Origin of the sequence: Microcoleus sp. LAD1_D3 (assembly GCF_036702135.1) — a bacterium.
Lineage (GTDB): Bacteria > Cyanobacteriota > Cyanobacteriia > Cyanobacteriales > Microcoleaceae > Microcoleus.
In genome coordinates, this window is record NZ_JAUBSB010000012.1 from 1 (window position 1) to 57,671 (window position 57,671).

General features: G+C 46.3%; 51 protein-coding genes (1 of these 51 running past the window's edge). 29 read left to right on the forward strand and 22 right to left on the reverse strand.

Going from position 1 to position 57,671, the window contains the following annotated elements; genetic code table 11:
• Positions 1-90 precede the first annotated feature (90 nt).
• Positions 91-333, reverse strand: coding sequence for a hypothetical protein (locus QUA74_RS09315; RefSeq protein ID WP_333327256.1), 243 nt, complete (start codon positions 331-333; stop codon positions 91-93).
• Positions 334-463: 130 nt separating this feature from the next.
• Here QUA74_RS09315 and QUA74_RS09320 point away from each other — a divergent pair, with 130 nt between their 5' ends.
• The 4 genes from QUA74_RS09320 to QUA74_RS09335 all read left to right on the forward strand — a co-directional run bounded on the left by QUA74_RS09320 (position 464) and on the right by QUA74_RS09335 (position 4,046).
• Positions 464-676 (forward strand): helix-turn-helix domain-containing protein, encoded by a 213-nt coding sequence (locus QUA74_RS09320; protein ID WP_006635455.1) that lies wholly within the window; start codon positions 464-466, stop codon positions 674-676.
• A 20-nt stretch (positions 677-696) separates the two neighbouring features.
• Positions 697-909 carry a helix-turn-helix transcriptional regulator gene (locus QUA74_RS09325; protein ID WP_333327259.1) on the forward strand — a complete coding sequence of 71 codons (213 nt, stop codon included), beginning with the start codon at positions 697-699 and terminating at the stop codon, positions 907-909.
• A gap of 120 nt (positions 910-1,029) precedes the next feature.
• Positions 1,030-1,521 (forward strand): hypothetical protein, encoded by a 492-nt coding sequence (locus QUA74_RS09330; RefSeq protein ID WP_333327262.1) that lies wholly within the window; start codon positions 1,030-1,032, stop codon positions 1,519-1,521.
• Positions 1,522-1,625: 104 nt separating this feature from the next.
• Positions 1,626-4,046 carry a tetratricopeptide repeat protein gene (locus QUA74_RS09335; RefSeq protein ID WP_333327265.1) on the forward strand — a complete coding sequence of 807 codons (2,421 nt, stop codon included), beginning with the start codon at positions 1,626-1,628 and terminating at the stop codon, positions 4,044-4,046.
• Positions 4,047-4,078: 32 nt separating this feature from the next.
• On the opposite strand, the gene QUA74_RS29845 is transcribed toward QUA74_RS09335, so the two are convergent.
• The 4 genes from QUA74_RS29845 to QUA74_RS09350 all read right to left on the reverse strand — a co-directional run bounded on the left by QUA74_RS29845 (position 4,079) and on the right by QUA74_RS09350 (position 6,431).
• The gene (locus QUA74_RS29845) at positions 4,079-4,216 is read right to left on the reverse strand and encodes a DUF6888 family protein (protein WP_445302134.1); all 138 of its coding nucleotides are present in this window, start codon (positions 4,214-4,216) and stop codon (positions 4,079-4,081) included.
• Positions 4,209-4,445: a hypothetical protein gene (locus QUA74_RS09340; RefSeq protein ID WP_333327268.1), complete on the reverse strand. Its 237-nt coding sequence runs from the start codon at positions 4,443-4,445 to the stop codon at positions 4,209-4,211. Before QUA74_RS09340 ends, QUA74_RS29845 begins: the two co-directional genes overlap by 8 nt.
• Positions 4,442-4,729: a type II toxin-antitoxin system HigB family toxin gene (locus QUA74_RS09345; protein WP_333102255.1), complete on the reverse strand. Its 288-nt coding sequence runs from the start codon at positions 4,727-4,729 to the stop codon at positions 4,442-4,444. The genes QUA74_RS09340 and QUA74_RS09345 overlap by 4 nt, the downstream gene beginning before the upstream one ends.
• Before the next feature lie 193 nt (positions 4,730-4,922).
• Positions 4,923-6,431 (reverse strand): UbiD family decarboxylase, encoded by a 1,509-nt coding sequence (locus QUA74_RS09350; protein ID WP_333327271.1) that lies wholly within the window; start codon positions 6,429-6,431, stop codon positions 4,923-4,925.
• A gap of 175 nt (positions 6,432-6,606) precedes the next feature.
• Between QUA74_RS09350 and QUA74_RS09360 the strand changes: the two genes are divergently transcribed.
• The 3 genes from QUA74_RS09360 (at position 6,607) to pstB (QUA74_RS09370) (ending at position 11,456) form a co-directional block, all read left to right on the forward strand.
• Entirely contained in the window at positions 6,607-8,049 is a 1,443-nt protein-coding gene (locus tag QUA74_RS09360) for an IS1/IS1595 family N-terminal zinc-binding domain-containing protein (protein WP_445302135.1), read from the forward strand.
• 482 nt (positions 8,050-8,531) lie between these two features.
• Positions 8,532-10,457, forward strand: a complete 1,926-nt coding sequence (gene pstA, locus QUA74_RS09365; protein ID WP_333327274.1) for a phosphate ABC transporter permease PstA — start codon at positions 8,532-8,534, stop codon at positions 10,455-10,457.
• 183 nt (positions 10,458-10,640) lie between these two features.
• The gene (gene pstB, locus QUA74_RS09370; RefSeq protein ID WP_333327277.1) at positions 10,641-11,456 is read left to right on the forward strand and encodes a phosphate ABC transporter ATP-binding protein PstB; all 816 of its coding nucleotides are present in this window, start codon (positions 10,641-10,643) and stop codon (positions 11,454-11,456) included.
• 52 nt (positions 11,457-11,508) lie between these two features.
• Here the strand turns inward: pstB (QUA74_RS09370) and pstB (QUA74_RS09375) are convergent, their stop codons facing one another.
• The 4 genes from pstB (QUA74_RS09375) to QUA74_RS09390 all read right to left on the reverse strand — a co-directional run bounded on the left by pstB (QUA74_RS09375) (position 11,509) and on the right by QUA74_RS09390 (position 15,482).
• Positions 11,509-12,312 carry a phosphate ABC transporter ATP-binding protein PstB gene (gene pstB / locus QUA74_RS09375; protein WP_333327280.1) on the reverse strand — a complete coding sequence of 268 codons (804 nt, stop codon included), beginning with the start codon at positions 12,310-12,312 and terminating at the stop codon, positions 11,509-11,511.
• A complete protein-coding gene (pstA, locus tag QUA74_RS09380) occupies positions 12,306-13,229 on the reverse strand; it encodes a phosphate ABC transporter permease PstA (RefSeq protein WP_333327283.1) in 924 nt (307 codons plus the stop codon). Before pstA (QUA74_RS09380) ends, pstB (QUA74_RS09375) begins: the two co-directional genes overlap by 7 nt.
• Positions 13,230-13,352: 123 nt before the next feature.
• Positions 13,353-14,282: a phosphate ABC transporter permease subunit PstC gene (pstC, locus tag QUA74_RS09385; RefSeq protein ID WP_333327286.1), complete on the reverse strand. Its 930-nt coding sequence runs from the start codon at positions 14,280-14,282 to the stop codon at positions 13,353-13,355.
• 174 nt (positions 14,283-14,456) lie between these two features.
• The gene (locus QUA74_RS09390; RefSeq protein ID WP_333327289.1) at positions 14,457-15,482 is read right to left on the reverse strand and encodes a PstS family phosphate ABC transporter substrate-binding protein; all 1,026 of its coding nucleotides are present in this window, start codon (positions 15,480-15,482) and stop codon (positions 14,457-14,459) included.
• 261 nt (positions 15,483-15,743) lie between these two features.
• Between QUA74_RS09390 and QUA74_RS09395 the strand changes: the two genes are divergently transcribed.
• From QUA74_RS09395 to hppD, 4 genes are all read left to right on the forward strand, one after another.
• Complete coding sequence (locus QUA74_RS09395; protein WP_333327292.1) at positions 15,744-17,015, forward strand: APC family permease; 1,272 nt, start codon at positions 15,744-15,746, stop codon at positions 17,013-17,015.
• A gap of 42 nt (positions 17,016-17,057) precedes the next feature.
• Complete coding sequence (locus QUA74_RS09400; protein ID WP_333327294.1) at positions 17,058-18,467, forward strand: NYN domain-containing protein; 1,410 nt, start codon at positions 17,058-17,060, stop codon at positions 18,465-18,467.
• A 203-nt stretch (positions 18,468-18,670) separates the two neighbouring features.
• Positions 18,671-19,378 carry an SDR family oxidoreductase gene (locus tag QUA74_RS09405; RefSeq protein ID WP_333327297.1) on the forward strand — a complete coding sequence of 236 codons (708 nt, stop codon included), beginning with the start codon at positions 18,671-18,673 and terminating at the stop codon, positions 19,376-19,378.
• Positions 19,379-19,779: 401 nt separating this feature from the next.
• On the forward strand, positions 19,780-20,841 hold the full coding sequence (hppD, locus tag QUA74_RS09410) for a 4-hydroxyphenylpyruvate dioxygenase (protein WP_333327299.1): 1,062 nt from the start codon (positions 19,780-19,782) through the stop codon (positions 20,839-20,841).
• A gap of 20 nt (positions 20,842-20,861) precedes the next feature.
• Here hppD and QUA74_RS09415 read toward each other — a convergent pair whose 3' ends face one another.
• Positions 20,862-21,395, reverse strand: coding sequence for a GNAT family N-acetyltransferase (locus QUA74_RS09415; RefSeq protein WP_333327301.1), 534 nt, complete (start codon positions 21,393-21,395; stop codon positions 20,862-20,864).
• Positions 21,376-23,505: a diguanylate cyclase domain-containing protein gene (locus QUA74_RS09420; RefSeq protein WP_333327304.1), complete on the reverse strand. Its 2,130-nt coding sequence runs from the start codon at positions 23,503-23,505 to the stop codon at positions 21,376-21,378. The genes QUA74_RS09415 and QUA74_RS09420 overlap by 20 nt, the downstream gene beginning before the upstream one ends.
• A 496-nt stretch (positions 23,506-24,001) precedes the next feature.
• On the opposite strand from QUA74_RS09420, the gene QUA74_RS09425 reads away from it, so the two are divergent.
• Positions 24,002-24,700: an HAD family hydrolase gene (locus QUA74_RS09425; protein WP_333327307.1), complete on the forward strand. Its 699-nt coding sequence runs from the start codon at positions 24,002-24,004 to the stop codon at positions 24,698-24,700.
• Positions 24,701-24,898: 198 nt separating this feature from the next.
• Here the strand turns inward: QUA74_RS09425 and QUA74_RS09430 are convergent, their stop codons facing one another.
• Entirely contained in the window at positions 24,899-25,510 is a 612-nt protein-coding gene (locus tag QUA74_RS09430) for a CPP1-like family protein (protein WP_333327310.1), read from the reverse strand.
• A 244-nt stretch (positions 25,511-25,754) separates the two neighbouring features.
• Entirely contained in the window at positions 25,755-26,633 is an 879-nt protein-coding gene (gene pgeF / locus QUA74_RS09435; RefSeq protein WP_333327541.1) for a peptidoglycan editing factor PgeF, read from the reverse strand.
• Positions 26,634-27,064: 431 nt separating this feature from the next.
• Here pgeF and QUA74_RS09440 point away from each other — a divergent pair, with 431 nt between their 5' ends.
• From QUA74_RS09440 to QUA74_RS09450, 3 genes are all read left to right on the forward strand, one after another.
• A complete protein-coding gene (locus QUA74_RS09440) occupies positions 27,065-28,843 on the forward strand; it encodes a peptidoglycan DD-metalloendopeptidase family protein (protein WP_333327313.1) in 1,779 nt (592 codons plus the stop codon).
• Positions 28,844-29,010: 167 nt separating this feature from the next.
• The gene (locus QUA74_RS09445) at positions 29,011-31,278 is read left to right on the forward strand and encodes a hypothetical protein (protein WP_333327315.1); all 2,268 of its coding nucleotides are present in this window, start codon (positions 29,011-29,013) and stop codon (positions 31,276-31,278) included.
• A 15-nt stretch (positions 31,279-31,293) separates the two neighbouring features.
• A complete protein-coding gene (locus QUA74_RS09450) occupies positions 31,294-32,184 on the forward strand; it encodes a glycosyltransferase (protein WP_333327318.1) in 891 nt (296 codons plus the stop codon).
• Between the two features lie 201 nt (positions 32,185-32,385).
• Here the strand turns inward: QUA74_RS09450 and ribE are convergent, their stop codons facing one another.
• Positions 32,386-33,099, reverse strand: coding sequence for a riboflavin synthase (ribE, locus tag QUA74_RS09455; RefSeq protein WP_333327321.1), 714 nt, complete (start codon positions 33,097-33,099; stop codon positions 32,386-32,388).
• A 380-nt stretch (positions 33,100-33,479) separates the two neighbouring features.
• Between ribE and QUA74_RS09460 the strand changes: the two genes are divergently transcribed.
• The 4 genes from QUA74_RS09460 to QUA74_RS09475 all read left to right on the forward strand — a co-directional run bounded on the left by QUA74_RS09460 (position 33,480) and on the right by QUA74_RS09475 (position 36,899).
• The gene (locus QUA74_RS09460) at positions 33,480-33,986 is read left to right on the forward strand and encodes a bifunctional nuclease family protein (protein WP_006635481.1); all 507 of its coding nucleotides are present in this window, start codon (positions 33,480-33,482) and stop codon (positions 33,984-33,986) included.
• Positions 33,987-33,991: 5 nt separating this feature from the next.
• Positions 33,992-35,122 carry an aldo/keto reductase gene (locus QUA74_RS09465; RefSeq protein WP_333327324.1) on the forward strand — a complete coding sequence of 377 codons (1,131 nt, stop codon included), beginning with the start codon at positions 33,992-33,994 and terminating at the stop codon, positions 35,120-35,122.
• A 206-nt stretch (positions 35,123-35,328) separates the two neighbouring features.
• Entirely contained in the window at positions 35,329-35,856 is a 528-nt protein-coding gene (locus QUA74_RS09470) for a hypothetical protein (protein WP_333327327.1), read from the forward strand.
• A gap of 104 nt (positions 35,857-35,960) precedes the next feature.
• Positions 35,961-36,899 carry a DUF1963 domain-containing protein gene (locus QUA74_RS09475; RefSeq protein WP_333327330.1) on the forward strand — a complete coding sequence of 313 codons (939 nt, stop codon included), beginning with the start codon at positions 35,961-35,963 and terminating at the stop codon, positions 36,897-36,899.
• Positions 36,900-37,070: 171 nt separating this feature from the next.
• Here QUA74_RS09475 and QUA74_RS09480 read toward each other — a convergent pair whose 3' ends face one another.
• Positions 37,071-38,180, reverse strand: a complete 1,110-nt coding sequence (locus QUA74_RS09480) for an extracellular solute-binding protein (RefSeq protein WP_333327333.1) — start codon at positions 38,178-38,180, stop codon at positions 37,071-37,073.
• Between the two features lie 770 nt (positions 38,181-38,950).
• On the opposite strand from QUA74_RS09480, the gene QUA74_RS09485 reads away from it, so the two are divergent.
• On the forward strand, positions 38,951-39,508 hold the full coding sequence (locus QUA74_RS09485) for a hypothetical protein (protein WP_333327336.1): 558 nt from the start codon (positions 38,951-38,953) through the stop codon (positions 39,506-39,508).
• A 106-nt stretch (positions 39,509-39,614) separates the two neighbouring features.
• Here the strand turns inward: QUA74_RS09485 and QUA74_RS09490 are convergent, their stop codons facing one another.
• The 5 genes from QUA74_RS09490 to QUA74_RS09510 all read right to left on the reverse strand — a co-directional run bounded on the left by QUA74_RS09490 (position 39,615) and on the right by QUA74_RS09510 (position 43,877).
• Positions 39,615-39,767, reverse strand: a complete 153-nt coding sequence (locus QUA74_RS09490; protein WP_333327338.1) for a hypothetical protein — start codon at positions 39,765-39,767, stop codon at positions 39,615-39,617.
• Between the two features lie 455 nt (positions 39,768-40,222).
• Positions 40,223-41,353 carry a nicotinate mononucleotide-dependent phosphoribosyltransferase CobT gene (gene cobT / locus QUA74_RS09495; protein WP_333327342.1) on the reverse strand — a complete coding sequence of 377 codons (1,131 nt, stop codon included), beginning with the start codon at positions 41,351-41,353 and terminating at the stop codon, positions 40,223-40,225.
• A 215-nt stretch (positions 41,354-41,568) separates the two neighbouring features.
• Positions 41,569-42,324 (reverse strand): DUF2232 domain-containing protein, encoded by a 756-nt coding sequence (locus QUA74_RS09500; protein ID WP_333327345.1) that lies wholly within the window; start codon positions 42,322-42,324, stop codon positions 41,569-41,571.
• Positions 42,325-42,579: 255 nt separating this feature from the next.
• A complete protein-coding gene (locus QUA74_RS09505; RefSeq protein WP_333327348.1) occupies positions 42,580-43,077 on the reverse strand; it encodes a universal stress protein in 498 nt (165 codons plus the stop codon).
• 89 nt (positions 43,078-43,166) lie between these two features.
• Positions 43,167-43,877, reverse strand: a complete 711-nt coding sequence (locus QUA74_RS09510) for a Crp/Fnr family transcriptional regulator (RefSeq protein ID WP_333327351.1) — start codon at positions 43,875-43,877, stop codon at positions 43,167-43,169.
• A 681-nt stretch (positions 43,878-44,558) separates the two neighbouring features.
• Here QUA74_RS09510 and QUA74_RS09515 point away from each other — a divergent pair.
• The 9 genes from QUA74_RS09515 to pgsA all read left to right on the forward strand — a co-directional run bounded on the left by QUA74_RS09515 (position 44,559) and on the right by pgsA (position 56,830).
• Positions 44,559-44,771, forward strand: coding sequence for a hypothetical protein (locus QUA74_RS09515; protein ID WP_333327353.1), 213 nt, complete (start codon positions 44,559-44,561; stop codon positions 44,769-44,771).
• Between the two features lie 181 nt (positions 44,772-44,952).
• Complete coding sequence (locus QUA74_RS09520) at positions 44,953-47,265, forward strand: hypothetical protein (RefSeq protein ID WP_333327356.1); 2,313 nt, start codon at positions 44,953-44,955, stop codon at positions 47,263-47,265.
• 143 nt (positions 47,266-47,408) lie between these two features.
• Positions 47,409-49,316 carry a hypothetical protein gene (locus QUA74_RS09525; protein ID WP_333327359.1) on the forward strand — a complete coding sequence of 636 codons (1,908 nt, stop codon included), beginning with the start codon at positions 47,409-47,411 and terminating at the stop codon, positions 49,314-49,316.
• A 274-nt stretch (positions 49,317-49,590) separates the two neighbouring features.
• A complete protein-coding gene (locus tag QUA74_RS09530) occupies positions 49,591-50,301 on the forward strand; it encodes a sugar transferase (protein WP_333327362.1) in 711 nt (236 codons plus the stop codon).
• Between the two features lie 82 nt (positions 50,302-50,383).
• A complete protein-coding gene (locus tag QUA74_RS09535; RefSeq protein ID WP_333327365.1) occupies positions 50,384-51,229 on the forward strand; it encodes an ADP-ribosylglycohydrolase family protein in 846 nt (281 codons plus the stop codon).
• Positions 51,230-51,518: 289 nt separating this feature from the next.
• Positions 51,519-51,656 (forward strand): hypothetical protein, encoded by a 138-nt coding sequence (locus QUA74_RS09540; protein ID WP_333327368.1) that lies wholly within the window; start codon positions 51,519-51,521, stop codon positions 51,654-51,656.
• 702 nt (positions 51,657-52,358) lie between these two features.
• Positions 52,359-54,071, forward strand: a complete 1,713-nt coding sequence (locus QUA74_RS09545) for a pentapeptide repeat-containing protein (protein WP_333327371.1) — start codon at positions 52,359-52,361, stop codon at positions 54,069-54,071.
• A 454-nt stretch (positions 54,072-54,525) separates the two neighbouring features.
• Complete coding sequence (locus QUA74_RS09550) at positions 54,526-55,827, forward strand: calcium-binding protein (protein ID WP_333327544.1); 1,302 nt, start codon at positions 54,526-54,528, stop codon at positions 55,825-55,827.
• A gap of 484 nt (positions 55,828-56,311) precedes the next feature.
• Complete coding sequence (gene pgsA / locus QUA74_RS09555) at positions 56,312-56,830, forward strand: CDP-diacylglycerol--glycerol-3-phosphate 3-phosphatidyltransferase (RefSeq protein ID WP_333327374.1); 519 nt, start codon at positions 56,312-56,314, stop codon at positions 56,828-56,830.
• Between the two features lie 110 nt (positions 56,831-56,940).
• Here pgsA and QUA74_RS09560 read toward each other — a convergent pair whose 3' ends face one another.
• Positions 56,941-57,150 carry a type II toxin-antitoxin system HicB family antitoxin gene (locus QUA74_RS09560; RefSeq protein WP_333327377.1) on the reverse strand — a complete coding sequence of 70 codons (210 nt, stop codon included), beginning with the start codon at positions 57,148-57,150 and terminating at the stop codon, positions 56,941-56,943.
• Between the two features lie 352 nt (positions 57,151-57,502).
• On the reverse strand, positions 57,503-57,671 hold the end of the coding sequence (locus tag QUA74_RS09565) for a diflavin flavoprotein (protein WP_333327379.1). Its footprint extends 1,577 nt past the window's final position; the window shows 169 of its 1,746 coding nt (coding positions 1,578-1,746); its start codon lies off the right edge, out of view; it ends in the stop codon at positions 57,503-57,505.

Consider the following 57,671-nt stretch of genomic DNA (forward strand, 5'->3'; position numbering starts at 1 on the left):
ATAAGTGTAACTCGGTTCGCTTGGGAGCACAAAATCCTGATTCATCTAAATATTTTAAGTCGATTTCTCCCGCAGCACACTTTTTAACGCTTAAACTTTGAGCGGCAATTGTGTTTGAATTGGAACGCTGTTTTCATCCAATACAGACACCGCATTTACGAACACAATTGTATGCGGGACTGCCGGCATTAAGCGGCGCAGCGCGTTCAAGTAAGATTCGGCATCGGGGCGGCGGGCGAAACGGGCGACTGTTAACCGCTGACAGTTGGGGAGGTGGCGAATTAGATGCCAAGGTTGAAGTCGATCGCGATATGTCGATTGTTTTGGTATCATAGGAAAATCCTTCCCACTTTTGTGGGTGGTGAATGAAAGGCGATCGCTCTAGATTTCTCAGGTCAGGGGGCGATCGCTAATTTGATAATATTAATCTTATGATACGTTCGTATCGACTGTCAAGTGCAAGATGGGTCTAATTCGGTTGCGGGTTCGAGAACTAGCTGAAGAGAAGGGTTGGACGTTGAAAGAAGTTTCTGAGCGATCGGGCATTCCTTACAGTACGGTTAGAAGCTATGCCCATTCTCCCAAGCTGGCAACGGTAGATTACACAGCTTTAAACAAAATGGCTCGCGTGTTTGATATTGCGATCGAAGATTTAGTTGAGATTTTGGAAGAGTAGGCTGATTTTTTGCTGGGAATATGGGACGAATTAGGCTGCGAGTTCGAGAATTTGCTCAAGAGAAGGGTTGGAATCTGACAGAAGTCTCCAACAGAACAGGTATTCCATATACCACGATCATTACCTATGCCAATTCTCCAGGCATGGCTACCGTTGACTACACAGCTTTGGACAAGATGGCCAGTGCGTTCGATATTGCGATCGAAGATTTAGTCGAGATTTTGGAACAGTAAACTGATTGTGCGTAAACGACGGCTCTTGCGTTAGCACTTTTTACACGATACTTGCGTATATTGGAATTTTCCGGCTGTAGACTAGAGTCAGGAGTTGTTCAGTCTGCCGGAGTTATATCAATGCCAATTAATCGTCTGTCTGACATAGAAGAAAACTTGGAATTGCTGCAAGAGCAATTAGTGGGCAAGCAGAAGGCTCTAAATTTAGCACCGCAAGAAGACAAGATCCGAATTAAACTGCAAATTCGAGAGCTACGCAAGGATATTCGGGAGCAGGAAGAGGATTATTGGCAGGTTTTCGCTCGGCAAACGAAAACAGAAGAAATTCCCGAACATGAGGCTGAGGTTATTGTTGCCGAGATTGTCGAAGAAGTTGGACAAATTGAAGTGCGGCGACAGTATCCCGATGAGGTAGTTCAGATTTTGCAGGAAATTCGGGACAAGCTAAACCAACCGGGACCGACAGCGGCCGCGAAACTTAAAGGCGTAATCTCAAGCATTCCGCCGTTTGTAGGAATTTCCTACGAGGCAGAATTGGATACAGAGAATGTTTTACAGCAGCATTTCCCAACGTTTCGGAAATGGGCTAAGGTATTTGCAAAAAAGTCTTAGACCTGGAGCCCAAAACACCTAATCCAGGTTTCACAAGTTTTTACCAACTATACGATATTCCCTCTGAACTCGGTTCAAAAAACTTTGTCGGACGGGATGAGGAAATGCAGCAGTTGCACGGATTGTTGCAGGATGGGAGCCGCGTTGCCATTGCCGCTGCGTCGGGAATGGGCGGCATCGGCAAGACAGAATTGGCATGGCAGTATGCAAACTTTCACCGCGAACACAACACCTATCCAGCGGGGATTTGGTGGCTGTTTGTCCGGGACAACGATTTAGCGCCGCAGGTGTTGCAGAAAGCGCTGCGAATGGGAATTCAGCCGCCGGATACTCTCGACAATCTGGAGGAACGGTTGCAGTTTTGCTACGAAGAGTGGGCAAAACAAACCTCTGGCAATGCTCTGCTGGTATTGGATGATGTCAACGATTACCGCGCGGTGCAGCGGTTGCTGCCTAGAAATCCCCGCTTTAAGGTGTTGCTGACAGCGCGACAATTTGTGCCGTCGCCTGTGGGGTGTTTGCCGTTAAAAGTTTTGAAACCAGAGGCGGCGCTAAACTTGCTGCGGCTGACGGCTGGGGATTTGCCGGGAAACGGGCTGGGACGGATTGATGCCCAGCTTGAAGATGCTCAAGCGCTTTGTCAGTGGTTGGATTATTTGCCTTTGGGCATTGAACTGGTGGGGCGCTATCTGCGGCGCAAGCGGGCGCTGTCCTTGGCAGAAATGCTGCAACGGTTGCAGAGTCAGCGATTGGAGGCACGGGCATTGCGGGAGGCGGAAGCTGGGATGACGGCTAGGCGCGGAGTGGCGGCAGCTTTTGAGTTGAGTTGGGCGGAGTTGAAATCTCCGGCGCGGACGCTGGGGTGTCTGCTGAGCGTGTTTGCTCTGGCTCCGATTCCTTGGGAGTTGGTAGCTGAGTGTTTGCCGGATTGGGATGAGGAGGAGTTGGAGGATTGTCGGGATTACGAACTGCTGGAACAAAGTTTGCTGTCCCTGGTGGAGGATGAAACCTCAGATTCGGGTCAATCTGGGCTGGTGCAGCCACGCTATCAACTTCATGGTTTGATTCGGGAGTTTTTTGCGGCAAAATTGCAGGGGCGCGCCGATACTGAGATTTTGCGGAGCAACTTTGCAGTGGTGCTGACAGCGGTGGCGAAGACGATTCCGCAGACTGTGACGCTGGAGGTGCAGGAACGGGTGAAGGAGGCGCTGCCCCATTTGGAGGTGGTGGCGGAGCAATGGTCGCATTTGCTGGAAGATAAGGATGCTGTGTGGTCTTTTACGAGCTTAGGGTGGGTTGCTCAGGGACAGAGTTCTTGGGTAGAGGCGGAGAAGTGGTTCAAAGCTTGTCTCCAGATGACACAGCAACGCTGCGGAGCCGACCATCCCGGTACGGCAACCAGTTTGAACAATCTGGCAGACCTATACCGTGCAATGGAACGCTACCCGGAGGCGGAACCGTTATTAGTGCGATCACTCGCCATCATAGAGCAACAGCTCGGAGCTGACCATCCCCAGACGGCTATGAGTTTGAACAATCTGGCAGCCCTGTACTATGCAATGGGTCGCTACGCGGAGGCGGAACCGTTATTAGTGCGATCGCTCTCTATTTACCAGCAGCAGCTAGGAGCCGACCATCTCAATACCGCTCCGACTTTGAACAATCTGGCAGAGCTATACTGTGCAATGAGACGCTACTCGGAGGCGGAACCCTTCTTCGTGCGATCGCTCGCCATCATAGAGCAGCAGCTCGGAGCCGAGCATCCCCACACGGCTATGAGTTTGAATAATCTGGCAACTCTGTACTATGCAACGGGACGGTACGCGGAGGCGGAACCGTTATTAGTGCGATCGCTCGCCATCATAGAGCAGCAGCTAGGAACCGAGCATCCCCATACTGCTCAGAGTTTGAACAATCTGGCAGAGCTATACCGTGCAATGAGACGCTACTCGGAGGCGGAACCCTTGTTAGTGCGATCGCTCTCTATCCATGAGCAGCAGCTCGGAGCCGACCATCCCACTACGGCAAAGAGTTTGAACAATCTGGCAGGGCTATACGAGTCAATGGGACGCTACCCGGAAGCAGAACCCTTGTTAGTGCGATCGCTCTCTATCAACAAACTGCTGTTCGGAGCCGACCATCCTCATACGGCAACGAGTTTGAACAATCTGGCACATCTGTACCATGCAATGGGACGCTACCCCGAGGCGGAATTCTTGTATCTGCGATCGCTCACGATTAACGAGCAGCAGTTCGGAGCCGACCATCCTCATACGGCAGCTAGTTTGAACAATCTGGCATGGCTCTACTATGCAATGGGTCGCTACCCGGAGGCAGAACCGTTTTTTCTGGGAGCATTAGAAATCTTGTTTAACCAATTGGGGAAGAATCATCCCGACACCCAAAGAGTTTGTAGGAATTTCATTAATTTTCTCCAGCAGGCCACATCAACTGGTCAAGACTCGCAACTTTCCCAGCATCCAACAACGCAAGCAATGGTTAAGCGAGTTCGGGAGACGGAGTAGCTGTTACTGCTAGAACGATTGTTGCCAATTTCTCACTCAAATTTTTGGCGCATCGCTTCATCTACAAAACTCCAGTTTCCAGACAGGAAGACAATGATTTGCAATTCGTCGCCTGCGAAAATGTAAACTTCATCGCTTTGTGGATCACAGCGGAATAGTGAGTTACACAACCTCTTCTAATTCAGGAATATGTTCAGCTTCATAGTTTTCGATTAAAACACCAATAACGTCCATCATCGAAGCCAGGGGATGACTTTCATCCTCGCCCACTCGCTCGATAAGGCTATCTAGTAGTTCGACTAAACGCTCGTATTCCTGTTCGGTGTGAGGGACAAAAACCATTTTAGCAATGGATGACCAAGCACCAATTGTTTGATCGAGATTAAGACTTTGCATCATTCTTTCCACCTTTCTTCATCGTATTCTGAGTGAGTTAATACAGCTCGAATGTAGACTTTGTGCCGATTGTAATGAATAGCAGCAATGAGTCTAACTTTATTCCCTCCAATGTTGAAAACAGTCAATTTCCCGACTCGATCCGCCGATGGAAATATTTCGCGGAGTTCAACGAATGTCGCAAATTCATTTTGTTTGACGAGTTTGTACCACTGAACCAAGGCATTTGTTGTATCTGGATGAAGTTTAGCAAACTCATTCAGCCGTTTGCGGGTGATCACGTGCATATTAATTTACTCATGCCTCCTCCTCTTTAATTTTTGGCGTTAGTCCTGTCAACGAAGCATCGAGCCAGATTCTTCGCTTCGCTCAAAATGACAGAATTACCTTAAAATGCGTAAATCCAGTTTATCAAACTCCCGAAAAAAAAGGGAGAAATTCTCTCTCCCCTTCTCCTCTACGCCTTTACGATTCCTTCCCCTACTTCATCTCATATCCAAACAAATTCGGATCGACTTCTCCCAAATTCAAATCTGCCAAACCATACTCAGCCCAACGCCGATCGACCATCGCGGCCACATCCGGATCGGACTCCAAAACTTCCCCCCATTCGTGATCGGTTTCCGGCGGCATCTTCGTAGTAGCATCAATCCCCATTCTGCCTCCCAAACCAATCTTTTCACTGGCAAAATCTAACGTATCAAAAGGCGTATTCGGCAGAATAAATACATCCCGAACCGGGTCAACTTTAGAACTAATTGCCCAAACTACTTGACGCGGGTCGCGAATGTTGATACTTTTATCCACAACAATCACAAACTTAGTGTAAGTAAACTGCGGTAATGCACTCCAAAATGCTAAAGCAGCCCGGCGCGCTTGACCGGGATATGCTTTATCAATCGAGATAATTGCCGCTTTATAACTCAGGGCTTCCATCGGTAAGAAGAAATCGACAATTTCCGATACTTGCTGCCGCAAAATAGGGGTATAAATACGGTTAAGCGCGATCGCCATCATTGCTTCTTCTTTCGGCGGCCGCCCGCTAAATGTGGTCAGATAAATCGGGTCTTTGCGGTGCGTCATGCAGTGGAACCGCACCAAGGGCGAATCTTCCACGCCGCCGTAATAACCCATGTGATCCCCGAAGGGCCCGTCGGGCAGAACTTCCCCTGGCGTAATCGTTCCTTCTAACACAATTTCCGAGTCCGCCGGTACTTCCAAATCTACGGTTTTGCACTTCGCCAATTGCACGCCGGAACCGCCGTAAAGTCCGGCAAATAACCATTCCGATAAATCTACAGGAATTGGGGTTGCTGCGGCGAGAATAATCAGGGGATCGACTCCAAGGGCGATCGCAACTTCCAACTTTTTACCAGCCTGCGCCGCTTTCCGCAAGTGTCGCGCCCCGCCCCGCACCGATAACCAGTGTACAGTCATCGTGTTTTTTGACTGCAACTGCAACCGATAAACCCCCACATTCGGAGTGCCCGTTTCGCAATCTTTGGTAATTACCAAACCCAGGGTGATAATTTTGCCCGCATCTCCCGAATAAGGGCGAATCATCGGGATTTTGTTCAAATCCACCCCTTCTCCCTCAAATACCACTTGCTGACAAGCTGGGAAAAAGTCGCGGCCCGGTTTGGCTTTCACTACGTCGAACAACACTTTGCCGAATTCTATCGCTTGGGAAATCTTTTTCGGCGGTTTCGGCTGTTGCAGCATTCCCAGTTTTTTGCCGAGCTCTTCTAGTTCGATCGGCTTTTCCATGTTCATCGCCCAGCAAACGCGCTCTTCCGTACCCAAGAGGTTGATTGCGACGGGGAATTCGGCCCCTTTGACGTTTTCAAACAGCAGTCCAGGGCCACCTTTTTGCAGCATTTGGTTGGAAATTTCGGCAATTTCGAGGTCGGAATCGACTAAGGCGCTAATCCGGCGCAGTTGTCCCCGTTCTTCGAGTAGTTTTAGGAATCCCCGTAAGTCTCTAGCCATTTTTTTTAAGAATTGTTAACGTTCTTTTGTTATTATGAGCCGATCGACTGCCACAATTTACTCTTGAACCCCTCAAAGAATATCTATTTAACGAGCCGCGAAGACGCGAAGGGCGCCAAGAAAGAGAAAGAAGAAGATAGGTAATGCCTTGTTCGGTTCAGGAGTAGGCTGCATAATGGGTTACATGAAATGTCCAAGATGCGAATCAGACGAAGTTCGTAAAAACGGCCGTCCCAACGGGCACCAGCGGTATCTTTGCAAAGCTTGCCGCAAACATTTTTTTGAGCGGTTGAGTCCGCAGTCTTTCAGTCGCCAATGCACCGAAACAGAGTTAAGCGAAGCTATCCCGCAAGGAATCGAGTCTGCAACAACCACAGAGTCCGGCGGGATTTCGATTTTGCTGTTAGATGCCGAAAATCTGAAACTTAAGGTTAATACAGAACAATTCTTAGCGGGTTTGTGCGACTATCCCCTGCAAGTTAAAATTGCTTTTGCTAACTGGAAAAACCCAAGTATCGGCAAGTTGGATGCTGAACTTTATGATCGCGGTTACGAACTGATTCACGTTCCGGGCGGTGCTAATAGTGCGGATGGTAAAATGATTGCTTTTGGCGCTGCTATTTTATATCGATATCGGGATGTAAAACAAGTTTTTGTCTGTTCTTCGGATGGTTTGTTAAATCATCTTTGCAATCAGTTGCAAAATCAGGGATTGACTGTCTTTCGGGTGCGTCGGCAAAATTCTGTTTTGTCTGTAGAAAACTGTCAGAATGGTGAGAGCAAGCACTATTCTTGCGAAAGAGAAGAGGAAATCCCTAGTTTTGAAGAATTGGCTAATCAAGTTACAGAGTTGTTGAAGGCTGAACACAAATCTATTGATGAGCGAATCGCTCGTTTTTCTACTGTGGCTGAGCTTTTTCAAGAGCGCCACACTATTGTTTTCCCTTCTACAACTTCCCCTGCTGCACTGTCGGATTCAGCAGAAGACAAAATTTCTTCTGGGACTAAAGAGTGTGTAACTCCTCTTGTCGTGGATCTAGATATTGAATCCCAAAAAGTTCCCGAAACCAAGTCAGTCAATTCAATTGGGATTAATTCGCTGGATGATTTAGAAAAGATACTTGTAGCAATGATTGCGAAAGCGATAGTTGAGTTAAAACAAAATGCTATTTTCGTCACAAGAATCAAGAAACAATTTTATACGAAATATCAGTGTCATGCCGATTTACTTGTGAAAAAGTTTTTGCCTGATTCTAGTCTAATTAATTATTTTAAATCGCGTCCGTCTGTTTTCAAAATGGAATTGCTCGGTAACGAACATCAAGTGGCGATCGCTCCCAAAGCAGCAGCAGCTTCAAAAACAGATCCCTCAGCCGCCCTGGAAGCATCTATAGAAAATATTGTACTGGCATTAACTGCTAAATCTCCAGGCAATTACATTGGCATTAACCAGGTAGCCACCGAATTTCACAAGCAATACGGTCAACCGATTACTAAAAAGCTGCAATCGCTGCATTTGGGTAGCAATTTTTACGATTTTTTGCAGTCATGCCAAAAATTTAAAGTTCAGAAAAAGGGTAAGGAGCATCAAGTGGCGATCGCCAAAGTTACGGATTAAATATATGACTCCAAAGTCATATATTGTGAGGGTAAGGTGCGCTTGGACGTACCTTACAAGCTATAGCAGTCGCCAAGGTGCTTAGGCCACACTCGCCCTTCGACTACGCTCATGTACTCCCTGGCGATCGTATTCAAGATTGAGGTCAAACAGACAACTTTTCGCCTGTCAGGTTTTAATGGGGCGGCCCACTTTTCTTTCAACCAGTCCGAGGTTTTAACCCTCTGTTATCGAATTGCTTACCTATTTTTAACCATTTTTGATTAGCTATTGTGATAAATTATCAGAGGACATCAGTTGTTTTAAATAACCATCTACTAGCAATCATTAGTTATTAGTTTTTAAAGCTGAATTTTTGAGTCAGTTTGCAGCGACTCAATTACTGAATAATAATTAATCCCTCACTAACTAGCACGAAAAATTAATTATTTTTAAACTATCAATACACTCTCGATCGCCAACAATCAAAAGCCCAGGTTTAAATGAAAACTGCCCCTTCGCATCTGCCACCCCCTGAGTCTAAGCTTTGGCAGCGCAATTTAACCTCAGCTATGTGGGAAGAGTATGCTTTACACGTTCTATTGGCGATACTTGGGTGTATTCCCGCATTGATCACCCTAGGAATTATTACAGTCCTGATTTATGAAACAGCAATTTTCTTCCAAGAAGTACCTTTGTGGAGATTTTTGACAGATACGCAGTGGACGCCACTGTTTCCCAATAAAACCTTTGGCATTATGGTACTTGCCAGCGGCACATTGTTGACAACGGCGATCGCCATGACTGTTGCCGTGCCTATTGGCTTGCTCACCGCCATCTACCTCAGCGAATATGCTCCCCATACAGTGCGTTATCTGCTCAAACCATTTATAGAAACTCTATCGGGAATCCCCACTGTAGTCTATGGCTATTTTGCTCTGTTATTTGTCACCCCGCTGCTGCAAAAAATTATCCCCACTCTAGCCGGGTTTAGTCCTTTAAGTGCAGGTTTAGTCACTGGCATAATGATTGCACCTATCGTATCTTCAATGAGTGAAGACGCCATTCACAATGTACCTCATAAATTACGCGAAGCCGCTTATGCTTTAGGTTTTACTCAACCTGAAATTATCACTAAAATAATTTTACCCGTCGCATTTCCCGGCATCGTCGCCTCTTTTACATTAGCAGCTTCTCGCTGTTTGGGAGAAACCCTAATCGCCTCCATTGCAGCCGGACAAAATCCCCATTTGGCTCTAAATCCGCTAGAACCAGTATCGACCATGACTGCTTTTATCATTCAAGTAAGTTTGGGCGATGTACCTATAAATTCGCTAGAATTTCACACTATTTTCACAGTAGGAACTGTCATATTTTTGATGACATCGCTCCTTAACACACTGAGTCACTTGCTTGTCCGGCGCCACCGCGTTCTAATGTTAGAACTCCCACTCTCCAGCCCGGAGGGCAATCAAGAAATTTTAGCGATTAATTCCCGGTCAGATATCGATCAATACTCCCCTCAAAAAACACCAAATTCTCCTCACATTTTTCAGTCTAATTTCGCCAAACGTCACTTCGTCGATCGAATATTCATAATTCTCACAGCTATTCCACCTTTAGTTCTAATAACCGTTATCGGGCTTTTATTATTTGATGTTTCTCAAGATGGTCTCTCGCGTCTTAACTGGCAATTTATCACGTCATTTGCTTCCAGAAATCCCGAAGAAGGAGGAATTTACGTAGCCTTAGCAGGAACTTTTTGCTTGCTGGGATTAACTGCCATTTTCGCTACCCCCATTGGAGTAGGAGCAGCAATTTATCTCGAAGAATACGTCCCCAATAATCTATTTAGCGAATTCCTCGAAATTAACATTGCAAATTTAGCAGCAATGCCCTCTATTATTTATGGCTTGCTAGGGCTGGGAGTATTTGTTCACGGATTAGGATTCTTGACTGGCAAGTACAGTTTACTTTCTGCGTCCCTCACTCTATCAGTAATCGCTTTACCCACAATAATTATAGCTACTCGTTCAGCGCTGCGCGCCGTTTCCTATAGCTTGCGCGAAGGAGGCACCGCTACAGGAATGACTCGGTGGCAGGTTTTGTGGCATCTAGTCCTGCCATCTGCAATGCCCGGTATTTTAACGGGAATTTCTTTATCCCTTTCCCGCGCAATTGGCGAAACAGCCCCGCTAATTGCGGTAGGTGCATCGGCTTTTATTACCTTTACGCCTGCTTTATCTCTGGAGGGGTTGCACAGTCCTTTTACCGCTCTACCCGTTCAAATATTTAACTGGGTTTCTCGAAGTCAAGCCGATTTCCAACAAAATGCAGCAGCAGCAATTATCTTGCTAATTGGCATTCTATTTGTGATGAACATTTCAGCTATAATATTGCGAGATTGCTATAGCAAAAAACAAGCATAAAGTATCAAAAAGCAATTAGCAACCCGTAATTGCGAAGTAAAATCTCACCCCAGTAGAAATAAATTTTCGCACCCTGTAAACCGAAAAATCAAGGATTAGGAGTGTAACGGATAAATTATTGGTTTTTTCTTGCACTCCCCTATCCGCAATTCCCAATCCCCAGTCGCCAGTTTCTTTGTACCTATGCAAACAGATTTTGAATTGCCAACCCCCCTAGAAGCTATTTTGCGCGTCCAGCAACTATCCGTATCCTACAATAACACTTTAGCCATACAAGGAATCAATATGGAAATTTACAAAAATCAAGTTACAGGATTTATCGGCCCTTCTAGCTGCGGAAAAACTACTCTGCTGCGCTGTTTTAATCGTATCAACGACTTAGTTAAAGGCGCCCAAGTAACTGGAAAAATTACTTTTGACGATCGAGACATCACAGAGTTCAATCTCATAGAGATTCGCCGCCGCATCGGTATGGTATTTCAAAAACCCAATCCATTCCCCAAATCTATTTACGAGAACATCGCTTTGGGACTTCGCGTCAACGGCTATCGGGGAAATATTGACGAGCTTGTCGAAGATTCTCTCCGTCAAGCAGCGCTGTGGGATGAAGTAAAAGACCGGCTTAATAAAAATGCTATGACTTTATCAGGGGGCCAGCAGCAGCGACTTTGCATTGCTAGAGCCTTAGCACTGCAACCAGAGGTGATTTTGATGGATGAACCTTGTTCAGCGCTCGATCCAATTTCAACTTTACGCATAGAAGAATTGATTAACCGACTTAAAAAGCATTACACAATTGTTATAGTCACGCACAATTTACAGCAGGCTTCAAGAGTTGCTGATCTTGTTGCCTTTTTCAATATCAAGATTCAAGAAGGAAGGCGAGTGGGCGAACTTGTAGAGTATGCTTCAGCTCCTTCTCTATTTCTCAGTCCTCAACATAAAACGACTTGTGATTATGTGGGTACTTACAGCCGCATAGATAGTGTAATTAATTAAAAAATTAAGGTGCGTTACAAGTAGATATAACGCACCTTAATTCAGTCATTGATTATCCAAATCGACCTTCTACATATTCTTGCGTTTGCTGCTTGGCAGGATTGTTAAAAATAGTCTTAGTTTGATTAAACTCCACCATTTCGCCTAAATACATGAAAGCCGTATAGTCAGAAACCCGTGCGGCTTGCTGCATATTGTGAGTGACAATTAAAATTGTCACTTGTTCTTTCAACTCGGCAATTAAAGCTTCGATGCTGGAAGTTGCGATCGGGTCGAGCGCAGAAGTTGGTTCATCAAATAAAATTATTTCCGGTTCGGTTGCGAGAGCTCTCGCAATGCACAACCGCTGCTGTTGACCTCCCGAAAGATTAAACGCCAAATCATTTAATCTGTCTTTTACTTCATTCCACAAAGCTGCGCCCTGCAGAGCTTTTTCGACTTTTTCATCCATGACGCTGCGCTTCGTTTGACCTCGCACCCGCAACCCGTAGACTACATTTTCATAGATTGACTTGGGAAAAGGATTTGGCTTTTGAAACACCATGCTGATCCGCATCCGAACTTCGATGGGATCTACCTTACGGCTGAGGATATTAATCTCATCGGAGTCCAGCAAGATTTCCCCTTCGTAGCGATTGCCGGGATAGAGGTCGTGCATCCGATTGAAACACCGCAGCAGCGTAGTTTTGCCGCAGCCAGACGGGCCAATCAGCGCGGTCACTTTTTTATCATCCACAACTAGGTTGATGTTTTTCAGTGCCTGAGTTGAACCGTAGAAAAAATTCAGATTTCTGACCTCAGCTTTTGCCTTAACGGCAGTTGAAGACGAAGAGTTGGTTGTGATTTTTTTTACCATTTGATGTTTTTGCGGAAAATATAGCGGAGATAAATTGCCAAGCCATTCATTGCCAAGGTCATCGCCAGTATTATGAGGCCTGCTGCGGCGGCGTTGTTTTGAAATTCCGGTTGCGGGCGCGATACCCAGTTGAACATTTGCATGGGCATGACTGTGAAGGGTGACATCAGCCATTTAAAGGAAACATAAGGAAATTCGGCTTGCAGGGGAGAGTCTGGCAAAAAGGCAATAAAGGTGAGGGCTCCAATTGTAATCAGAGGTGCTGTTTCTCCGATCGCCCTTGACAACCCCACAATTACTCCTGTCATAATACTGCCAGCGGAGTATGGCAAAACGTGATCCGAAATCGTTTGCCACTTGGTAGCGCCTGTGGCGTAGGAAGCTTCCCTGATCTCATTAGGAATAGCCCGAAGTGCCTCGCGAGTAGTAACAATTACTACTGGTAAAATCAGCAGTGCTAAAGTCAAACCAGCGGTGAGAATACTCTGACCCAAGTTTAATTGATATACAAAGAAACCTAAAGCTAAAAGTCCATAAACAATTGAAGGAACGCCTGCTAAATTAGTGACATTAATTTCGATAAAATCAGCAACCCAATTTTTCCTGGCGTACTCTTCCAAGTAAATACCCGACGCAATACCCAAGGGAACTGCGGCTAAAGCGGTTACTAACATTACTAAAGTCGAGCCTACCCAACCAGACAGTACGCCTGCATTTTCCGCGCGACGGGAGGGGAAGGATGTCAAGAATTGCCAGGAAAGACGCGGTAGACCGTCGATCGCCAAATCAATGATTAATGCTAACAGGACAACCACGCCTAATAGCATAAACAATAAGCCTATCGCAGCGAAAATGCTGTCCCAGAGCTTAGCTTTTGCAATTATTTTTCTGATTTCCTGTATATTTTTTACTGCCATATTTTGGTAGTTAGTAATTGGCAATTGATTATTGGTAATTAGTGAGTAGTTTTGACTTTTCAATTGTGAATTATCAACTCTTTAACTCAAAAGTCAAAACTTGCTTTTTACCCTTCCCTAGTATTAGTAAATTTCTCTGTAACGCTTGCTCAGAAAATGCCCAATTATGTTAAATACCAAAGTCATCAACACTAGGGTCAACCCGGCCACAAAAATTGTTTGATACTCTATGCTGGCGTGCGGCAAATCGCCGAGACTCACTTGCACGATATAAGAAGCAATTGTAGCACCGGGTTCCATTGGATTCCAGGTGTAATTTGGCTGCAAACCAGAGGCGATCGCGGGGACCATTGTAAGGCCCACAGCACGAGAAATTGCCAAAATGTAAGAAGCAGAAATTCCTGAAAGTGCAGCGGGAAAAACTACCGACGTTGCTGTCTGAAATCGTGTTGCTCCCATTGCATAAGCGCCTTCTTTGAGATATACTGGCACTGATCGCATTGCATCTTCGCCGATCGAACTAATGAAGGGTACAATCATAATCCCCACCACCAATCCAGCGCTCAACATATTGAAGCCCGGTAAACCTGGCAGCACTTTCTGCAATAGCGGGGTTACAAATAAGAAGGCAAAGTAACCGTAGATTACTGTGGGAACTCCCGCCAGCAATTCCAACGCTGGCTTCATCACCTCTCGCACCCGACTGTCAGCAAATTCGCTCAGGTAAATCGCAATGATTGTACCCATAGGAATTGCCACCATCATTGCAACTCCCGCAATTACCAAAGTACCCGAAACTAGGGGCAAAATCCCGTAGCGAGGCTCGGAAAACAGCGGTGTCCATTCTGTACTCGTGAGAAATTCCACCAAAGAAACTTTTTGGAAGAAACCCAAGGACTCCGAAACTAGGATGTAAAGAATAGCGAAAGTAGTTAGTACCGATGAAAAGGCTGCAAGGAACAGCAAGAAGGCGATCGCGCCTTCGCGTAAATCCCTCACTACCTTTGGGGAAAACGCGGCTTGTTTGGATAATTTCACTGATTTTTGAGCCATTAGTTATCAACAATTAGTCATTGGTTATTAGTTATCAGTCATCAGTCATTAGTCGTGACTCTCCGATTTGCACCCCGAAATATAGATATAATTTTTGTAAGTAAATACAGCGCCACGATCTGGATTTACTCCCGTAACTAATGACTGCTGACTAAATAAATACCGACAAACTTGCTATCTGGCTTCGCGCTTCAACATTTCCTCAATCGTCAAACCTACAGCTTCTTCGCCACCGAAAATAGTGCCTACACGACGCTTTGTAAAATGACTCATAGCAGTTGTATAAGCCTGGGGAGGTAGAGCTACGTACTTGACCTCGCTCGCTAGTTTAGCACCGTTTTTGATATAGTATTCGACAAACTGCTTCACTTCCGGCTTATCTGCTGACTTGGCATTAACGTAGATGAACAGAGGACGCGATAGCGGTTGATAACTGCCATTTTGCACTGTCTGCGTAGAAGGCAATACTGCACCTTTGCCACCATTAATTCCCACTGCTTTGAGCTTGCCCTTATTTGCTTCGTAATAAGCGTAGCCGAAGTAGCCTATGGCATTTTTGTCGCGAGAAACACCGTTGACTAACACATTGTCGTCTTCGCTGGCCGTGTAGTCGCCCCGGCTAGATTTAGATTTGCCGACGATCGCTTCAGTAAAATAGTCAAAGGTTCCAGAAGCAGTACCCGCACCAAACAGCTTCAGAGGTGCGTTGGGAAATCCCGCCCGGATTTGGTTCCAATTATTGATTTTGCCCTGAGCTCCGGGTTCCCACATTTTCTTGAGTTCGGCAACTGTCAAGTTTTGCGCCCAGGTATTTTGGGGGTGAACCACGACAGTCAAAGCATCATAAGCAACGGGTAGTTCTATATATTTAATCCCAGCTTGAGCGCAAGCCTGCATCTCCGCTTTCAAAATCGGTCGGGAACCGTTGGAAATGTCAGTTTCGCCGCGGCAGAATTTTTTGAAGCCGCCACCCGTACCGGAGACGCCCACGGTAACTTGTATGCCTTTGTTGGTTTTTTGGAACTCTTCAGCGACTGCTTCGGTAATCGGGTAGACGGTGCTGGAACCGTCGATTTTAATTGTTCTTTGTCCTTGAGCCTGAATCGCTGGGACTGACATACCGATCGCCGCAGCTACAAATGCCGATGCACCCGCTATTGTCAAGCCGTTAAGCTTAAATTTCATCAAATTGAGCGCCATATAATTTGATCCTGTGCGTTAAGTATGATGAGCAGCGAATCCTATAGGAGGATAACAGTCGATCTTTAAATTTTGAATTAATTTAGATTATGAACAGTTTAAATTTTTCCCACTAACTGAGATAATGGACTGTTGAACAAAGCTTTTGATGACTATAAAATTGATCGGGAAAAAGCTTAAACTAGAAACGGCAGCGACAATAGTCTTTTTAAATGTGCGATTTGCGATCGTCTTGAAAACTTTGTAAGGTTTTTTGCAAAAATGTCTTCACCACTGCTGAAGCGAGAGTTGGGTGTTTTCGGCGCAACTCTCATGGGCCTGGGCTCAATCCTCGGTACCGGAGTATTTGTGAGTATCGGCATTGCTGCGGAAATTGCTGGGCCGGGAGTGATTTGGGCTGTAGGTATTGCGGCTTTAGTGGCTGTTTGCAATGGCCTCAACAGTGCTCAATTAGCAGCAAATCATCCTGTTAGCGGCGGTACTTATGAATATGGCTACAAATATCTCAATCCTTGGCTCGGTTTCACTGCCGGCTGGATGTTTTTGTTGGCGAAAACGGCTTCTGCGGCTACTGCTGCTTTAGGTTTTGCAGGGTATTTTTTAAATGCAGTTGGTGTAACCGATCGCACTTACGTAATCCTAACAGCTTTATTCGCCCTCGCCACCCTCACTCTGGTTGTCTTAACGGGAATTAGGCGATCGAATATTGCGAATACTGCCATAGTCTCAGTTACACTTCTATCCTTAGCAGTGTTTGTTGCTGTCGGTTTGCCAGAGGTAAGGTGGGAAATGCCCGCCCTACAGAATGATAGCTCGATCGGCTCCATCTTCCAGGCCACCGCCCTGATGTTTGTCGCTTATAGCGGTTACGCCCGCATCACCACCATGAGCGAGGAAGTGCGGGAACCGAGGGAAACCATTCCCAAAGCCATAATTTTCACTTTGGTGCTGACAATGCTGCTTTACGTGGGGGTAGCAGTAGTTGTCGCGGGTGCGGGGGGAGCCGATAAATTGTCTTTACAAATAGGCGGTACGACTGCACCTTTGGAAGTCATCGCCCGCAGTTTCCCAATTCCAGGAGTTTCTCAACTGCTAGCCGTCGGTGCAATTACCGCTATGTTGGGAGTCTTGCTGAACTTAATTTTAGGGCTGTCGCGCATCTGGCTGGCGATGGGGCGGCGCTTGGATATGCCGAGAGTCTTGGCGCGGCTGAATCCTTCGGGGACAACTCCCTACGTGGCTGTGGTGGTTGTGGAAGTTACGATCGCACTTTTAATCCTCGTCGGCGATGTCAAAACCACTTGGTCATTTAGCGCTTTTAGCGTTTTGATTTACTACGCTATCACCAACCTCGCCGCGCTGCAACTTTCCCCCGCCGAAAGGCTTTATCCGCAGTGGTTGGCTTGGGTGGGTTTGGGGAATTGTCTGTTTCTGGCTTTCTGGGTGGAGAGGCAAATTTGGCTGACAGGATTGGCATTAATTGCCGCCGGTTTAATTTGGCGGGCGATCGTCCGACTCCCGGCGAGAAACTAGAAGTGTGATAAATTGAAACAGCATCCCGCATTGTAGAGGGTCATGCCCGATCGAACTCCCGAGCTTGCGACTCAAGAATCTCCCGCATTCAGCGCCATCAGTCGCTATATCGCTCAAACACTAATTACCATTCAGGAAAAGCATCCCGAATGGATAGCTGAAAAATACAGGAACACCCCCTGGGCAAAACCTGATTTTCAGTCAGTTTTGATTGGAAAATTGACAAAAAGTTTCACAGTAGCCAGCGATACAGATTCCCTGCTGCTGACTGCGAAAAAATACCTACAAATTCTGCTGGTTCCAGAATTCGTTAATTCTCCTCAATTCAGCAAATTATGTGCCAAAATTCAGCAGCTAGCCCAATCTGAAACAGCACCCGCTAAATCACAAAACTCAGTTTCCTCAAAACCTCCCACTCCCACCACCAATCAAACAAATTCGCTTCCTCTGGGCATTGCTATCTTGCTGCTAGATGTCGAAAACTTGCAACTCACCATCGAAACCGAAAAATTCCTAGAGGGAATTTGCCACTATCCCATCCAAATCAAAGTTGCCTTTGCCAATTGGCGCAGCATGGGCAAGAAAGATGCCGAATTTCACCAGCGCGGCTATCAACTGATTCACGTCCCCCCCGGCAAAGACAGCGCCGACTTAAAAATGGCTACAGTCGGCGCATCGATTTTCGTACATTATCCCACAGCGAAAGAGATTTTTGTCTGTTCGTCCGATCGCGCCCTCACTCACCTCAGCAATACACTGCAAGCCCACGGATTAACCGTATTTCAAGTCCGCAAACAAATAGATAAAATTATAGTTTTAAACAGCAAAACCGGACAAGTGGAAACCCATTCCCTGGTAACTATACCGGAAATTACACCCCTAGAACAATTAGTTATTCAGCTAAAGGAATTAATCAAAAAAGAACAAAAACGCACATCAGCTCAGTGGATAAAACTTTCTACTGTTTCAGCTTTATTTAAGGAGAATCATGGTTTAGTCCTCAATCAAGTTGTTGCCCATCATTTGCTCGGCACTAAAACCAGGGATATCTTTCTCAAATATCCCACGGATTTTGTCCTCCACAAACCATCAGAAACTTCTCAAACTTATGTTACTCTTTTTGAAGTGAGATTGTCGCCCCCACCGCCAATACTGAGCCAAGAGACTCTGAATAACCACCAGGCAGCACCTGCAAGTTTGACAGATATTAATTCTTTGGAAGACTTGGAAAGAGCTCTTGTCAAAATAGTTGGTGACTTAACCGGCAACTCTCCTGACAATTCTGTATTTCTTTCCAATGTAGGCAGCGAATTTCACAGACAATACGGCAAACAAATTACCCAAATAATTAAAGATTTTAATCTCGGTAGGAAATTTACTAAATTTTTGCAATCCTGCGCTTCTCTCCAGCTAAAAAAAGCCGACAAAGGCTGGCAAGTTTCCCTCAATTAATTAAAAATTAGGCGTTGCTTAATCAGGGTATGAAAAAAATAACTTTAAAATCCAAAAGCTTTGTGGATACTGGTTTTTATGACGGGCATATTTAACGTTTCATACCGTAAATCAGCAACGCCAAAAATTAAAATATATAAGCATCCCCATTACTAGCAACTTGAGTTATCATACAATCGGGACGTAAAGATATGTAAAGGGATATGCAGGACAAAGTTGTAGTTGTGGTGGGTGCGACTGGCGGCATCGGTTCAGCGGTGGCCCGCCAACTCGCCGATGCGGGTGCGAAGCTAGTGCTCGTAGCCAGAGACAGCAGCAAGTTAGACGCTTTAGCTAGCGAACTTTCGGCAACAGAGGTACTGTGCGTGCCCACAGATATCACCGATTTGCAGCAAGTCGAGACGCTGATGCAGACAACTGTGGAACATTTCGGACAAATTGATGCTCTCGTAAACGCCGCTGGTGCCGGAATTCTCAAGCAGTGGAACAAGTTAGAACCGACGGATTTAGACGCCATGCTTGACTTGAACTTGAAAGGCAGTTTTTACACGTCTCAAGCAGCGGCGAATGTGATGAAAGAGCGCAAATCCGGCCACATTTGCAATGTCATCGGGATTTTGGGCAAGCATTCGATGGCGATGGGAACCGCTTATTGCGCTTCAAAGTTTGGGGTAGTTGGTTTCAGCAAGTGCATGGCAGATGAACTGCGACGCTACGGCATTAAGTTTACACTATTCTATTTTGGCGGGGTGGATTCTCCGTTTTGGGATAATGTGAGTTTGAAGGTAGACAGGTCAAAAATGCTGAGTACCGAAACTGCTGCAAATGCGATTATGTTTGCTCTTTCGGCTCACCCGCAAGCTGTGCCGATGGAGATTAATATTCAGCCGGAAAGTCATTTGTTCTTTTAGCTATTGAGGAGTGATTTGAAGGCAGAAGGCAGCGGAAGCTGCAGGCAAGAAAAATTATGAGATTTTTAGGTTTGAGAACTTGTACAGCACTTAATTATGTAGGGTGTACGGGCTCGCGCACCTTACCCATATAAGTAGCACGTCAAACCATTTTTTGGCCTTAGTCCTATTGGCGAAAGCTTAGCGGTCAAAGCGAAGCTATGGCAGACACGGGGTTTCTTTTAATTGCCGACTTATTTCTGCCTTCAGAGGGAGCGAGGATATTCAATCTTTAGGTTATTATTAACTGGGCGCGCAATAAAAAGTATGAAAAATATCCATTACTCAGTCCCTCCCTTGCAGTTTCGCCTTGAAAATCAGCAGATTTTCCATTTTTCAGTTTCCATTTTCAATTATTGATTATGGAGTTCGATCGCATTCAATTTTACGTTGAAAACGCTAAAGTATCCCGCGACTGGTTTGTCAGCCAGTTAGGCTTTCAATCAATAGCAGGTTATGCCAATAGCCACACTCACACTGAAGCTGTCAGCAGCGGCAATGTATGTTTTGTTTTATCTTCGCCCCTGACACCCGCTAGTCCCGCTGCTAGTTGGTTGAAGTTTCATCCTCCAGGGATTGCCGATGTAGGTTTTCGGGTAAAAAATATCGAATTAGTGATAGCTAGAGCGGCTGCACAAGGCGCTAAAATCCTGGAACCCATTCAAGAAGACCTAAACGCAGGAGGCTATTTTAAGCGGGCAAAAATCGCGGGCTGGGGAGATTTAAGCCATACGCTCGTTGAGCGAATTGGCAGCCATTCACTGCTATCGGCTTCGGATCAGCGGCCGCTGTTTACCCGGATTGACCACGTAGTGTTAAATGTTGAATCGGGCGATTTGTCAAGTGCTGTGAGTTGGTATCAAAAAATATTAGCTTTTCAACCGCAGCAAAATTTTGACATTCAGACTGAGAAATCGGCTTTGCGGAGCCAAGTTATGGTGCATGCTGAAGGTGGGGTGCAATTCCCGATTAATGAACCGGCAACAGCTAATTCTCAAATTCAAGAGTTTTTGAGTGCAAATCGAGGGCCGGGAATTCAGCACATGGCTTTGCAAACTAATAATATCGTGGGGGTTGTTGCCGATTTGCGATCGTGCGGTTTGCCTTTTCTACCGGTTCCTCCAACATACTACTCCGAATTGCAGCAGCGACAAAACTATTTGCCCGCAGATTGGCAAGAAATTGCAGCTTGTCAAGTTTTGGCCGATTGGCAAGAAGATACTCCCGCAGCGATGCTGCTGCAAATCTTTACCCAGCCAATTTTTGCAGAACCGACTTTCTTTTTCGAGATTATTGAGCGCCGAGTTAGTTTAGTTAACGGCAAACAGGTGCAAGCTGGAGGTTTTGGGGCGGGGAATTTTCGAGCTTTGTTTGAGGCGATAGAACGGGAACAAATGAAGAGGGGAAGTTTGATCGATGATTGACAAAAGTTCCAGTTTTTAAGTCAGACAGGCGTGTTAATCAGCAGTGCGATATCTTTCCACCCGTAGGCAATTTCTTTGAGTGAAACTCCGGCTCTACTTGTTTGCTGTTCGTCTACTTTTTCACCTCCTAACAATTCATAAAATTTATAGGCTGAATTGTCTCCTAGTACCCAAACAAGCATCGAGTTCAAACTTAATTCTGCCAATTTTGTGGCAACGGTTCTCACGAGTTGCCGTCCGATTCCTTGACGCTGATATTCCTCCAAAATATAGATGGCAAATAATTCTCCTTTATATACATATTTGCCAGTTCGCTCGCCACCACCCGCAGCAAAACCCACAATTTGTTCCGAGTCATTCTCAGCAACGCAGACAAAAACCCCAGTATTTTTGACGTTTGTCAGGATTTCTTGCCAACGGCTTTCTGCTTTTTCATAGGACAGTTGCGCGAGGTAATCTGCTGGTACAATTTTTCGGTAAGCTGTCCGCCAAGTATCTAGATTCACCCGTGTTATTGCAGGTGCGTCAGCGATTTTAGCTTCTCTCACAATCATCAGAAAATACTCCTTTCGGGCCCTGAAATTCTCTTTTCAAGTCTAGGCAAACTATACGATCGCGCCCTTCTAGTTTAGCTCGATACAGCGCTCGATCGGCCTGTCCAATTAACTCCTCAATCGATAAACCAGCACCAGGTACAGTAGTAGCGATCCCCATACTAAGAGTTATAAACTTACTTACCTTGGAAGCAGCATGAAAAATTGCCGCTGCTTTCAAACCGCTGCGAATTGCTTCAGCTACCTGCTTTGCTCCTTGCACATCAGTTCGTGACAAAATTACCGCAAATTCTTCGCCCCCGTAGCGAGCGGCTAAATCTCCTGCCCGCTGAGCGTTGCTAGCTAAAATCTCGGCTACTTGTTTTAAACATTCGTCGCCTCCTTGATGCCCGTAATGATCGTTGTAAAGTTTGAAAAAATCGATATCGCACAAAATTAAAGACAGCGACTCTTTTTCTCGCTCCATCAACTGCCATTGTAACTCCAATTTTTTGTCAAAACAGCGGCGGTTGGGAATTTGAGTCAATCCATCCACCGAAGCGAGGCGCTGCAATTCCATGTTCGCTGCTTGTAATTCTAATTTGGCTTGTTCTAAAGCTAAATTTTGCCGAGCTAATTCTTCACTTTGACGTTTTTCTTGTTCGTACAAAAATCGGATTGAAGCTTCAGCTTCTTGCAATTCTTTCTCTGCATATTTGCGCTTGACAAATTCCCCTAATTGAGAACTTACCACAGCTATGATCTGAAGTAAATCTTGATCCGGTGGCAGTTCTTCCCGGCAAAAAAAAGTCATTACTCCTACAACTTGGCTCCTAGCGTGAATGGGGAAACCGAATCCCGATCGCAGTCCCGCTTCCTCGGCCAAGCGCGATCGCACGAAATTGCGATCGCCCACAAGATCAGTAATCCACTGCGTAGAACCGCTTCTGGAAACCGCTCCCGGCAAACCCTCACCCGCAGCCAAAGTAATCTGCTGATCGTTTTCGGCAAACTCCCTAACTTCCTCCGCTGCCTGCCAAACTGCCACCCGCCGCCAACAAGGATTTTCCTCGATCGGACAGCAAAGCGGCAGGCACCAAAGCGGATCTTTTTCAGATTTTATTTCTTCACCCAATCTAGTTTCTTTCTCCCCCTCTGCAGGCGTCCAAAGTTCGCCAAAATCCCACCCAAAACTTTGGCAAATAGCTTGCAAAATTTTCGGAGTTGCGCTATCTAGAGAAGTTGATTCTGACAGGATATGAGTCACAGCATACTGTGCTTCTTGACACTTTTTTATGCGTTGTTGCTTGGTAATGTCTTTGCCTATATAAACAAAATCTTGTATAACCTCCCTATCTGCATCCTTGCTTCCTGTGCTTGTCTCAAAATTAGAGCATGAAAACGCAACAATCACCTTTAAACCTATTTTCGTTTGGCAAGCTACTTTTACTTGAGGCCAATATTCGCTTTTAAGTGCAGGAGGTAGCTGGCTGACTTTGCGTAACAATTCCTCCTCAGCCGTAATCATGGATATGGATTGGCCGATTAATTCCGATTCGGTATATCCAAATAATTGCTGTGCAGCTTGATTCACTTTTTTGATTTGGCCCGATGTTCCTGTTACGAACAAAACATCGCCTAGGGAATTAATAATTTTGTCAATATAATCGCCAGCAGCAGCTACGTGATCGCCTTTAATACTTGTTTTGTTGGCAGCCTGAAGCATGGTTGGCTGAGCTCCCATGCTATCTGTTACATCTTCGCATAAAATAATCAATCTGTCAGCATTCGCTTGTCCCTTATAACCAAATATGTACAAATTTAGATACAAATAAGAGCCGTCTTCGAGAACTCGGCTAATTGATTTTAACTGGCAATCTTGCTGTCTTTCTTCAATAATATCTTCCAGGATTCCTTCAATTCCCATTAATTCGGGAAAACAATCGCGCACGTCTTTTCCTTCGCCTACTTCCTCATGAATGTAGGCAAAATCTTGCACTTTCACAGATATTTCTTTAATCTTAAGTTCGCGATCGACTGTGAGGTATTCAATCCTGCGTAAGGATAACAGCTTATAAAGAAGAATATTAATACTTCTTGGGCTGCTCTCTACAGTCAATGTTGGAAGCATCTCGTTATTGTAGAGCATCTCTCTCAAAGGTTAGCCGGTAAAGTTAGTTGTTGTTTGGCTGCGATTTATCATGGGAATTTTTCTACTGGCATATGTCTTCACCTGTTACCGCTGGCTAATTTATGCAAACAGTACACTTGGGATTCTCCAAGCTGTTTTTTGCTTATTTTAAAAAGGGAACCAAATATTAATAGGATCAACTTTTTTGGAGAAAGCGCAGTCAAAACCAGCCTCGATAGAGGTTGAGATTTATGAAGAATATGTAGCGGTTTACACTATTTGTGCGACACATTTTAATTTTAAATTCCCCGATATGGCTTACAACCGCTAAAGTTGATGAACAGCACAGTTTAATTCAAAAATTTCCTTTAATTAGCACCATTCCTATAGACCTTACCTCCCCTAGGTATTTGTGTCAATTTTTGTAAAGAAAGTGTTACCTTTAAATGATATAGTATCGAAGAATTTGTATAAAAACTTAAAAACACTCTGCTAAATGCTGAGACTTATTACCGACTTTGACGGCCCGATCATGGACGTGTCCGATCGCTACTACCGAGTTTACCAGGAGTGTCTCGCCGAGACTAAGCGTTCGGGCCAACCAGTGCGCGAACTCCCCAAAGCCGAGTTTTGGGACATGAAGCGCGCGCGGGTTCCCGAAACCGAAATTGCCATCCTCTCAGGATTAGACGCAGCCCAAGCGCGCGATTTTGCTCAGAAACGCCGTCAAACCGTCCACACCCTACCCTACATGATTTACGATCAACCAGTCCCCAGCGCTCTGGAAACTCTCGAAAAGGTGCAGCGCGCTGGAGTAGACTTAGCTGTGATGACCATGCGCCGCGTTAGGGAACTAGACGAAGCCTTCAACCGCTGCAATTTAGGGCATTTTTTCCCAGAAAACCGCCGCTATTGCCTCCCCAACGATTACGTTAAAACCGGGGATGTCAAAGATAAGCCGCTGTTGATGGCAAAAGCTCTCGCCGAACTGCCGCCTGCTTCTGACATTTGGATGGTGGGGGATACGGAGGCGGATATTGTAGCAGCAAAAACCCACGGTATCAAGGTAATAGGTGTTTTGTGCGGAATTCGCGATCGTACCCAACTAGAAATGCACCAACCGGATTTAATTGCCAACAATTTGAGCGAAGCAGTTGAGATTATTTTAGATAATCAGTTGTCAGTTGTCAGTTGACTGTTGACTGTTGACTGTTGGCAGTGGTTAATTATTGTTATTGGTTAATTGTTATTGGTTGGTTCGTAGGTTTTAGGTGTTAGTAGTTAGTTGATTGTTACCAATTAACAATTACCAATAACTAATGACAGTTGATAGTTGACTAATGATTGATGACTGTTGACAACTGACAACTGCCAACTGTCAACTGTCAACTGACTATCGGAGAAAACCGCTGACCAGCCACAGAATTAAAAACGTAAACAAAGCGATAAATTTCTCTGTTGTTATAAATGCCGGACTGACCAAAGAACCCAAAAAGCCTCCCAGCAACAAACCTATAACCAAGCCAGCCACAGTCAGCAGCACAGCCCGACCAAATTTTTGTTCCTTGCGATTAACAAAATAAAGACAACAGCCGACCCCAAGAGCCAGAGTCAACTGTAGTAAACCATCATTAGCCGCCGGATAAATACTCAGTCCGCCCAACCCCACATACACCCCAGCCGGCCACAAAATGTCCGATCGACTAGGAGTATCGATTAGCCGCTGCAACCAAGCTGGGCTGCCACTCGGAGGAGACGGAGTAAAGCTTGCGGGCGGGGGCGTCAGCCGCTCAGGAAAGCGGATGCGTTCGGGTACTTTAATTTTACCTTCCTGTCGCTGCCGCAGGCGATCCATGAGGATGGCGTCGTAAGCTGCTTCGATCAATTCCAAACGTTTCTTGTCACCGCTGTACTGCTCACCTAGGCGCATGCGGGCCTCTTGGACTTCATCAAAGGAAGCATCTTCATCGACTTCAAGCAGTTGATAGGGAGTTGGCTCACTCATTGTAATAACCCGCTGAAGACTCTCGTTATAGAGTAATCTTAACAAGAGAGGAAAGCGGGGCGGGGGCGATCGCCGCTTTCCCAAAAGTTTTGCTGCTAGTTTTTGGTGCTTTAAAACAGGAACCAGCAAACCTTAGGAAGGTAGAAGATAGAAGGCATTTGGCATTTGGAAATAAAAAATAATGAATCCAAAGATTTTTATTTTTATCTTGGCGGTCTAAAATTTTACCTTCTGCCAAATGCCCTCAGAAGGAACTTGTCCCGCCGGCGCTCACAATTCCCGACCACTGGACTTTTTTAAGTCGATCGCGGCGGTACGAAAAAAAGTGAGCCGAGTCAGAATAAGTACAGAAAGGAGCGATCGCCACTTGAGAAAAATCGATTCCCAACTGCTGCAATTGCAAAGCATTGCAGAGGCGAACATCCAAGCGTACCTTTCCCGGTTCTGGATCGGCCAAGACAGGCGTTTCCGGCAGTTGGTGCAAAAACTCTAGAATGCCGTCGGCTGTAGCACTAACGGCACTCTTAGGAGCAATAGTGGCTCCCAGTTCCGCTGCTACTTCCACAGATACCTGGTAAACCTCTCCAGCGATCGCCGGCCCCATAGCAATCTTCAGATTTTCTAGTTGACTGCCTTGTGCCACAAGTTGAGCGATCGCCTCTGGTAATATCTTAGCAGCAGTCCCGCGCCAACCCGCGTGAACTGCAGCAACGAGTCCCGTGCGATCGTCAGCAATCAGCACCGGCACGCAGTCAGCCGAGCAAACCCACAGCGCCTCCAATTCTCGCTCGGCCACCAAGCCATCAGCCTCAGCATAGCTTGCTGCAGCGGTTTCCGGGCCCGGAGCCACAACCGGGGACAACTCACTCGTTTTGAGTACCGCATTGCCGTGTACCTGTTGGAGTCGGTAAACCTTAGCTCCGGGTTCGAGAACTTCCGTCAGAGCGATCGGTCCCTGGGGCGAGAAATCGCGAGTAAAAAAGCCGTGAGACCATCGAGAAAGCAAGCTACAAGTCAGATAAGGCAAGCCTTGCCAGCTCTGCCAGTCCCAACTGATACCGTCAGGTTGTCCGGCGCATTCAGAGTCAGGAAAATTTGTCAAGCGATCGCCAGCTAAAGTCATGAAAACCCATCCATCCCCAAGCGAATCATTTAGCTTGTATTCTAAACAATCAACAATTTTGTCCGCGTAGTTTAAAGGCAGCGCCAGCTTTAAGGAAAAAATCGCGAGGACTTGGCGGTTTGACAACGACCGACTGCGCCGAAATTTTGCAGAATCTGAGAAATATAGGCAACTAATTAACATAGAGGAACGCCAAAGCGCTATCATCAGTGTGGCCGTCACAGACTTCTAGGCAAGTTCCATCGGGATCAAAAAAACCGGATATCGATCGCGACTGAATGTGCAAGGCATTCGAGCTTGTTCTATGTGCAAAAAAAATTGCCTCAAGCCCGGTAAAATCAGTTAGGCCTGTATATAAAGACAAGGATTGCCATACATTCGATCCTGACTTCGAGATCCTTGTGCCCCCTGTTGAGTTGGGAAAAAAAATCGTGAAACCAGTTCCAGACAAGCAAATAACAGCCCATTTGAACACCAAACAGCAAAAAAAGAACCCTACAGGCGCCCGGACTCGATCGCGCCTTTTGTCCGATCGCTCACTGCTGGTGGGACTGGGTTGCCTTGCCAGTCTGGGACTGCTCAGCAAAGGCGTAGTTTGGGCCCAAGCCGAAACTCCGCCAGCAGAACAAGCCGTCCCCGGCGCAGCAGAACTCCAGCCATTATTTGAAGCTCCTCTCCCGCCCCCGGAACCCGAATACAGCCAAGGGTCGCCAGAACCATACCCTGAACCGCAGGCAGAAGTTCCACCGTCCGAGCCTTTCGATGCCCAACCGCCGTCAGAGCCTGAGTACGCCAGCGAACCACCTCCCACCGAATATTATCTGCCGGAGCCCGCGCTGATTCCCCTGCCAGAAGCGACGGCTCAGGAGCCGCCTTTTGAAGCACCGGTTAACCCGGCCCACGCTGAAATCGACCAAACAGACTACAGTGTTGGCGCTACCAGCGAGTACGAAGCGCCAACCAGAATAGAGTTTGCAGAACGATCTACCGGCTGCGAAGGAGAAGGCGGTTGGTGCGCGCCTCCTCCTGTTTCCGAGCCGGTGACGGCAGATGCCGGAGAACCAAACTACAGACAGGAAACTCCGATCGCAGACGATCGCTATATTGCAGCCCCTCCTCCTCGAAATCTGCCAGAAAGCATTCCAGAAAATGTTCGGGAAACTGTGGCCGGAAATAGTAGCGGGAATCCTGTCAGTAAAATCGGTCAAGCCGTTCAACAAATAGGCAGCCAGGTGTGGAGGGGTTCAAACCCGCCGGAATCTGCCTACGCACCCCCGCGCTACTCGGCAGGCGCAGGATACTCCGCAGACGCAGGATACTCCGCAGACGCCGGATACTCGGCTAACATCGGCTACTCCGCAGACGCTGGATACTCCGCAGACGCTGGATATTATGCCGGATCTGCATCTTACGGCGGCGGCGCTCCAGCGCCCAGCATGGGACTCGGGCCGGTTCAAGTCGGTGCGGTTAGTGTCAGCAGCGGCAGCAATACCGGTTTTGCTTACTACAATCTCACGCCGCGCCCCGCAGGCCTCCCCGGAAATGGCAACACCAGCTTGCTGTTTCCGCTATCTATTGCTTCGGCCATTACTTCGCCGTTTGGGTGGCGGACTCATCCGGTTATGGGCTACGGCAGGTTTCACACCGGAACTGACTTGGGAGCCCCGATGGGAACGCCCGTACTGGCGGCCTATGCCGGTCAAGTGGCGATCGCCGATTGGTTGGGCGGCTACGGTTTGACGGTGGTTCTCAACCACAGCAAAAAGTCTCAGGAAACTCTCTACGCCCACCTTTCGGAACTGTTTGTGAAACCGGGAGAGTTCGTGAAACAGGGAGAGACGATCGGCCGCGTCGGCAGTACGGGAATGTCTACAGGGCCTCACCTCCACTTTGAGGTTCGGCAAATGACTGACCAGGGTTGGGTGGCGATCGACCCGGGCTCTCAGCTAGAATTCGCTCTGGCAAAAATGATCGGCAGTTTGGAAACCGCCAAAGTACCGCAAATGCCGAAAATGGTGGAAATACAAACCGCTAGCGGACTCAAGGATTTGGAAAACGATCTGCCCCAGCTTCCACCTCTGCCACTGGGAATGGACATCGAAGTTCACAACCTCCAGCCGCCATTCCCGGAACTCTTAAAAGCTGACACTTCTAAGCCCAAAGATGCCGAAGCAGTCAAACCCAAAATTCAGAAGCAAGCTAACAGGTAAAAATTGGGGATTGGCTAGATTAATTTTCTTGTGGAACGGTCGAAAAGCGCACCCCACAAGAAAATTAATGTTTTGTGCAACCAGCACGCAAACTCGTTGTTTTTCCTCGTTACCAGGCTTTTTAGGGTAACGAGGAAAAACTGATAAAAAATGGTAACTTGCAGCTTATGCTAATAGCGCAGCATTTTTGGGAATTAATTTTATTTCTGATTATTCTAGTCGGGCCGATTCCCTTAAGCTTGTCTCTTGCCTTCGAGAATCAAAAAGAAAACAATAACTATTCATTTCCCCATTTTCTCCTCGTACTCCTGACGGGATGGAGTATTGCACAAGTTTGTACAGGCTTGATTTTAGGAAGTGCCGATCGCCTAAATATTGCTGGGGTGATTATAGCAGAAATGCTGATTTGTGCGATCGGCTTGAGCCTGATTTATGCCAAAAACCACACAGCTTTTACCTTCTCGCAGTGGCAGATTCCCCCACTAAAGCAACCTTTGGGCTACTCAGAATCCCTAATTATTGTTGCCACCGCTGTTGTAGGAGTTGTGCTGTTGGAAACTCTGGCAACCAAACCCACAACCAATTATGACTCATTGTGGTTTCACCTACCTGCGATCGCCCGATGGTATCAAACCCATTCATTTACTTTATTAGATGCCGCCGGAAATTGGATTTTTGAACAAGAACAAGCCAGAGTATATCCCTACAATTGGCACGTTTTATCTGCTTTGTGTGTAATCCCATTCAAAGAAGACTTTCTCGCAGCTTTTCCCCTGCTGATTGCTTGGGTACTTGAGGGAATTGCCGTCTATCTCTTGAGCGTAAAATTTGGAGCAAGGCGAATTCACGGTATGGCAGCAGCATCTTTAGTATTGACAGTACCCATGATGCTCAACCAAGTTAACACCATTCACCCCGACTTACCGCTAGCTGCAATATTTACAGTGGGTTTGTATCTAGGTTTATCCTATCATAGCAGCCGATCGCAATCCGAACTTTCCCTATTTTTGGCAGCCACAGGAATGCTAGCTGGAATAAAAATTACTGGAATCGTCTATGCAGCCTCACTTTTAGGAGGATTAGCAATATTAGAAATTAAAAGATTCGCGGTTGATAAAAAATCTACACCAGCTAATTTTAGAATTCGCCACTTTCTCAAACCAGTCTTGCTGTGCGGCATAGCTTGTTGCTTGCTTTTAGGAGGTTTTTGGTATGCGAGAAACTTGCTGCAAATCAATTATCCTGTCGCCGAAGTCGGCGATATTAAAATTCCCTTAGAGCCTGTTCCCTTACCGTCTCCAATACCTCCGGTAAAGCAGCCGCCCGCTTCGCCACTTCTAAAGATTTGGCAAAGCACTTTAGCAGCTCAATTTAATCCTAACAATATTTCCCACTGGCAAACTGTCGGCTTACAAATTATCATTAGATTGCAACTGCCCTTTCTGGCGATCGCACTTCAGGTATTGGCAGGACTTCTGGCTTTTATCCAGGGTAAAACCAGAATAATTAATCACAATAATATTATTTTAATTATACTTCTCGCCAGTACAGGAATTCTGTATTTAATTACACCTTACACCTCCGGTACTGTCGGAGAGTCGATCGGTCAACTCAGCCCTATACTCGGTTTTAACCTCAGATACGGATTTCCCTTTTTAAGCGTACTCGCCATCGCCGCAGCAGCTACAGCAACTCTCTTGAAAACTCAAAATCAAGTTGTTCTGGCCGTGGTTTTGGTTAGTGGTTTTTTCGGAATTACTAGCAACACAATTTTTGATTATATTAAAAATGCTTCTTTCACCGGAGATAGTATTGTTTGGGGGAGTTTGTTGATTGACAATTTGAAGTCTAACCCAGGAGAAGCTATTAATAGGATAGGAAAAATATTACGCCCCAGTTGGCAATATATATTACCATATCCGATATTTTATATTGTGTCACTGACTCTAGCTGCGATATTGTTGAAAATTAATCCTGGCTTCGGATTGCTGAATCATCTATTTCCCACCCGCAAAAAATCGATTTACATAGTAATAATTGGTGTCTGTATAGGATTGATAGTAATTGGTCATTGGAGGGAAAAGCGAGATTTTGCACGCACCGAACTGTATCGTGGTATTTACGAATATATTGATAAAAATACAGTACCAGATGAAAGAATAGGCTTCTTTTTAAGTTCGCGCAGCTACCTGTTTTACGGGAGAAATTTGGACAGACAAGTTTTATATGTGCCGTTTAGAGCCGATCGACTTTCGGCATGGATTGACAACCTGCGGCACAATAAAATTAGGACTGTGGGATTCGGGCCCCTGACTGAGACCAACGCAGCTACCAGAAAAGCTCTATCTTGGCTGACAAGTGCCCAGGGCCCGCTGCAACCAGTTTTTGGGAAAGATTTTAATACTGAGTCGGTGCTATATCGCTTGAAAAATTAAAAGTTATTAGTTATCATGAACCAAGCTAAAACTCTATTTTCAATTATTGTTCCGACCTACAATCGCCCCGATAAATTAGCAGAGTGTCTTCAGTCTTTTGTTGAAATTGAATATCCGCGCGATAAATTTCAAGTTATCGTCGTCAACGATAGCACCGAAATCTCTGTCGAAAATACAATTTCCCCTTTTAAAAATCAGCTAAATATCACCCTTCTGACACAACCAAACTCAGGCCCTGCAACGGCGCGAAATACTGGATCTTTTGCAGCAGAAGGCAAATTTTTAGTGTTTACAGACGATGACTGTACTGTGGGGGTAGATTGGCTGCAAAATCTGGAAAAGCGATTTGTGGAAACACCAGATTGCTTAATCGGAGGTCGAACTGTAAACGCGCTGCCGGATAACATTTATTCTACTGCCAGCCAGCAACTGATCGATTACCTTTACAGTTACTATAATGCTCTTGGCGATCGCGCGCAATTTTTCACTTCTAACAATTTTGCCCTTCCCGCTGAGGCTTTCCAAAAAATCGGCGGGTTTGACACGACTTTTTCTCTAGCGGCTGGAGAAGACCGGGAATTTTGCGATCGGTGGTTGCATTCGGGCAATGCCGCAATTTACGCTCCCGAAGTTATAGTTTATCACTCACACGCACTCACTCTTCGCAAATTTTGGAAACAACAATTCAATTATGGTAGAGGTGCTTTTTTGTTTCAGCAAATGATCTCGAAACGCGGGACTAATGGGAAACTACAACATCCGTCATTTTATCTGAATTTGCTAACTTATCCATTTTTCCACGCACCGGGCTTTCAAAAGCTATTAATTGCTGCATTGTTTGTAGTTTCTCAGGCGGGAATTGCTGCGGGATTGTTTTGGGAGAAAAACAATTTTGTTGAGGAATAGAGTTTTATTAATTAACCACAGAGAGCGCAGAGATCACAGAGAGAGAATTAAGAGTTAGTAGGGTGCGTCTGGTTTTAGCCGTCAATTATTGATAGAATAATTGGCTGCTGACGCACCCTACAAGTTTATTCTTTAGTCCGCAGAGGCGGACTTCGTTTGTATAGTAGCGTTTTCCACCGCCGAGTTTGATGTTGGCTACGATTAGATAAATCCGTGTTCTGCTAAGAATTCTGGTGTAATTGTTCCCAAACTGTTGATTGTGGGGGTTTCTTCCCACGGTTCGGGATGGGATTTTGAGCCGCTGCGGAGAAATTTGGCGACATATTTGCCCAGAATATCTGCTTCTAAGTTTACTAAACTTCCTGGTTGCAAATAGCTGAGGTTTGTCTCACCAAAACTGTGGGGAATGACAGCAACTTCAAACCAATTGCCGTCAGCATCGCAATCTGCCACGGTTAAGCTGATGCCGTTGACGGCGATACTGCCCTTGGAAACGATGTAAGGTGCGATTTGACGTTGCCATCCCGAATTTGCTGTTGGTGGGGCAGTAAACCGCATCTCCCAAGCGTTGGCGGTTTGGGTTGATGTGGCTAAAGTGCCGATCGCATCTACGTGCCCCGTCACGAAATGTCCCCCCAATTTGCTACCGGCGCGCAGGGAGGTTTCTAAGTTGACCAAAGCATCGGGGAATGATCCCAGAGTTGTGCGGCGCAGGGTTTCTGGAGAAGCGACGGCGACAAAACCTTGCGGCAGGACTTCCACCACCGTCAAACAGACTCCATCCACGGCTACGCTGTCCCCAATGGCTAAATCTTGTAAAATTAGGTAGGAGTTGTTTGATGTGCAGGAAATTTGGAAATAATCGTTGCCTAGCGACTTCAGCTTTCCGAGAGATTGAATTAGTCCTGTAAACATAAGTATTTTTCCGTAGTTGATGGCTTATTTACATCAAACCACAGGGACAAACCAGAGACCGGAGGTTTGGCCGTCCCCCTCTCCCGCGGAGTCAATCGATTGCGCGATTTTAGATTAAAGATTAAAGAATTGAAGCCTTGACCCCACGGATAAATTCGGGGGGCAAGTTTCATCGGATACAGGTTTTTTATTTCTGGACGGATGAATCCGGGGGCTTGTATCCTGGATGCTTTCGGTCAATCTAAAATCTAAAATCTAAAACCGACAGTCCCAGATCTGTTGCAGATTCAGGCGAAGATCAAGTCATACTGGATTTAGGTGATCTTTATGTCCAAGTTCTCTACTGCCTTACAGTTTCTTAATTCTATGAGGCCGATCGAATGATTGAAATGAAAGTCGCTGGAATTGCCTTAGATGCAGCCACGCGCAGTCCTATTGTCCTATTGAGAGACGCTACTGAGCGACGGGCTTTGCCTATTTATATCGGTCAGGAGCAAGCAAAGGCTATTATTAGCGCCATCGAAGGTCACAAGCCTCCTCGACCCTTAACTCACGATCTGATGGTCAATTTCTTAGAGGCATGGAGTCTTACCTTGGAGCGCATAGTTATTCACTCGCTGCAAGATAACACGTTCTATGCCGTCCTGATCGTCCGTCAGGGAGAAGTTAAAAAAGAGATCGATGCCCGACCTAGCGACGCGATCGCCCTAGCCCTGCGAACGAACTGCCCCATCTGGGTGATGGAAGAAGTCGTCGCCGATGCTTCGATACCTGTCGATCGAGATGCTGATGAGGCCGAACGCCGGGCCTTCCGGGAATTTATCTCAAACCTCCGTCCAGAGGATTTGATTAAGAGAAGCGGCTTCAGCCCAGGCGAAACTTCCTAAACTTTATGCGCTATCGACGGTTTGGCAAAACGGAGTTGCACCTGTCTGTATTTTCCTTGGGAACCATGCGCTATTTGGCTTCTGAGGAAACTGCCTGTCAGACTGTACAACAGGCAGTGTCTCAGGGAATCAATCACCTGGAAACGGCTGCGGGTTACGGTTGCAGCGAGGAATATCTTGGCGCGGCCCTTTCGGCTGGTTTGTCTGTCGATCGATCGCGCCTCCACGTCACTACGAAAATTTCCCCAACGCAGGATGCTGCTGCAATGGAACGCTGCATTGACGCATCCCTCAAACGCTTGAATTTAGACTATATCGATTGTCTGGCAATTCACGGTTTGAATACTTGGGCACATTTGGCTTGGGTGCGAGATCCCACAGGCTGCATGGAATCTGTACGCAAAGCCCTGGCTGATGGTCGCATTCGGCACGTCGGCTTTTCTACTCACGGGCCTCTGGATCTGATTTTGGCTGCAATAAATACAGATTTATTTGAATTTGTCAATCTGCATTATTACTATTTTTTTCAGCGCAACGCCCCGGCAATTGAACTCGCCAAGCACAAAGATATGGGCGTTTTCATCATTTCCCCCGCAGATAAAGGAGGGCAACTCTACACGCCCCCGGAAACTCTCGCACAATTGTGCTCGCCTTTGTCGCCCTTAGAGTTAAACTATCGGTTTTTACTTAGCGATACTAGGATTGGGACTTTGAGTGTGGGCCCTGCAAATGCGACAGAATTAGAGCAACCCCTGAAATATTGCGATCGCGACTTTCCCCTCACCAACGCCGAAATCGCTGCGTTCGATCGGCTAGAGTCGGTTATTGCAGCCACTTTGAAAACCGACAAATGCAGCCAGTGCTATGCCTGTTTGCCTTGCCCGGAAAACATCAACATTCCCGAAGTATTGCGACTCCGCAATCTCGCCGTCGGGTGCGACATGACTGACTTTGGCAAATACCGCTACGCCATGTTTGAAAATGCCGGACACTGGTTTCCCGGTAGCAAAGCCAACCGCTGCACCGATTGTGGCGAATGTTTGCCCCGGTGTCCCGAAGAGTTAGACATCCCAACTTTGCTCAAAGATACTCACCAGCGACTCGGCGGCAAAGCAGGCAGGCGGTTGTGGGATTGAAAGAAAGGTGAAGCAGGGAAAAGGTCGATCGAGCCTATCTAAGTGTTGCAATAATTCGGAATTTTAACAACAATTGTGCCGATTCGCAGTAAGAACTTCAGTCATCAAAATTAATTTCCTGAGCACTAAATTATTCACTACAAACCAATTTTACAGGACTCGATATTAACAGATAACTTTTGTAAAAAACAGGCACTTGCCAATTTATGAATTACCACAACTTTCGCCACAAAAATCAAGTTTCCCGCCGCAGGCACGGCATTTTGACAAAAAGTTTATTTTTGTTCCTGATAGCGGGTTCTGCGTGCCTCGGAGCCTTGCTGTGGGGACAATCGGCGGCATTTTCCCAGCAGCCGGCTTGCCCGACTGGCAGCGCTGCTAATTTACCGTCGCCCCCGCTTTCGCAAACCGAAAAAAGTGTGCCGAGTCTGTGGTTAGCTCAAAAACTCTTTGGCGGCAAATTGCTCGATCGCTGGTTTGTCGATCCCGGCAATACTTGGGTAATTATCATAGTCAACCGCCAACTTTGGAGTTTGCTCGATTATATGGAACGCTATCAGTTTGTTAACCGCTTTGGCACGGTCGCCAACGATTATGGTTACAATGTGCGAGTTTGCAACCGTCAAGGGACAGCTTTGGCAGTTTATTCGTGTAAGGGCGATCGGCTTAACTGTCGTATTGATTTAGAATCTCTCTCAAATCCAGGTCTTCGAGGCAAACTCAAAGGCTTTTAGGAGTCTGTGCCAGCAGCGAGTTATGTTTTGGAGAATCGATAAATCAAGAGCAGACGCACCGTGAATTTGAGCTAATAAATGCGGTTTATAATTTGCATAAAAAAATGAAAACAAACCTTGAGCTTCCTGCTGAATTAGAACCTTTTCGCCAAGAAATTGAAAGTTCAGAAAAGCCTGTTATCAAAATCACTTACGAACGAAAGGCGACTGATTTCTGGTCAAGCAAATTTGGCGGAGTGCCTTACTTGCCGAAAGGTTACGATTTTCCCAAAGATAGTGATGGAAAATATATGCACCTTTTGGCACAACTCAATTTTGAGGAAATCTTTGCCCAAGTGCCATATTTAGCGCCTTTCCCCAAACAAGGAATTTTGCAATTTTATATTAGTAACAATCAAGGTTGGTATGGAATGGATATAGAGAAGTTGGACAATCAAAAAGATTTCAAAATATTGTATTTTTACAAAATTGACAAAAATAATTGTCAAACAGATTTTGGTTTTTTAGTGGATCTAAATGAGACCTATTCAACTTTAAATAATCAAAAATTTAGTGGGTGGCAAGCTTTTGACGAAAATAATTGTCCGATTGATTATCCTCCTTCCGATTGTGTTTATGAACATTATTATTCACCTTTACAGCACCAAGATGTGAATAATTATCAAGAATGTTTGGCTTTACAGTTTAGTTTTGACAAGTCGTGGGTGAATCCAGCGGACTATCAATTTGATACTTTTTTGGGAGAACAAAAGCTTCAAAATTATTTGGATATAATTTGGGAAGATGATAATAGGTTATTTGAGTGGTATTCTGGTAATATATACGAGAATCACCATAAAATAGGGGGATACGGCTACTTTACGCAAACTGATCCTCGTGAGGATAGTCCGCAATACAAAGACCATAAAGTTGTACTCTTACACATGATTAGTGATGATGAGATTTGTTGGGGTGATTGTGGAGTAGGTAACTTTTTGATTCGTGCTGAGGACTTAGAAAATTTAGATTTTTCCCAGGTGATTTATAATTACGATTGTTCTTAAAATTAAAATACTAACACTTTCCGCCCCTGCTGTTTTGTTTGTTATTTCACTGCCGTTTGTTGCTTTGCTACACACACAAGGCTGGTGACTGATGAACCCTACGGTTTAAGGTGCGTCAGTTTTGATAATTTTCTCGGCGCTTTTGGGCTGGTGACTGACGCACCCTACATTTTAACTTTTCACTACTTGCCGAATTTCTTGCCATAGCGATCGATATTGGGCAATACCAGCATCCCCAAACGGCAGCAGAAAGTCGCTAGCAGCAAGAATCTTCGCATCCGGCAACAACACAGAATTAGTGCGAACAGCTTCCGGCAAATCCTCGGGTTTCATGCCAACAATTATCGGCGAACTAGCCTTAGCCAGCAAAGATAATTGAGGAGCAACCCGAGGCTGCAAGCAAAAATCAATCCATTTTTCCACTAAAGAAACTGGATTCCCCGATGCTGGTTCTACCCACAAATCCGTCCAAAGTGCAGTTCCAGAAACCGGAACTACTAAAGCAATATCCTTTTGAGTTTGCAACAGGGGCAGCAAGTCCCCAGAGGAACCTACGGCTAACCAAGTATCGCCTAAAATTAATGGTTGCAGGTAAGCGTCAGAACTATACAGTTTAACTTGTTGGTGCAGATTTGCGAGTTCTTTTTTAAGATTTGGGACTTGATCTAATTGCTGCGTATTGTAAGATTTTCCGATTTTTTTTAATGTTAAACCGATAACTTCTCTGGCACTGTCTGGCAGAGAAATTCGATCGCGCAATTCCGATCGCCACAAGTCTTTCCAATCTGTCGGAGTCCACCCCAAAGCCTTAAATTTGTCGGTTCGATAGGCAATTACCGTACTTCCCCAGCGGTAAGGTGCGCCCCAAATTTTACCTTTAGCGTCTAATTTACCGTCATCATTGCGCCTGACGAGTTGTTGCCATCTTTCGGGCAATTGTGACCAATTAGCAAACTTAGCAGGATCGATCGGCTGAATCAATTTTTGCCGAATTGCCAAAGTCAGCCAGTAATCTCCCAACATCACCAAGTCAGCTTGATTTTTTGATTTGGGAACCTGTTTCCACTCCTGCAATAGGGCGAATAATTCTTTTAATTGTGGTTCTTGCGTTACTTGCAAAAGCGGAGACGGTTGTACATCGCGGCTAAATTTGCTTACCAGTTGGGCCGGAATACCGTTTTTGAGCGATCGAATTTTGAGAATGGGCTTCGAGTCGCACCCTGCCGCCAATTGACTTAAAGTTAGGGTGGCGGCCCCCAATAGCAAAGACCTTCGTTTCACCTGTGAATCCGCTTTTCTAAATATTGACCGATCTTTTTGTGTTCTGCGACCCGGAAAATAATTGTTTGTCGAGTCCGTTAGTTGGCGCAGATTTGTTTTATCTGAAAGGTTGCACCATTCTCAATAAGCTTTTTATGAACAGGCTTTCCGGCCTGTTCCACAAAGAGTGAATTTTCTTGTGGAACAGGCCGGAAAGCCTGTTAAGCGAGAATGGTGCAAGATCTCAGTTTTATTTTTTCCTCAAACACAGAGCCATTGTACTCGGTTCTGCTCCCTTTTAAGTCTGCTGCCAAGAGAGTCTGTTTGACTCTTGCCCTGATTTTACCTTCTAGTTTGTCGATCGAGCTTTCGGATGCCGAAAACGCCGTCAACTTAACGCCTAATTTCTCTGCTCGAAGTTCCTTTGAGCCAGTTGTGCTCGCCAGCCGGGTCGATCAACGGCATCTGTGTTACATTTTTTAATATAACGAAACAACGAAAGCGCTGCCATCTGCCGTGGGATGACGCTTTTTACACAACCCAAGTAAAAAATCCTTTTTAAATCGGCGACAGCTTAATAACTAAAAAAACTAAAAATCCATTCATCTGAATCCTGAAAGCACGGGCGAGAGCGAAGTCAATCTAATAGGACGCTCTGCGATCCCCCTCTCAGAAACCCGACGTTTTAACTCTGATTGAAGGTTTGAACGAAGTATGGGGGTTAACCAACCCGGTTCCTGTGTCCAAGACTATGTAAAACCTAAAATCTAAAATCTACAATCGACTCACCAATGGCGATCGATTATCTTCAAGCTGGCTCCCTCAGTCTACCGTCAGGATTGGGAACACAACAATTACGTCAAAAATTAAATAATTTAGTGATAAATCCAAGTTATGTAAAGATTTACCTAAAATGTAAAGATATAAGTTACGAGCCAAAGGATGATTGTATGGAAGCGCTCCGCCAGCAAGTTACAGTATTGAGCCAACAAGTCGAGGCCCTCTACAAACTCATAGAAAACCTCAATGAAAAGCTCTTGGAGTCTGCCAAGGAGACGAAGCTGACCCAGCAACAGAGAAACGATCGCTCTGGAACCCTAGGAAATGACAAAACCTCGCCCTATCAAAGCTACAGCAGTCTCGACGGCCTCCTCGAACACAAAGACATACTGTTAGATGATAGCTACTTCGACAAGAATTCTCAAAGCTTGGAAAAAGAGCTGAGCGCAGAGATTCAAATCCAGCGCTTAACAGCTCAGCTAACAGCAGCTTACAATCGAATTGCCGCCTTGGAAGAACAGTTGCTCGCAAAAAGAATGCACTCGCAACAGGTAGGCGGGTCTAATTAAATATTGCTACCGGGGAGCGGGTACTAATCACAAAAAAATACAAGTTGCGTTGATTTATGATCGTCTACTTATAGATTCATTGCATAGAGTTTTTTAGCTCTCGCAATTAGCCGGGGAAATACTGCTGCATCAAAGCCAGATATTGTGTAGGAAATTCTGTAAATCTGAGAGCAGGAATGCTACAGCAAGTGATATAATTATTCAGCCAAAACGAAGCTGGGTGAGCAGCATAATCAGGTTCGCAGCTCGATCGCCGCATCTGAATTTTTAATGTTTAACTCAATTGGCGTAAGTCCCACACCGTAACTGTACCCGGTTCGCTGTTGGGATATAAGCCAAACAAAAATATAGAAAGAGTTGGCATATAGAGTTGATTAGAATTAATATAGAGATGGTTGCGACCCACTCACTCGGCTGTAATAACAAAACGGTCATAGTAGCAGTCATATGCTTACCGGGAAACTGCGAGAGAAAGGAAGAAAAGGCAGACCGCTGGTTAGCATGGTATGCCCTGCTGTAAAAAATAACCCATGTTTGTTGTACGAAAATAGTTTTTGGTCTTAGGAAATAGGACTTCTGCGTGGGTTCCCTACGAGGGGATAAAGGGCGTAAAAGCCCAGAGATGCTGTGTAAGACTCCGATCGTCTTTGATGACGAACATTCAGCAATGAATATCCCCAATAGAGCGACGGCAAACGAGACACGAAGCCCGAATTATAACGGTACTCCGTTTAGTTTGGGTATTTCACTTTCACACCGCGAGGCTAAAGCTTCAACAGCTTGAAGGAGTTGAGGAGGAGTCCAATTTGCAGTCAGGCCACTGGCGATCGCACAGGCTCCCGCACCGACACCTTCCTTAACATAGCCACGATCGTAAGCTTGCAGTTGCCCGTAGCGAGATTCAGCAAAACTTAGCTGCGCGGCCAACAGAGGCACACCGCTGATCTCATTAGCGAGTCCTACAGTGTCTCCTGTAGGGTCTTCGGCCACCCAGCGCGTAGTCCCCACCGCAACTTGTTTGGGACGCCATACTAGAGCATATTCACGGGCTAAGGCTTGCATCAAAGCATACACTGCCAACATTTGCGTGCCCCCGGCCAGAAGCACCCCGCAAGTCCGACTCGCGGCGATCGCCATTGCCGCCACCACTATTTGCATCGGATCGCCCACCGCAGCTACCAATTCTAAGGGAGTGCTGTTTTGTCCGCCAATTTCCCACTCAGCATTATTGAGTCCCGCTGTCACCGCAGCCAATTTTTGAGCGTGATTGCAGCGAGGATGAGAACTGTTAACTTTGCCCGCCGCTGCAATACCCAAACCCATTAACACGCCCAAAGCAGTAGTCGTTCCCCCAACTACGCACTCCCCTAAAATTAAATAGCTGCCATTAGTTTGAGCAGCCAATTTAGCTCCCCAAATTAATCCTTGTTCGAGCAAATGTTTGACTGTTTCGAGTTCTAAAGCATTCCCAGAAATCAGACATTTTGCTGGAGTGCCGCCCAAATCAATTGCAGGTACGGGAGGTGGGAGGGGCAAACCAGCATTAAATAGGTAAAGGGGAATTTCTAAAGCTTCGACTACAGCGCGAGATATTAGTACCGGCGAGGCACCCGCTTCTAGGGGCGGCAAAGGATATTGGGGCGACGGTTGGGGGCCGTTACACAAAAATTCTGCATCGGCTAAACAAGTAAATTGTCGATCGTGCGGCGTTGCTCCTGCGGCTGAAATCCCCGGAATTAAGCCTGTAGCGGTAAATCCTAACACGCAGGCAAATATCGGTTTTCGTCCCCGATAGCGATCGAGCCACCGCTGACCCTGTTCAATTTGCGTATAAATACCAATCATAAATTAGTCATTAGTCAGTAGTCATTAGTTAGCAGTTATTAGTCATTAGACCTCTGCAATAATTATTGTGGAACAGGCAGGATGCCTGTTCAAGACTTGCTTTTCAGGAGGGGTCTATTAGTCATTAGTTATTAGTCATTAGTTATTTAGTAGCAATTAGCAATTAGCAATTAGCGATGCCCGATGCCCGATGCCCGATGCCCGATGCCCAATAACTACTCTTCATAATCGATCAAAACTTGCACCCAGCTTGGCGGCCGCGGAATTGGATTTCCTAAACGATCTAATAGCAGCAAAGCTACTAAATGCACTACAAATAAATAGACAATATTGTTAACCAAAATCATCCCGGCGGCGATCGCCCCAATTGTGTTCAAACTCGGTACATTAAGCCAACCCAGCTTCACAAATACCCATTCCACCATGTCCGTTACCTGGGCCGTTACGTAAACCCATAGATCTTGACCCACCAACGCTGACAGCAGCCAAAACCGAAAAAAGAAGCCGACAGTACCAATTAGCGCGCCCACACTAATAGATAATGACCAACTCGCTTTGCGCCTCCAAAGTCCTCCCAGCGCAACTCCCATAATTCCAAAAGGCATCACGTATAAAATGCTCCGCGTCGGACCCATAAGTACCGACAGCAGCAAACCCGATACCAAAGCTGCCATCCAAGCGGCTCGGTTGCCCCAGCGCAAGTAAACCAGGGCGATGGGTATCGGGAAAAAAACCCGCAGCAAAGGCCCCAGCGGAAAGTAATAATTTACTAGCCAAATCAAGCTAGCGGTACTTGCTAAAAATGCCGTTTCTACGAGCCTTAAAGGCACTTCCCCAGAGGCGCGCGTCCCCGGGTCGGGATTTGTGCGATCGCCAGCCCTTGCTGAAATATCAGCGGTTTCCGGCTCATTATTTGTACTGGGTGAACTGCCCGAATTAGACGCAGCATCTGCTGACAAAAAATCACTCATCCGATTTTAGATTTTAGATTTTAGATTTTAGATTTTACGGGACTTGCGCGCTATACGGCTGATTCCCGGTTTTCCGATTTTAGATTTTAGATTTTAGATTTTAGATTTTACAGGGCTGGCGCGCTATACGGCTGATTCCCGGTTTCACTATTTGGATACCTCGGCCAAATTTAATCTTGCTCGCAGAAACCGGGTTTGGGTAGCAACGCGAGTCTTATTTTAGATAGATTTTCTCAGCAAAAATTTTCAGCAGCATCATTTTTGTGTTTTGCCTTCCTGAATTACAAAAACCGAACAAGATGCGTGGTGAACGACATAATTGCTGACGCTGCCGAGGAAAGCTTCTGCCAGCCCCGTCCGGCCGCGCCTCCCCAACACTATTAAATCTGCGCCCCAATTTTGGGCGGATTCACAGATACTATGCCCAGGAGCACCGTCCATTTTGCAGTCAAATTCTACCTGCAATCCTTGTTTGGTTGCCGCGTCGCAGTAATTTTTCAGCAAACCCGAAGCCTGTTTTACGTCGGTTTCCAGCCGCAAACGTTGAGCTTGATAAGCTTGATTCATTAACTCGACATTCATGCCCAAATCTACCGGAATTGGCACTGCCGTCTCCCCCAGCGTGTTGACAGTAACGCAGTTAAATAGCATCACCTGGGCGTGATCCCTGAGAGCTAAATCTAGAGCTTGACTGAAGACGCGGTGGCTCAGTTCAGAATCATCTAAGGCAACAAAAATTTTCTTAAAACTCATCGCTTTACCTCCGGGGGGAAATCATCAATATCAGTTAGTTAACAGAGAGTGCTTTTGAATTAGATTCAATTTAGCAATCTCTGATACTTCTAGACTAACAGACGTTCCAAGGCGTGCAGGTCTGGAATGCACAAAACGTCACGTTCGCGCTGAATAGTTCCTTTTTTTTCCAGCTTGCTCAGCACTCGCGTTACTGTTTCGCGAGCCAGCCCGCTGAGGCTGCTCAATTCTCTGTGTGGCAGGTTGGGAATTTCTGTACCTCCTGATGACATGATTTTCCCTTGCCCCTCTGCCAAAAATAATAGAATATCTGCTACTCGCGAGGTACTGTCAGACTCTCGCAAACGCAGGCGGCGGTTGACTTGTCGCAGGCGACGGGCCATCAGTTGAGCTAGCCGAATGCCTGCTAGCGGCTCGGTATGAATGAGCTGCACAAAATCCTGAGATGGCATATTGCCGATCAGTGTGGGCGCTAGGGTGATGACATCTGTCGATCGCGGTGCTTCTTCGATCGCGGCCATTTCCCCGAACAGTTCTCCTTTCCCTAAAATATTCAGTGTTACTTCTTTTCCGTCTAGGTTGTAGGTGCGAATTTTCACCCAACCATCTAATATAAAATACACTGATGTTCCCCAGTCATTTTCGAGTAAAATCACTTGATTTGACGGATGACTGCGGGTAACGATGTGGACAGTTGCTCTCTCGATTACAGGATCGGGTAATCCTGCAAAAAAAGGAGTAGAAACTATCAATTGATTTATATTAGAATTCGGATCTCGGGTGTTAAAGCGGTCTTCCATGAGGCCATCATTTTAATTTATGCGCTTGATCTGCGCTGGGCAGTTAGAAATAGCTTGCAGCCGAGTCATTCGATTTGAGATTCAAGATTTGAGAAACAAGTATCTAAAATCGGCAATTTTACCTCTAAAGTTTTGCGGTCACAGGCTCAATATGGGAATTAATAGCCTCAAGCTCATTGCGAGCTAGAAACTAAAGAATATACCATAATTTTTTAGATATATACCACTGAGCAAATTTTATTAACAAAATTTTAGCAATGTGGCAAACGACTGAGCCGATCGAATTACCTTTGAAAGCACTTCGCGAAGACAAGCTTAACACTGCTGAGAGATTTGTTGTCACTCGGCCCTGCAGTCGATCGGCACAATGCACAAGCACAAGCCGGAAAGCACGGCATACAGCGACAAAATCCGACTGCAACTGCCTCGAAGCTGTCAAAGGTCAGCATGATCAGCAAAATCGACATATTCCGAGCCTAAAGGTGCTCTTAGCGAGCAAAACCGACGCCTTCCCAGCAAACTTTTCTGCTACCCCGAGATTATTGTACCATTAGTATCTAGCCATAAATACCAATAAAAGGCTATGATAAAAGGTTACTCAAACCGAGTCAACGGGGACAATCCCGAATCTCGGCATCCCAAATCGCAAATTGTTTGAGGTTTTTTCCAAGTCGGTGAAAGATGAAGAGACCGTGGCGCGTCACCACGGTAGCCAAAGTTGGGGTTACGGGTGTGCGGCTCGCCGTTCAAGCGGGTGAAGGCATTCATTTCGTGCGATCGCACCTATCCCGAACAGGAATCGACATCCCGCCCAGGAAACAGGAAAGCAGACGCAGAATTGGACAGCACTTGCAGTTGATAGAAGCGAGCATTTGGTGCGGAAGTACCGACTAACCTATCATAGGCAATAGAAGCGAGCCGAAGACAAAAGGTTAATTAACAGTTGTCAGAAAATATTAGTAAATTATTGACGGACTCGCATTCAGATTATTCTATCTATTGGCATCGCTGCCGCCTGACTTCAATCTTTTTTCGGTAAAGTTTCTCCCAAGCCGCATTCCCAGAGGTTCCGCCCTTGAATTCTCAGAAGTACAAAATTCAAGCACTGATTGCTGAGATTGACGAGGTACTCAGCAAGCCCGCGCCCCGCTTGCCTTGGACGGGTTCGATCGATACTGTCCACCAGCGCCAACTGTTAGAGCGAGTTCGCGCTTATCTGGTTTCGTCAGACTCAAAGCTAGCGGCCCGGAAGGCGCCCGCCCGCCCCAATGTCAGCCCGCAACCAGTTCCAGTGCCCAAAGTGCCTCTGCCACCCCCTCGCCCCTCAGCAGCAGAGCAAATCATGCTTGCCGTAACCGGAGAAATCAGCCACCTACGTTCAAGCTTGACGGGGCCGCTCCAAGAAGACATAGAAGCTCTGCGGCAACAGCAGCAAACTCTAATTCAAGAAATCAAACAGCTAGAAGCAAAACGGCAGCAGCAACAATCCCTAGCTCAGCAACAAGCAAACCAACAGCAAATCATTTCTGAATTCTTGCAGGTACTGACTGCCCGCTTGGAAGAAACCTTGACTAGCGATTTCTCCCAAATTCTAAGTTCCCTAGAAAATCAGTTATTGCAAAGCAGCGCAGCACCTAACTCTTTGGGCACTGCACAATCAGAACAATCGGCTCTTGAGGTAACACTTAACCCACAAACCTCAGAAGAACACCCGCTGCTGACGCCGGCTCAGAGGTTGGAGCAAATGCAACTGTTCCAATCTCGTGCTGACAGTCTGCTGATGAGTCTCGATTCTAGGATGGGTATCGTGTTCGAGGCTTTGCAAGCAAATCTGCAAAGCTATCAAGCTTCCTTGGGACAAGAACTCGAAAATATGTACGGTTTGAGCCAGCAGAGCGAGGCGATGTTTGCGGCTTTCGTCAACCACTTGGCCGCACAGTTGGGGCGAGAAGCGTCTTCCTACGTTCAACAGCCGATCGATTTAGCAAATCTCGAAACAGTCACCGCAACTGCAGCAGATCGATCTCCTGTCGCTCCCGCCCTCTCAAATACTGCTATCGACCAGTCAGCCCCCGATACTCAGGGTGGAGACTTGGTGCAGTCCAATCCCACCGGCGAATTCGGAGAACAAGACAGATTGCCCTACGCCGGTACAGAAATTTCTCCACAATTCGGACAGTTGAGGCGCGATCGCGACCGCATTCACACCCCTATTTTGCTCCCCGAGTTGGAAGATAATTTGTTCGGTTATACACCCGAAAAATCTCGAACGCCCACTTCATTTCCTGGCGCTGAATCGGAAAATAGGTTAGCAGGAAGAGACGAAGATGTTGAGGATTTGTATGCAAGTTTATTCGCGGGAGAAGCGGTCGCCGAAGTAGAATTAGAACTCGAAACTCTTCCGCCTCAAAATACTGAATTTGAAACCGCAAGTGAGGCTGTACAATATCAAAAAGCGGCGTCGGACAATGAAACTGCCGACTCCGTAAAAATGACAGAAGATTTGTTTTTAAATCTGCTGGATGAAGGGGAACCTGGGGAAGATATTTTAGTAGATGAAGATTCAGAGTTTGTAATCGGTAATGCTGGAGAATCTCTAACTTTAGATAGTGCCGATTTATTTGAACCGCAAGTAGCAACAGTACCTCAAGTTTCAGAACCACCAGCCTCAACCGCCGAGGTGCAACTTGACGCGGATGATCGAGAAAATATAGAAACGGCTCAAAACCGAGGCGAGCAGTTCGGCGCTACAGTGCCTCAATCAGCACCTGTGCCGTTGAAAACGCCTGCCGAAATTAGCCCAAACCGCCCCAGTGGCACGCCCCATGTGCCGAGTGTCGGCGATGTTCAAACTGGTGAGTTCGACTCATCCTCGCAGCGGCTCGATGATGGCTACATCCAAGCTTCGGCGGACGAGGATTTGCTGCCGGTCGAGGCATTAGAAGATGACCTCGATCGAGCTCTAAATTTGGACAACAATACTCTGGAACTGTTGGAGACAGACCTCTACAATCTGGAGGGATTGGGAAATACTAGCTTCGGGCGATCGAATTTCTCAGCCACTAACAGCTTGGATTTATCGGCGAGTTCCTCCGAGGAGGGCGGTGCAAAAAATCCCTTTGTCGAGGTTGCAGAGGAAGAACTTGGCACGCTGGAGGATTTGTTCTCCGATGTGTTGGAACTCTCACCTGAGGATGAACCCTTTGTTTTGGAAAACGAACTTGAGGATGACTTGTTTGCTGAGGAAGATGACTCGAATTTGACGCTAGACGAAATTTTGGCTACTTTAACCGAGACTGATCGACCTTTGGCTGATTCTCCCCCTCTAGAAACTACCCAAATCAACGAACTGCGATCGAGTCCTCCAGAAAGTAAAAAAAAAACGTAATTTCGACAGAGAGTAAAGCAGGATTTGTTGAGGGGAAAACCGATTTTAGCGAGTTAGCCGGGACACAGCAGCAAGAGTCGGCGCCTCCTTTTGTTGCAGGTGCGATCGCCCAATCCCGAGAACGCCCGAATTCTAGCTGGTATTTGGGCATTGATTTCGCCTCCAGCGGGCTGTCGGCGGCTTTGCTCGATCGCACCAGTGGCCAGTTGCACCCGATTTACTGGGAAGCATCGCAGGCTGAGGCTTGGGCAGCAGACGGCAGCTTTCGGATTCCCTCGGCTGCGGTGCTGGCGAACACAGCCCCAGGAAGCCGAGGATCAGAGGTGACAGTCAAGTCGGTGGGATTCCGACCCCAGGCTTTGCCTGCAGAAGAATTTTTACTGGAAAATTTTAAATTGCCTTTAAAGGTGGGCATTCCTTATCAGCGGGAAGCGGAGGGGATGTACGAACCGCTTTTGCAGTGGTCGCCCTTGCAGGCTTTTTCGATCGCCTTGCCGCTGCAAGGTGTGCGGGCGCTGCTGGCTACTTTGAATCCGAGGAAGCAGGGGCAAAAATTTGCCGAATCAGGGGAAACTTTGGATTCTGCAATGTCGAGGGCGAATTTTGCAGGATTGCCAGTTTCTAATTTAATCTGTAGGGCTTCGGGACTGACGCCAGAAACTCTTGATGCGGCGCTTTTAGACTTGCGGGGTGTAATTTTGGGGACTCCGGCGGGTTGGTCGGATGTTTATAGGTTTAATCTGCGGGAGGCTGTTTTGGGCGCGTCTCTGGTGGCTTCGAGTTCGCAAATTTTTGTGGTGGAAGATGCGATCGCCACTTTGCTTGCTGCTGTAACTCCTGTAAAAAATGCTAAAGAAGTGCCGTCGTCAGCCGTGGATTCTGCTAAGGACGCTGAAGAAGCTGCACCGCTGAGTGTGAATGCTTCATCTTTTAGCGGGGGAACTTTGATTTTGAATGCGGGGGCGGCGACGGTGGAATTAGCTTTAGTTGAGTTACCGTCCAATCTTCAAGATTTAACTCGTGCTGATTTTACTTGCCACAGTTTTGCTTTTGCTGGCGATGCTTTCGATCAGGATATTATCTGTCAGTTGTTGGCTAAAAATGAAACTTGGGGAATGTCGATCGATTTGCCACGTCCGGGGCATCCAGATTTGCCGAGCCGGTATCAATTGCAGCAGCAGTTACAAGGTTCTGCTTTTGGCCTGCAATTGTTAGAGGCGGCAAGGCAAATAAAAGTTATTTTGCAACATCAAAAAAGTTTTGTTTTGGATATTGACGATCACCATTGGGATGTAAAGCGCAAAGATTTTGAAAGTCTAGTTTTAGTGCCTTTTGTGCAGCAGTTGAACCGCGAATTGAATGCTTTGCTCAGCCGCGCCGGAATGTCGCCGGTGGGGATTAATCAGGCGATTTGTGCAGGGGGTATGGGTGCTTGGTCTGCGATCGCCCGCTGGTTGCGGCAGAAGCTGCCGAATGCGATCGTCGTTCAAGACCAGGAATTGCAGGTCGATCGAGATATTTTTGAGATTCACAATTCTACATTAAATTCTGTATCTCAAAGTACCAATTTTTCCCAAAAAATTGGTCGCGTTGCCTGCGGGTTGGCGAGTTTGGCTCTCTACCCTCAAATTTTGGATGTGTCGCAGCAGCAGTACAGCGACTTTTTTCTGCTGTGGGAATTAATGCAGGTTTTGGGTGACGAAACTCTGAGCTTTCAGAAAATTTTGCAGTTGTTGGAACGCCAGGGCGTGAATACCCGCACCTGCGAACCCCGGATTCTGCGGATTTTGGAAGGAAATTTGCCGGCGGGAGTTGTGCCTGCGGAGGAAGATTTCATGCTGTTGGCCGAGGAGTCGAGACAAAATCCCGATTGGGAAGCAATTTTGGCCGAGCCACTTTTCTTTGAAGATGTCTCACGGGGCTATCGTTTGAATCTCGAACACGCCTCTGTTGTTCGCGAATATTTAGGTAAACTCGCTTCTAGCAGCCAGCAAAAATTGTTAGATCCGCTAACACTTGCTTGGGATGTTCGCACAGATATTTATCGCTAAACGGCAAAAAACCCGGTTTCTCAGTAGAATCCTCCCTGTCTTCCGGGAAGAGTCCTAGTCGAAACCAGGTTGTTTTGCGTCCAGGACTAACTTTTTTCTGTAAATTTACGTGAATTTACTTAAAGTTTATAGGTTTTTATAAAAAATACATAGAAACTTTATAAAAGTGTGATTGCTTTTTAAAGATTGTGCAAAGCTGAGTATTTCATGTTCTCCAGATTTGGGATGGCTAATAAGATGGACGTAAGAGATCGTTGAAGTTGAGACAAATCATATGAAATTTCCGATGGATGCCTCGTCGAAATCATCATTATCAGAAATGCTGTCCTTATTCTTTCAAGAATTTACTTACAAAATCTGTGTATCAAAACAACAGCACCACCGATCCGTAACGAGCAAGGTAAAGCGGGCGATCGATATTTTGGGCTCGCTGCTGGGACTGGCAATTACTGCTGCGGTAGCGGTGCCGGTGGCAATGGCGATGCTGTTGGACAATCCTGGCCCGCTGCTGTACAGTCAAGTCCGCTGTGGGGTGAAAGGTCAGCATTTCAGAATGTGGAAATTTCGATCGATGGTTGTCGGTGCAGAAAATCTCAAACATTTAGTTAGCAACCAAGCCAAGGGTCACATTTTTAAGAATGAAAATGACCCGCGAATTACCCGCGTCGGCCGCTTCTTGCGGAGTACGAGTTTGGACGAGTTGCCTCAATTCTGGAATGTGTTAGTTGGCGACATGAGTTTAGTGGGAACTCGACCGCCAACTCCCGATGAGGTTGCTGCCTATGACGAGTTCCACTGGCAGCGTTTAAATGTCAAACCCGGTCTGACTGGGGAGTGGCAAGTCAACGGACGGTCTGGAGTTAAAGACTTTGACGAGATTGTCCGTATGGATCTCGACTATCAGGGTAAGTGGTCTGTTGTCTACGACATCACTTTGATTTGGAAAACAATTTGGGTGGTCTTCAGCAAAAACGGTGCGTGTTAATAGATTTGCTATTTTGGGGTGTTTTGGGATTTTAAATTTTAGGAAAAAAAGCGGATGAAATAGTAGGAAACGGATTAAATATATGTTAATAGAATTAGCAATTGGTGACGCTTACGGTGCGGGTTTTGAATTTGTTGACCAGCAGACGATCGAAATGTACAACAATCTCAACGGTTACATCAAGCATCCCCGTCACGAGATCCAGCCTGGATGTTACACCGACGATACGCAGATGAGTTTAGCCGTCGCAGAAGCTATCGTCAGCCGAGAACCTTGGACACCGGAACTTTTAGCCAGCAAATTTGTTGCAGCTTTTCAGCGTGATCGACGATTTGGTTATGCTGGCAAATTTTACAATTTTTTGCTACAAGTTCAAGACGGAAAAGAATTCTTAGAAAAAATTCACTCCTCTAGCGATAAAAGCGGATCGGCGATGCGAGCAGGCCCCATTAGCATTTTTCCTAGTATTGAAAAAGTAATCGAAAATGCTACCATTCAAGCTGCAATTACTCACAACACTCCTGATGGTATTAAAGCAGCTATAGCGGCCGCTTTGATGTCCCATTACTTTATTTATCAGCTAGGTTTAAAGAAGAACTTGGGAAATTTTCTAGAAAAGCACGTAGCTGGTGAGTGGTCGATACCTTGGCAAGGAGAAGTCAGCGTTAAAGGTTTGGTCTGTGTTAGAGCAGCTATTACTGCGGTGATGCTCCATGATAGTATGAGCAAACTGCTCCAAGCTTGCATTGCCTTTTCGGGAGATGTCGATACAGTAGCAACTATTGCTTTAGCTGCTGGTTCCTGTAGCAGTGAAATTGCCCAAGACCTGCCAGAAAATCTGGTACAAGGATTAGAAAATCTATCTTACGGCAGAGATTATATCATAAAACTGGATCGACAGTTAATGAATTGCGCGATCGACTTCTGACTTCTTCCTGATATCTGTTACATCCGTTACACTGCGCGTTGCCGAGCTTCTTTCTATTAGGATTAAGGCCAACTCTCACAAATAGGGTTAATTTTTATGTATGTAGTTGCGCTTTAGCGCTCTTAGCTTAGGAAAGAGCGCTAAAGCGCAACTACATACCTTTGTTTAATTTTCCAGTTTGCCTTAGTCTTATCTATTATGAATTGGCCTAATTTGATTACTTTTTATCGCTGGCTGGGAATGCCTTTTGTGCAGTAGTTTAACCACGAATTGAATACTTGGGTCAGCCGTGCAGGAATGTCGCCAATGGGGATTAATCAGCCGATTTGTGCGGGGGTTATGGGTGCTTGGTCTGCACCGCTGGTTGCTGCCGAATGCGATCGTGGTTCAAGACCAGGAATTGCAGGTCGATCGAGAGATTTTTTAAATCCACAATTCTCTATTAAATTCTGTATCTCCAATTACAAAATTGTCAGAAAAAAAAATAGTCTAGTTGCCTGCAGGTTGGGGAGTTTGGCTCTCTATCCTCTAGCAGCAATGCCAAAAATTGTTAGAGCCACTCACAATTACTTGGGAGGTTCGCACCGATAGTTATCGGTAAGTATATAAACTTATCATCGCCCTTAGAGAAAGATCGTAGGACTTACGCAACTGTCACACTTAAGTCAATTTGTAGGGTGCGTCAGACCTCGTTGTTATTGGGCGATTATCAAGGGTTTCAGGTTTCGGGCAACCTTACCAATTGTGCCAGTTGCGTAAGTTTTGAATAAAAAACAGCATACCCAGAACCCGCAGCACTTACAGCAGAATTCAGGAGTCAAGAGCGTTGCCCTGACGAAGGCCATAACAGCCAATAGTCAGAATTAGTTTGTGCTTTTTTCTGTAAAAATACTGGATTTTCTTATAAAAAATTATGCTTTTTGAGAATAAATTACCCAATCTTTATAAAAGTGTGCTTTTTTTTAAAGATTGTGTAAAGAAGAGTCTTTGCCGGTTGTGCGAAATTTGGGAGTCTCATAAGATTTAGCCAGATTCAGCTATTAAAAATATTTGAGTCTTTAGTCTGAAGTTAAGATTAATTGCTTCACACTATTCAAAATCATAAGTTTTCACTTTTTGGTAACTACACATGGTAGCGCAAAACTTTAGCAATCAAAACTTGGTCGGCAATAACTTTAGTGGGCAAAACCTGAATGGTTCCACATTCTTCAAAGCCCGACTGGAAAACGTCTTGTTCAGGCGCAACGCTCAAGGTACCTCCACTCAACTCAGAGGTACCAACTTTGAAGAGGCATTTCTGCTGAATGTAGATGCAACGAATGCCATTTTTGCTGCCAATGCCAGCTTTGGAGCCGCGAATTTTTCTAAAGCGACCTTAGAAAACGTCAATTTCAGTCGCGCCAACCTAACTGGAGTAAATCTGTCGCTGATCAGCACAAAATTCATCAACCTGTCCAACGCCAACCTGACCAATGCCATTCTCCATGAGGCCAATCTCAGCGGCGAACAGTCGGAGCGACCGAACCTAAGAGGAGCAAACTTTACGGGTGCTGATTTCTATAAAACTAAGCTGAAAGCGGCTGACTTTACGGGCGCCAATTTGACCAATGCCAAATTCCAGGGTGCTGAGCTGGATGGAACCTTGTTGATCAATGCGAACTTTACTGGCGCTCAATTCGACGCATCAACTAATTTCACAGACATTATCCTCAGCAACACCATCTTTGACCTGGCCAACCTGAGTGAGGTTAATCTGACGGATACCGAGCCACCCGCTGGATTGACACGGACAACTTCTCGCTTTCGCGGAGCCAATATGACTGGCTTTAGTGCCGAAGATGTCAATCTGGCTGGTGCTGACTTCAGCGCCCATGCAAATGGTACGCGCACTCAAATGGGCGGTGCTAGTTTCGCAGATTCTGAGTTGAACAACGCGAACCTGACTCAGGTGATTGCAGAAGGCATATCCCTGGACGGTGCTGATTTGAGCAATGCAATCATGGTTGGTGCCGATCTCAGCAATGCCAACCTGAGTGGAGCAATTCTCCTTGGCGCTAACCTGACGGGTGGAGTCCAGTTAGACAACGCTTTTATTGAGAAGAGCAATCTGGCGGGAGCCAACTTTACAGGGGCAAACCTGACAGGCGCTAACCTCAAGGAAGCGGCTGGGAATGACCTGACCAACTTTAGAAACGCCGATCTGTCAGGTGCAAACCTGGAAGTGGGGAGTTTTATCGGTACCAACTTCACCAATGCCAACTTCACCAATGCCAACCTGGGCAAAGCCAATTTCACCGGTGCCGTTATGGTCGGGGCGAACATGACCGGGGTCAATGCAGTCGATGTTGTGGGTCTGACGATCGGGACTGGCGGCAGCGATACCGCGACTGGAACCGGAGGCGACGATAATCTCTTCGGGCTCGACGGCAATGACGCCCTCAACGGCGGTGATGGGGATGATTACCTGGATGGCGGTAACGGTGCTGATATCCTGACCGGTGGCCCGGGTCAGGATGCGTTGTTTGGTGCTGCGGGAAATGACACCCTCACGGGTGGGGGTGGCAGAGATACCATTCACTACCGCAGCGGTCATGGTTCCGATCGCGTGAATGGTTTCACCCTCGGAGCCAGCGGAGACATCCTATCCTTCAGTGGCATTGCAGCGATCGATGTGGTGCAATCTGGCGCGAACACTCTATTACGATCGGGCAATGGCATTGCTGGCGATGCCGGTTTTGGCACAGGCGCGCTGTTGATCACCCTAGCTAACACTTCATTTACGGCAGCTCATATCAGCACCAATACCAACTCGACCAACAGGCCCACCTTCCAGTTCTCGTAACCTCAATTCGGAGTCTGTGTAATGGGTGCTCAGGGTTTATTTTTTCTATCGAGGCCTCGCTCCCCCCCTTTTTCAAGGTTGGAAGGGGGAGTTGTGAGGATTGCCAGCGGTAACGAAGCACCGAATTCTAGGGTGCATTAAAAACTTTGGGGCTATGTGCCAAGTTCACTTGATATACCTCACCGTCTCTTCATGAGCAGTGATTCTTTGACGCGACCTTGAGATGTGGTACCGAGGTAGTCTTACCTTCTATCCACGTTTGTTTAAAGTCTCCCAATGCCCTGCCTGTGGCGACTTGTTTACATTCTAGCATCAAGCCGTCAAGCGAAGGATGGGGTTTAAGGCCCAAATTTTCGATAACCACGAGAAATTTACATAACACTAGGAGAAATTTATGGCTGTCAGAAATGGAACTCCAGAATCCGATACCCTGACCGGAACCAATAACGCCGATATGATTCGCGGCTTTGGCAAGGAAGATCTGCTGTCTGGCTTAGGCGGTAACGATAGCATCTACGGTGGAGAGGACAAAGACACTATATATGGTGGTGCTGGAGTCGATCGCATCTACGGAGAAAACGGCGAAGACGATCTATATGGTGAGGATGGTAACGACAGCATCTACGGTGGGCTGGAGAAGGACAACCTGTATGGTGGAAGCGGAGCCGATCAACTCTTTGGAGATTCAGGCGAAGACTCCTTGTATGGCGAGGGTGGCAATGACATCCTGTACGGAGGCTCGAACGCCAACGATGCCAACGATGGCAAAGATTACATCGATGGTGGTGCTGGCAATGACCGAGTCTATGTGGGTTTTGAGGATACGGGGCTTGGCGGTGCTGGTAATGACACCGTTATTGGCGGCTTTACCGATGACGTGATCTACGGCGATGATGAAAAAGGCGAAATTTTTGGGGGAGCAGATTCCCTAGTTGGCGGCAGCGGCAACGACACCCTCTACGGAGAAGGTGACAGCTTAGCGGGCGGTGGCAACGATACCCTCGATGGTGGCGTAGGCAATGATACGCTGTTTGGCTATGCCGGAGATGACCTCCTCAATGGTGGCGATGGCATTGACTTCCTCGATGGTGGCGACGGCAATGACCTCCTCAATGGTGGCGCTGGCTCTAGCACCCTGCTCGGTGGCACTGGCTTAGAAACCATCACGGGTGGCGCTGAAGGCGACTTCATTGATGGCGGAGAGGGCAATGACAACCTCAATGGTCTGGGTGGCAATGACACTATCTATGGCGACGACGGAGTTGCTGAAACACTGGCTGGCAATGATGTCCTCAATGGTGGCGCTGGCGATGACTTCCTGGATGCTGGTGCAGGAGTCGATCGCATCATCGGTGGTGCCGGGATTGACCTGCTTTTTGGCGGCGAAGATGCGGAAACTCAAACCGCCCGCGACACGCTAACCGGCGGGGCTGACACCGACTACTTCCAGTTGCTGTTCACCGATTTTGAGCCCGAACCAATCGAGCCCGGTGAGCCAGTTGTTACTCCTCCTGCTGGTGACTACATCGTTGACTTCGTGAAAGGGACTGACTACTTCTTACTGGAGGGGATTACCTTTGAGCAGCTATCGTTCCAGAACATCTCGCTGACAGTTAACGGGGTTGCTACTCCGAGTACCCGGATCTACGTCACGCCTGAAGCCGGAATTCCGATTTCTCAAGCGGAAACGCTAGCGGTGGTTCAAGGAGTGCGTCAATTTAACGCCTCGCATTTCGTTGAGGAATCACCCTTTTAATTAACGGGACTTAAACAAATTTTAAGTCCAAACCAAGGGCAAACTGCCTTTATACGCGGTAAATAAGTTCAGGTTTTCTGGCCCCCACCGCACAAATCTATATTCTGTCCCTTGACAGTTTTTATCTCCTGCTGTCTCTTTAAAGGCAGCAGGAGTTTAGTCTTTGACCAGGAATCCGCAGATCCTTTTTCTTCATGCCAATTTCCCTGCCCTGTTTCGCCATGAGGTAGCCGCGATCGCCAAAGATTACCCTGAGCTAGTGAACTCTGTTTCAGAATTTTTCTAGCCAGTTACGATCGCCAATCGGGAGTAAAAATCGAATTCGAACGCGCGAGGCGACACAACAAATTGATCCGATAAATTATCCAATCTTGTGACAAGTATAATCAGAATGTTTTTTAATTAAGTAAATCCACCTGATTATAAGTCGTGTAAATGTTAAATTAAGGAAACCCTTGGTAAAGTAGCCCTTAATTTTTGATTTATGAATTTGCCTAATTTGATTACTTTTTCTCGCTTGCTGGGAGTACCTTTTCTGCTCTACGGTTTGTACGACCCAAGCGCGCAAAGCCGCTGGATTTGCACCGCGATTTTTGTGGTAGCTGCGGCTACTGATTGGCTGGACGGCTATTTGGCTAGGAAGTTGAATCAAATTACCGATTTGGGTAAGTTTCTCGACCCTTTGGTGGATAAATTGTTGGTGCTCGCGCCGCTTTTAGTGTTGATTGAGTTGGGTCGAGTCCCGGCTTGGGGAGTGTTTTTGATTTTTGGTCGGGAGTTGACAATTGCGGGGTGGCGTGTTAATAAAACTACGATTTCGGGAGCTAATATTTGGGGGAAGTTGAAGACGGTGAGTCAGATTGTGGCGATCGCACTTTTAATTGCTCCTCTGTCTGAAGCGTGGAACGTTCCGGCATTAATTGCTTTTTGGGTTTCGGTGGCTTTAACTTTGATTTCGGGCGCTATTTATCTGTGGCCTGAAAAGGAAATAAAGGAAAAATAAGGGGGGAGAAACTTAATTGTTTGAATGCAAGTTTGCATTTCTATCTGGATAAAAAAGAGGCGATCGAACTTTGATAAATATCAAAACGATCGCCTGAAATTCCCGTTAAACTAAGCCGAAATCAAGCGAGATTTCGGTTGAGGAATAGAACGCCCCAATTCCTGAGCCGTCTCAATCCACTCCTGCATAACAATCTCTATATTTTGTAGTGCTTCTTGATAAGTTTCGCCATCTGCAGCGCATCCGGGTAATTCCGGCACTTCGGCAATAAATGCTTTGTCTTCTTGACTCCAGTAGAAAATAATTTCATAGCGAAGCATCGTTTTCACCTCCTAGTTGGTGTTTGAGAATTACCTCACGAATTTGCCGGACTTGATAGGCTTTGGGTTGAAGATTTAGGATTTCTTCAACACCCTCTTTAGCAAATATGTGGTGACTGCCGCGAATCCGTTCCTCAAAGCCGAGTCTGCGTAAAAGTTGGCAAAGTTGAGCAAAGGGTATATTGGCGTCGCAATTACCAAGTAAGATTTTAGCTAGCAGTTTGTCTGGTTAACTCACGCTCTGTCCAAGTTGTCAGTTATTTTATGATGACATATTTCTGAGTGGGCGATCGAAAGTCATTCGTCAGAAATCAGAAGCCCGAATCAAAAATTCTGACGAATGACAAATTCCTTAATAATGACTCCCAGATTTCCGGTAGTGTACCGCTGTCACGCCGTCATTTTTCAGCAAATGACCGTTTTCAATCGCCGCATAAACTACCCAGTGATCGCCGCATTCCATCCGACTTATCACTTGGCATTCCAGATAAGCTAAAGCATCAGTCAAAACCGGACAGCCG

Excerpts from the sequence above, each read along its gene's own strand:
- QUA74_RS09315 (WP_333327256.1), bottom strand. The coding sequence starts at position 333 with ATGATACCAAAACAATCGACATATCGCGATCGACTTCAACCTTGGCAT.
- QUA74_RS09320 (WP_006635455.1), top strand. The coding sequence starts at position 464 with ATGGGTCTAATTCGGTTGCGGGTTCGAGAACTAGCTGAAGAGAAGGGT.
- QUA74_RS09325 (WP_333327259.1), top strand. The coding sequence starts at position 697 with ATGGGACGAATTAGGCTGCGAGTTCGAGAATTTGCTCAAGAGAAGGGT.
- QUA74_RS09330 (WP_333327262.1), top strand. The coding sequence starts at position 1,030 with ATGCCAATTAATCGTCTGTCTGACATAGAAGAAAACTTGGAATTGCTG.
- QUA74_RS09335 (WP_333327265.1), top strand. The coding sequence starts at position 1,626 with ATGCAGCAGTTGCACGGATTGTTGCAGGATGGGAGCCGCGTTGCCATT.
- QUA74_RS09340 (WP_333327268.1), bottom strand. The coding sequence starts at position 4,445 with ATGATGCAAAGTCTTAATCTCGATCAAACAATTGGTGCTTGGTCATCC.
- QUA74_RS09345 (WP_333102255.1), bottom strand. The coding sequence starts at position 4,729 with ATGCACGTGATCACCCGCAAACGGCTGAATGAGTTTGCTAAACTTCAT.
- QUA74_RS09350 (WP_333327271.1), bottom strand. The coding sequence starts at position 6,431 with ATGGCTAGAGACTTACGGGGATTCCTAAAACTACTCGAAGAACGGGGA.
- QUA74_RS09360 (WP_445302135.1), top strand. The coding sequence starts at position 6,607 with ATGGGTTACATGAAATGTCCAAGATGCGAATCAGACGAAGTTCGTAAA.
- pstA (WP_333327274.1), top strand. The coding sequence starts at position 8,532 with ATGAAAACTGCCCCTTCGCATCTGCCACCCCCTGAGTCTAAGCTTTGG.
- pstB (WP_333327277.1), top strand. The coding sequence starts at position 10,641 with ATGCAAACAGATTTTGAATTGCCAACCCCCCTAGAAGCTATTTTGCGC.
- pstB (WP_333327280.1), bottom strand. The coding sequence starts at position 12,312 with ATGGTAAAAAAAATCACAACCAACTCTTCGTCTTCAACTGCCGTTAAG.
- pstA (WP_333327283.1), bottom strand. The coding sequence starts at position 13,229 with ATGGCAGTAAAAAATATACAGGAAATCAGAAAAATAATTGCAAAAGCT.
- pstC (WP_333327286.1), bottom strand. The coding sequence starts at position 14,282 with ATGGCTCAAAAATCAGTGAAATTATCCAAACAAGCCGCGTTTTCCCCA.
- QUA74_RS09390 (WP_333327289.1), bottom strand. The coding sequence starts at position 15,482 with ATGGCGCTCAATTTGATGAAATTTAAGCTTAACGGCTTGACAATAGCG.
- QUA74_RS09395 (WP_333327292.1), top strand. The coding sequence starts at position 15,744 with ATGTCTTCACCACTGCTGAAGCGAGAGTTGGGTGTTTTCGGCGCAACT.
- QUA74_RS09400 (WP_333327294.1), top strand. The coding sequence starts at position 17,058 with ATGCCCGATCGAACTCCCGAGCTTGCGACTCAAGAATCTCCCGCATTC.
- QUA74_RS09405 (WP_333327297.1), top strand. The coding sequence starts at position 18,671 with ATGCAGGACAAAGTTGTAGTTGTGGTGGGTGCGACTGGCGGCATCGGT.
- hppD (WP_333327299.1), top strand. The coding sequence starts at position 19,780 with ATGGAGTTCGATCGCATTCAATTTTACGTTGAAAACGCTAAAGTATCC.
- QUA74_RS09415 (WP_333327301.1), bottom strand. The coding sequence starts at position 21,395 with ATGATTGTGAGAGAAGCTAAAATCGCTGACGCACCTGCAATAACACGG.
- QUA74_RS09420 (WP_333327304.1), bottom strand. The coding sequence starts at position 23,505 with ATGCTTCCAACATTGACTGTAGAGAGCAGCCCAAGAAGTATTAATATT.
- QUA74_RS09425 (WP_333327307.1), top strand. The coding sequence starts at position 24,002 with ATGCTGAGACTTATTACCGACTTTGACGGCCCGATCATGGACGTGTCC.
- QUA74_RS09430 (WP_333327310.1), bottom strand. The coding sequence starts at position 25,510 with ATGAGTGAGCCAACTCCCTATCAACTGCTTGAAGTCGATGAAGATGCT.
- pgeF (WP_333327541.1), bottom strand. The coding sequence starts at position 26,633 with ATGACTTTAGCTGGCGATCGCTTGACAAATTTTCCTGACTCTGAATGC.
- QUA74_RS09445 (WP_333327315.1), top strand. The coding sequence starts at position 29,011 with ATGCTAATAGCGCAGCATTTTTGGGAATTAATTTTATTTCTGATTATT.
- QUA74_RS09450 (WP_333327318.1), top strand. The coding sequence starts at position 31,294 with ATGAACCAAGCTAAAACTCTATTTTCAATTATTGTTCCGACCTACAAT.
- ribE (WP_333327321.1), bottom strand. The coding sequence starts at position 33,099 with ATGTTTACAGGACTAATTCAATCTCTCGGAAAGCTGAAGTCGCTAGGC.
- QUA74_RS09460 (WP_006635481.1), top strand. The coding sequence starts at position 33,480 with ATGATTGAAATGAAAGTCGCTGGAATTGCCTTAGATGCAGCCACGCGC.
- QUA74_RS09465 (WP_333327324.1), top strand. The coding sequence starts at position 33,992 with ATGCGCTATCGACGGTTTGGCAAAACGGAGTTGCACCTGTCTGTATTT.
- QUA74_RS09470 (WP_333327327.1), top strand. The coding sequence starts at position 35,329 with ATGAATTACCACAACTTTCGCCACAAAAATCAAGTTTCCCGCCGCAGG.
- QUA74_RS09475 (WP_333327330.1), top strand. The coding sequence starts at position 35,961 with ATGAAAACAAACCTTGAGCTTCCTGCTGAATTAGAACCTTTTCGCCAA.
- QUA74_RS09485 (WP_333327336.1), top strand. The coding sequence starts at position 38,951 with ATGGCGATCGATTATCTTCAAGCTGGCTCCCTCAGTCTACCGTCAGGA.
- QUA74_RS09490 (WP_333327338.1), bottom strand. The coding sequence starts at position 39,767 with ATGCGGCGATCGAGCTGCGAACCTGATTATGCTGCTCACCCAGCTTCG.
- cobT (WP_333327342.1), bottom strand. The coding sequence starts at position 41,353 with ATGATTGGTATTTATACGCAAATTGAACAGGGTCAGCGGTGGCTCGAT.
- QUA74_RS09500 (WP_333327345.1), bottom strand. The coding sequence starts at position 42,324 with ATGAGTGATTTTTTGTCAGCAGATGCTGCGTCTAATTCGGGCAGTTCA.
- QUA74_RS09505 (WP_333327348.1), bottom strand. The coding sequence starts at position 43,077 with ATGAGTTTTAAGAAAATTTTTGTTGCCTTAGATGATTCTGAACTGAGC.
- QUA74_RS09510 (WP_333327351.1), bottom strand. The coding sequence starts at position 43,877 with ATGGAAGACCGCTTTAACACCCGAGATCCGAATTCTAATATAAATCAA.
- QUA74_RS09515 (WP_333327353.1), top strand. The coding sequence starts at position 44,559 with ATGAAGAGACCGTGGCGCGTCACCACGGTAGCCAAAGTTGGGGTTACG.
- QUA74_RS09530 (WP_333327362.1), top strand. The coding sequence starts at position 49,591 with ATGAAATTTCCGATGGATGCCTCGTCGAAATCATCATTATCAGAAATG.
- QUA74_RS09535 (WP_333327365.1), top strand. The coding sequence starts at position 50,384 with ATGTTAATAGAATTAGCAATTGGTGACGCTTACGGTGCGGGTTTTGAA.
- QUA74_RS09545 (WP_333327371.1), top strand. The coding sequence starts at position 52,359 with ATGGTAGCGCAAAACTTTAGCAATCAAAACTTGGTCGGCAATAACTTT.
- QUA74_RS09550 (WP_333327544.1), top strand. The coding sequence starts at position 54,526 with ATGATTCGCGGCTTTGGCAAGGAAGATCTGCTGTCTGGCTTAGGCGGT.
- pgsA (WP_333327374.1), top strand. The coding sequence starts at position 56,312 with ATGAATTTGCCTAATTTGATTACTTTTTCTCGCTTGCTGGGAGTACCT.
- QUA74_RS09560 (WP_333327377.1), bottom strand. The coding sequence starts at position 57,150 with ATGCTTCGCTATGAAATTATTTTCTACTGGAGTCAAGAAGACAAAGCA.